At 71.4% G+C, this 41,530-nt stretch carries 33 protein-coding genes (1 of these 33 cut by a window edge); 18 read left to right on the forward strand and 15 right to left on the reverse strand.

What is annotated here, in order from left to right:
* Both ACFQGL_RS21030 and pglX read left to right on the forward strand, forming a co-directional pair.
* Positions 1–790: the end of a DUF262 domain-containing protein gene (locus tag ACFQGL_RS21030; RefSeq protein ID WP_377513900.1), read on the forward strand. Its footprint begins 908 nt before the window's first position; only the last 790 of its 1,698 coding nucleotides appear in the window; its start codon lies off the left edge, out of view; the stop codon is at positions 788–790.
* A gap of 34 nt (positions 791–824) precedes the next feature.
* Positions 825–4,322 carry a BREX-2 system adenine-specific DNA-methyltransferase PglX gene (pglX, locus tag ACFQGL_RS21035; RefSeq protein ID WP_377513901.1) on the forward strand — a complete coding sequence of 1,166 codons (3,498 nt, stop codon included), beginning with the start codon at positions 825–827 and terminating at the stop codon, positions 4,320–4,322.
* A gap of 264 nt (positions 4,323–4,586) precedes the next feature.
* On the opposite strand, the gene ACFQGL_RS21040 is transcribed toward pglX, so the two are convergent.
* The 6 genes from ACFQGL_RS21040 to ACFQGL_RS21065 all read right to left on the reverse strand — a co-directional run bounded on the left by ACFQGL_RS21040 (position 4,587) and on the right by ACFQGL_RS21065 (position 7,630).
* On the reverse strand, positions 4,587–4,994 hold the full coding sequence (locus ACFQGL_RS21040; RefSeq protein ID WP_377513943.1) for a hypothetical protein: 408 nt from the start codon (positions 4,992–4,994) through the stop codon (positions 4,587–4,589).
* Position 4,995: 1 nt separating this feature from the next.
* Positions 4,996–5,652: a hypothetical protein gene (locus ACFQGL_RS21045; protein WP_377513902.1), complete on the reverse strand. Its 657-nt coding sequence runs from the start codon at positions 5,650–5,652 to the stop codon at positions 4,996–4,998.
* On the reverse strand, positions 5,649–5,909 hold the full coding sequence (locus ACFQGL_RS21050) for a hypothetical protein (RefSeq protein WP_377513903.1): 261 nt from the start codon (positions 5,907–5,909) through the stop codon (positions 5,649–5,651). Before ACFQGL_RS21050 ends, ACFQGL_RS21045 begins: the two co-directional genes overlap by 4 nt.
* Positions 5,910–5,911: 2 nt before the next feature.
* Positions 5,912–6,175 (reverse strand): hypothetical protein, encoded by a 264-nt coding sequence (locus tag ACFQGL_RS21055; protein ID WP_377513904.1) that lies wholly within the window; start codon positions 6,173–6,175, stop codon positions 5,912–5,914.
* 397 nt (positions 6,176–6,572) lie between these two features.
* On the reverse strand, positions 6,573–6,797 hold the full coding sequence (locus tag ACFQGL_RS21060; RefSeq protein WP_377513905.1) for a DUF397 domain-containing protein: 225 nt from the start codon (positions 6,795–6,797) through the stop codon (positions 6,573–6,575).
* Entirely contained in the window at positions 6,794–7,630 is an 837-nt protein-coding gene (locus ACFQGL_RS21065; RefSeq protein ID WP_377513944.1) for a helix-turn-helix domain-containing protein, read from the reverse strand. Before ACFQGL_RS21065 ends, ACFQGL_RS21060 begins: the two co-directional genes overlap by 4 nt.
* Before the next feature lie 267 nt (positions 7,631–7,897).
* On the opposite strand from ACFQGL_RS21065, the gene ACFQGL_RS21070 reads away from it, so the two are divergent.
* The 6 genes from ACFQGL_RS21070 (at position 7,898) to ACFQGL_RS21095 (ending at position 20,325) form a co-directional block, all read left to right on the forward strand.
* Positions 7,898–8,155 carry a hypothetical protein gene (locus ACFQGL_RS21070; RefSeq protein ID WP_377513906.1) on the forward strand — a complete coding sequence of 86 codons (258 nt, stop codon included), beginning with the start codon at positions 7,898–7,900 and terminating at the stop codon, positions 8,153–8,155.
* A complete protein-coding gene (locus ACFQGL_RS21075) occupies positions 8,152–10,194 on the forward strand; it encodes a hypothetical protein (protein WP_377513907.1) in 2,043 nt (680 codons plus the stop codon). The genes ACFQGL_RS21070 and ACFQGL_RS21075 overlap by 4 nt, the downstream gene beginning before the upstream one ends.
* Before the next feature lie 104 nt (positions 10,195–10,298).
* Entirely contained in the window at positions 10,299–14,141 is a 3,843-nt protein-coding gene (locus ACFQGL_RS21080; RefSeq protein ID WP_377513908.1) for a phage resistance protein, read from the forward strand.
* Positions 14,142–14,214: 73 nt separating this feature from the next.
* Positions 14,215–16,923, forward strand: coding sequence for a BREX-2 system phosphatase PglZ (pglZ, locus tag ACFQGL_RS21085; protein ID WP_377513910.1), 2,709 nt, complete (start codon positions 14,215–14,217; stop codon positions 16,921–16,923).
* Positions 16,920–18,224, forward strand: a complete 1,305-nt coding sequence (gene brxD / locus ACFQGL_RS21090; RefSeq protein WP_377513911.1) for a BREX system ATP-binding protein BrxD — start codon at positions 16,920–16,922, stop codon at positions 18,222–18,224. Before pglZ ends, brxD begins: the two co-directional genes overlap by 4 nt.
* 88 nt (positions 18,225–18,312) lie before the next feature.
* Positions 18,313–20,325, forward strand: coding sequence for a DEAD/DEAH box helicase (locus ACFQGL_RS21095; RefSeq protein ID WP_377513912.1), 2,013 nt, complete (start codon positions 18,313–18,315; stop codon positions 20,323–20,325).
* A gap of 24 nt (positions 20,326–20,349) precedes the next feature.
* Here ACFQGL_RS21095 and ACFQGL_RS21100 read toward each other — a convergent pair whose 3' ends face one another.
* Positions 20,350–21,204, reverse strand: a complete 855-nt coding sequence (locus tag ACFQGL_RS21100) for an alpha/beta hydrolase (RefSeq protein WP_377513913.1) — start codon at positions 21,202–21,204, stop codon at positions 20,350–20,352.
* 84 nt (positions 21,205–21,288) lie between these two features.
* Positions 21,289–22,008 (reverse strand): TetR/AcrR family transcriptional regulator, encoded by a 720-nt coding sequence (locus ACFQGL_RS21105; protein WP_377513916.1) that lies wholly within the window; start codon positions 22,006–22,008, stop codon positions 21,289–21,291.
* A gap of 112 nt (positions 22,009–22,120) precedes the next feature.
* On the opposite strand from ACFQGL_RS21105, the gene ACFQGL_RS21110 reads away from it, so the two are divergent.
* The 5 genes from ACFQGL_RS21110 to ACFQGL_RS21130 all read left to right on the forward strand — a co-directional run bounded on the left by ACFQGL_RS21110 (position 22,121) and on the right by ACFQGL_RS21130 (position 27,224).
* A complete protein-coding gene (locus tag ACFQGL_RS21110; protein WP_377513917.1) occupies positions 22,121–23,596 on the forward strand; it encodes an MFS transporter in 1,476 nt (491 codons plus the stop codon).
* Positions 23,597–23,709: 113 nt separating this feature from the next.
* Positions 23,710–24,612: an ABC transporter ATP-binding protein gene (locus ACFQGL_RS21115; RefSeq protein WP_377513918.1), complete on the forward strand. Its 903-nt coding sequence runs from the start codon at positions 23,710–23,712 to the stop codon at positions 24,610–24,612.
* Position 24,613: 1 nt separating this feature from the next.
* Positions 24,614–25,429 (forward strand): ABC transporter permease, encoded by an 816-nt coding sequence (locus ACFQGL_RS21120; RefSeq protein WP_377513919.1) that lies wholly within the window; start codon positions 24,614–24,616, stop codon positions 25,427–25,429.
* Positions 25,430–25,455: 26 nt separating this feature from the next.
* Complete coding sequence (locus tag ACFQGL_RS21125; protein ID WP_377513920.1) at positions 25,456–26,586, forward strand: sensor histidine kinase; 1,131 nt, start codon at positions 25,456–25,458, stop codon at positions 26,584–26,586.
* Entirely contained in the window at positions 26,583–27,224 is a 642-nt protein-coding gene (locus ACFQGL_RS21130; protein WP_377513921.1) for a response regulator transcription factor, read from the forward strand. Before ACFQGL_RS21125 ends, ACFQGL_RS21130 begins: the two co-directional genes overlap by 4 nt.
* A 10-nt stretch (positions 27,225–27,234) precedes the next feature.
* Here ACFQGL_RS21130 and ACFQGL_RS21135 read toward each other — a convergent pair whose 3' ends face one another.
* Together ACFQGL_RS21135 and ACFQGL_RS21140 are read right to left on the reverse strand one after the other, a co-directional pair.
* The gene (locus ACFQGL_RS21135) at positions 27,235–28,146 is read right to left on the reverse strand and encodes a L,D-transpeptidase (RefSeq protein ID WP_377513922.1); all 912 of its coding nucleotides are present in this window, start codon (positions 28,144–28,146) and stop codon (positions 27,235–27,237) included.
* A 72-nt stretch (positions 28,147–28,218) separates the two neighbouring features.
* Positions 28,219–29,670 carry an alpha-amylase gene (locus ACFQGL_RS21140; protein WP_377513923.1) on the reverse strand — a complete coding sequence of 484 codons (1,452 nt, stop codon included), beginning with the start codon at positions 29,668–29,670 and terminating at the stop codon, positions 28,219–28,221.
* A gap of 274 nt (positions 29,671–29,944) precedes the next feature.
* Here ACFQGL_RS21140 and ACFQGL_RS21145 point away from each other — a divergent pair, with 274 nt between their 5' ends.
* From ACFQGL_RS21145 to ACFQGL_RS21160, 4 genes are all read left to right on the forward strand, one after another.
* The gene (locus tag ACFQGL_RS21145) at positions 29,945–31,585 is read left to right on the forward strand and encodes a hypothetical protein (protein WP_377513924.1); all 1,641 of its coding nucleotides are present in this window, start codon (positions 29,945–29,947) and stop codon (positions 31,583–31,585) included.
* A complete protein-coding gene (locus ACFQGL_RS21150) occupies positions 31,582–33,048 on the forward strand; it encodes an NADH-ubiquinone oxidoreductase-F iron-sulfur binding region domain-containing protein (protein ID WP_377513926.1) in 1,467 nt (488 codons plus the stop codon). Before ACFQGL_RS21145 ends, ACFQGL_RS21150 begins: the two co-directional genes overlap by 4 nt.
* A gap of 63 nt (positions 33,049–33,111) precedes the next feature.
* Positions 33,112–33,720 (forward strand): TlpA family protein disulfide reductase, encoded by a 609-nt coding sequence (locus tag ACFQGL_RS21155; RefSeq protein ID WP_377513927.1) that lies wholly within the window; start codon positions 33,112–33,114, stop codon positions 33,718–33,720.
* The gene (locus tag ACFQGL_RS21160) at positions 33,717–34,652 is read left to right on the forward strand and encodes a cytochrome c biogenesis CcdA family protein (protein ID WP_377513928.1); all 936 of its coding nucleotides are present in this window, start codon (positions 33,717–33,719) and stop codon (positions 34,650–34,652) included. The genes ACFQGL_RS21155 and ACFQGL_RS21160 overlap by 4 nt, the downstream gene beginning before the upstream one ends.
* Here the strand turns inward: ACFQGL_RS21160 and serS are convergent.
* The 5 genes from serS to ACFQGL_RS21185 form a co-directional block, all read right to left on the reverse strand.
* Complete coding sequence (serS, locus tag ACFQGL_RS21165; protein ID WP_377513929.1) at positions 34,649–35,935, reverse strand: serine--tRNA ligase; 1,287 nt, start codon at positions 35,933–35,935, stop codon at positions 34,649–34,651. The genes ACFQGL_RS21160 and serS overlap by 4 nt on opposite strands.
* A gap of 167 nt (positions 35,936–36,102) precedes the next feature.
* Entirely contained in the window at positions 36,103–37,236 is a 1,134-nt protein-coding gene (locus ACFQGL_RS21170) for a DNA polymerase III subunit beta family protein (RefSeq protein ID WP_377513930.1), read from the reverse strand.
* Between the two features lie 92 nt (positions 37,237–37,328).
* A complete protein-coding gene (locus tag ACFQGL_RS21175; RefSeq protein WP_377513931.1) occupies positions 37,329–38,504 on the reverse strand; it encodes a saccharopine dehydrogenase family protein in 1,176 nt (391 codons plus the stop codon).
* A gap of 48 nt (positions 38,505–38,552) precedes the next feature.
* Entirely contained in the window at positions 38,553–39,707 is a 1,155-nt protein-coding gene (locus ACFQGL_RS21180) for an alcohol dehydrogenase catalytic domain-containing protein (RefSeq protein ID WP_377513933.1), read from the reverse strand.
* On the reverse strand, positions 39,704–40,147 hold the full coding sequence (locus ACFQGL_RS21185; RefSeq protein WP_377513934.1) for an SRPBCC family protein: 444 nt from the start codon (positions 40,145–40,147) through the stop codon (positions 39,704–39,706). The genes ACFQGL_RS21180 and ACFQGL_RS21185 overlap by 4 nt, the downstream gene beginning before the upstream one ends.
* 129 nt (positions 40,148–40,276) lie before the next feature.
* Here ACFQGL_RS21185 and ACFQGL_RS21190 point away from each other — a divergent pair.
* Positions 40,277–41,530 (forward strand): winged helix-turn-helix domain-containing protein (locus ACFQGL_RS21190; RefSeq protein ID WP_377513935.1); only part of this gene is annotated, 1,254 nt, incomplete at its 3' end.

Here is a 41,530-nt window from a genome sequence, read left to right on the forward strand (position 1 = left end):
TGCCGTTCCCGCAGCGGAGCAGGCGGTGCACCGCACGGTCGAATTTCTAATTTCCGTTGGTCTCCCGTTGGCTCGGTTCCTACCGTACGCACACCAACTCGTGGTGCTGGCCAAGTTTTTTCATCACTGCCCGGAGCCGGACGATGATCAGTGGTTCGAGCTGCGGCGCTGGTTCTGGGGCACCTCCTGGGCTGGCTCCTTCGCGGGTGCCAACTCGACGGTTCTTCGTTCGGCTCTCGAGGAGATGCAACAGTTCGCCGCGCGGCGGGTCAGGCTGAGCCTCGACACCGGGGCTGTCCAGCCGATGCCCGACTCCTTCAACCTGAACAGTGCTCGCACTCTGGCCTTTGTCGCGTGGGAGACGACCGAGCTGCCCAAGCGCCTGAATGGGATCGGCCAGGAGTTCGACGTGGCCCGGTTACTCTCCTCAGGCGCGACCCAGGCGTACCGTTCAGTAGTCGCCGGGGATTCCCGGCCCGCCAACAAGCTGGTCTTTCCCACTGTCGCGGGACTCGGGTTAGAGAAGTCATTGACCGACCTGCCTGCCGAAGGCGGCGGGCTATTCGACCACGATCCCACGAGCCCGTATTCATCTGCTGGTGCCCGGCGGATCCTGGAGAGCCATGCCATTCCCTTGTCGGCATGGTTTCGGCTCAAGGAGGGTAACGGCACGCTCTTCGTTGCCGACCGTACGCGCGAACTGGAGGCCCGGCTGCGGGCTTTCGCCGAGGAGATCGGGCTCGGACTGGGTGATGATCTCGAAGGCGTGGCCGACGACGACTCGGAGTAGTGGCTGTGGGGGTGTCCGGCCTTAGAATCTGGCGGTGATCGAGCTGAAGGCGTTGCAAGCGCAGGTCAAGAGCCTGGTGGAGGATCTGCGCGGGCAGGTCGCGGAGGCGCCGGGCCTGCGGGCGGAACTGCGCCAGGAGTACGCGGCGGCGCAGGCCGCCCAGCGGGTCGGCGGCAGCTTCGAGACCTGGCTTGACGACGTGCTCGACCAGGCGGCGGTGGCCTGGGTGCTCGGCTGTGTGTTCGTCCGGTTCTGTGAGGACAACGGGCTGGTCGACAAGCTGTGGATCGGTGGTGCCGACCCAGCCGCGCCAGCCGAGCGGGGAGTGCAGCACCGGCAGGCGTACCTGATCGCCAACCCCCGGCACAACGACCGGCACTGGCTGTGGGAGGCGTTCGGCTACCTGGCCGAACTGAAGGCCACCGGCAAGATCTTCGACCGGCGGCACAACCCGCTGTGGCGGTTCCACATCTCCGGCCCGGCCGCCGAGGAGCTGAGCGACTTCTTCCGGCGCGGCGCTGGCGCCGTCTCGCTTCGTCGACCGGATCTGAACACCCGCTTCCTGGGCGACCTCTACCAGGACATGTCCGCGCACGCGAAGAAGACGTACGCGCTGTTGCAGACCCCGGAGTTCGTCGAAGAGTTCATTCTCGACCGCACCTTCGAGCCAGCGGTCAAGGAATTCGGCCTCGCCGCCACCAGCGTCATCGACCCGACCTGCGGCTCCGGCCACTTCCTGCTCGGCGCGTTCCACCGACTGGTGGGTAAGTGGCGGGAGCGGGAACCGGCCACCGACGTGAAGGTGCTCGCCGAACGGGCGCTTGGCCAGGTCACCGGCGTCGACATCAACGGCTTCGCGGTAGCCATCGCCCGCTTCCGACTGCTGATCGCCGCCATGAAGGTGTGCGGCCTGACCAAGCTGGAACGTACGCCCGCGTTTCCGGTCCGGGTGGCGACCGGCGACTCACTGCTGCCGTGGGGAGACTTCAGCTCCCGTGCGCAGGGTGACCTGCTCGCCGAGATCGAGGGCAAGGCCGTTTTCGCGTACGAGAGCGAAGACGCAGACCTCCTCAAGGACTACCTGCGGGAAAACCAGTACACGGTGGTGGTCGGCAACCCGCCGTACATCACCGTGGCTGACTCGGCCCGCAACCAACTCTATCGCAGCATCTATCCGACCGTCTGTCACCGGCAGTATGCGTTGACCGTGCCCTTTGCGAAGCGCTTTTTCGATTTGGCCAAGTGGTCTGACGAACACGGCGATGGCGCTGGGCATGTCGGTCAGATCACCGGCAACGCCTTCATGAAGCGCGAATTCGGCAAAAAGCTGATCGAGGGCTACTTCGCTCACGAGGTCGAACTCACAGAGGTTATCGATACATCCGGCGCCTACATCCCCGGCCATGGCACGCCCACAGTGATCCTTGTCGGCCGTGCGAACAAGCGCCGCCGTTCAGCCACGCTGCGTACTGCCCTCGGCGTTCGGGGTGAACCGTCGGCTCCAGAATATGCCGCCGATGGGCTGGTATGGCAGGCGGTCGTCAAGCAGATCGACAACGCCGGTTCTGAGTCTGATTGGATCAGCGTCCTAAACCTTTCCCGCAGTCAACTCGCAACCCATCCGTGGAGCCTGTCAGGAGGAGGTTCCGCTGACCTGCTGACTAGCCTGGCGAGAGACCAGGAATTTCGGCTAGGTGAAAGTATCGAAGTCGTCGGCCGGACGACGCACACCGGACTTGACGACGCCTACTATGCACGTAATGTGGCGCTCAGGACGAGAGGCCTGCTTGCTGCCGGGTTGCCAGTCGTCCCGGGGGAAGACGTTCGTGACTTCGCGCTCTCGGCGAAAACGTGGACGCTTTTTCCTTACGATCAGATGGGCCAGCCCCGCGAGTTGACGGAGGGTGAACAGCACTTTTACTGGCCGAACAGAACGGCACTGCGTCTTCGTGTGGACTTTGAGCAGACCCCTGAGCAGCGCGGACTTCGTTGGTTCGATCACAGCATGTTCTTTCCGAAACGGTATCGGGTGCCGCTATCGATTGCGTTTCCATTCGTGGCGACTCATAACCACTTTGTGTTGGATCGAGGCGGCAAGGTCTTCAACCGTACTGCTCCAGCGATCAAGTTGCCGGAGGGGGCGACGGAGGACGATCACCTGCGGCTGCTCGGGGTGCTGAACAGTTCTACCGCCTGCTTCTGGCTCAAGCAGGTGAGCCACAACAAGGGCAGCCAAGGCGTCAACGAGGGTTTCAAGAGTCAGGAATGGGAGCGGTTCTACGAGTTCACCGGCACCAAGCTGGAGGAGTTTCCGCTGCCGTTGGCGTACCCGTTGGGGCGGGCTCGGGAACTTGATGGGCTGGCGCAGCGGCTCGCTGGCTTGAGCCCGGCGGCGGTTGCCGCTTCGGGGGTGCCGACCCGGCAGCGGCTCGCGGAGGCTGAGGCGGAGTATCACTCGGTGCGGGCGCGGATGATCGCGTTGCAGGAGGAGTTGGACTGGGAGGTCTACCGGCTTTACGGGCTGATCGACGAGGACCTTACCTGCGCCGACCCGCCGGAGTTGGCGTTGGGGGAGCGGGCCTTCGAGATCGTGCTGCACACCAGCGGGGCGCAGACCGAGTGGTTCAACCGGCACGGGTCGAAGCCGATCGACCGGCCGCAGCCGCACTGGCCGGCGGAGTACCGGTCGCTAGTGGAGCGGCGGATCGCCACCATCGAAGCGAACCGGCACATTGGGTTGATCGAGCGGCCGGAGTGCAAGCGGCGCTGGTCCACCGATGGGTGGGAGAAGATGCAGTCGGCCGCGCTGCGGGACTGGCTGCTCGACCGGTTGGAGTCCGCGGAGCTGTGGGCCGGGCAGCCGAAGCCCCTGTCGGTGGCGCAGCTCGCCGATCGGGTCAGCGGTGATCAGGATTTCCGGGCGGTGCTGGATCTGTGGGTCGGGCACGACAGCTACGACGTGACTCGCACGCTGGGGCAGTTGCTCGCCGACGAGGACGTGCCGTACCTGCCGGCGCAGCGTTACAAGCCGGCCGGGCTGCGCAAGCGTGCGCAGTGGGAGCGGACCTGGGCGTTGCAGCGTCGGGAGGACGCGGGGGAGAAGGTCACCATCGAGGTGCCGCCAAAGTACACGTCGGCGGATTTCGTCCGGCCGTCGTACTGGAAGGCGCGCGGCAAGCTCGACGTGCCGAAGGAGCGGTTCATCTCGTACCCGCAGGCGGGGCGGGACAGCGACGGCAGCGAACTGCTCGGCTGGGCTGGTTGGGATCACCTGGCGCAGGCGCAGGCGCTCGCCACCGTTTACCTTGACCGAAAGACGCAGGAGGCGTGGCCGGCGCACCGGTTGCTGCCGCTGCTCGCCGGGCTGGTCGAGGTCGAGCTGTGGCTGCATCAATGGCACTCGGGTGAGCAGGCCGGCTACCCCGGGTCACCGGCCGAGTTCTTCACCGACTTCATCAACGCCGAGTTGGCCCAGCTCAGCTCCGACCGTTCCGCGTTGGCGCTGCTGCGCGGCGTGCCATCACTGTCCTGATTGTGAGCGTCTCATGCCCTACTGTCGCCAAACATGACCACGCTTCTGCTGTGCTCCTCGCCCTGCCTGCTGTTCTTGGTGCTTCTACTTGCCGTGAGCGGGGGCAGGGTCTGGGAGGACTTGAAGCTGAGGCACAGGCGCGCGCGGTTCATCGTGCGCGAGTTGGATAGGCGAGAGGATCAGTAGTAGGGGCGTTTGCCCACGGAGTTGCACTCCTCCGGGTCCGTGGGAGCGTACCTTCGCCGAATGCCTGGTCGCCGGGCATTAGATGCGGCTGGCCAGGTCCAATGCCTCGGTTAGGAGCGCATCAAGATCTTCGTCAGAGATCGCCCTGCCGCCGAGGGTGTGCAGGATGGTCAGGCCCTGGATGCGGCCCGCGACCTTGGGGTCGATGTCTGTGTCGATGCTCGGGTCGAGGGCCGCGTTGATCAACCTTTCGGCACTGGTTGCATCGGTCTCCGGGCCACCGGTCGTCGTGCTTCTCATCTGACTGACGAACCGGATCACCTCGTCCGGGCCCGCGCCGTTGGGGAATCGCCGGTCGACCGCGAGGTAGAAAACCGCGCCGAGCAGCGTGGGGAAACCTTCCCAGCCCTGGCTGTCGAGGCGAGCCTCGATGCGGTCGTTCTCGGCGTGGTCGCCGGTCACCATGGTGCGGATGTAAGCGACCATGTCAGGACTTATCGTCACGACGCTTCCCTTCACGATGTTTTTTGATCATGTTCCACAAGCCCTTAACGCCGACAACTATGGCCCCGGCTGCCATGATGACGGAGCTGACTGGGTGCTCCAACTGTGGTTGATTTGCCGGCGGGGCGGGCGGGGGAGCAGTGGTGGAGGTCGTACTGCCGCCGGGTCCGCCCTTGATCTCATGCATCAACTCACGAAACCCGGCCGTGGTGGCCTTCTCGGCGTCTTGGAGGTTGCCCTCCGTCTCGTCCGCCTTCTTCACGTGTCGCCGAAGGAAGGCTTCGGCCCGGCTGCCCCTGCCCTCTGACTCTGCGACCAGACGCTCACCCGTTGGCGATCCGCGGTCTCCGTCGGCGCGGGCGGGGACCGAGCCGGGGGCGATCACGTTGACGTAGTTGGCCAGGTGTTGTGCTGCTCTGCCGGTCAGGCGGCTGAGTCGGCCGGTCTTGTCGACGGCGGTGCCGCTCTGATTGACCGCCTGGCGTAGCTGCGGGTTGTCGCTACCGCCGCTGAGCTGGCGAAGTCGTCTCTGACCGTCGGCTACGTCTTGCTGGGCACGCCCGGCTCTGACGGCGAGGGCGTCCAACTGCTCGATGGCGGAGTTGAGTTGCGCCACGACCTGGGCGAGGAGTCCGCTCACCCGAGCGATTCCCGGAAGCTGCCTGCGTTGTCCTGGACGACGGTGATCGTTCGGAGGGTCAGTTCCACCTCTCGTTTAGCGGAGGTGAGGTCAGCGCGGGCCTTGATCGCCTCGGCGTGCCGGCTGTCGTGCAGGGTGGCGAGGGCGAGGCCGGTCACCTCGTCGAGTTTGGTGCCGATCTCTTTGATCGTGGCGACGGCCTGGTCGAGCGAGTAGTCGGCTTCGCGGAGGGCCGCTTTGATCTCGCCGATGCTCACGGTCAGCCCAGCACACTCATGTACTGCCGGGCTGCTTGGCCGCTGCCTTGCAGGATGGTGGCGGCTTCAACCAACCGCTGCTTACTTTGTTCAGCGCGCGCGATAGCTTCGGCGAGAGTCGGGTGGCCCGTGCCGGCAGCCACTGCGCGCAGCCGGATCAGCACCTGCTCGGTGCCCTCGATGGCAGCTCGGATCTGGTTGGCCGTCGTGTTGCTCTGGTCGGCTGCCTGGGCGAGCGCGGCTTTCACTTGCTCGATGCTGGACATGCCGTCCTCCCGGTCGACTGCGTGGGGGCGCGATCTGGGGCCGTACGTTCCGTGGAGGGACGAACACTAACCGACACCAGCGACACCCCGCAGCCCCGTCGATCCGCCCGTCGGCCGTTGCCGAGAGCGATCATGAGGTTGTGGTGCCTGGAAAGGGCATTGCGTGACCTTTTGTCACCTGCCACGATTCCATGATCCGCGAGGCGGGACCGTGGCGGGGCGCGCGAGGGCGCGCTGCGCGGCGTTGGGTAGCGGTGCCGACGAGCGGTATGACACACAGTCATAATTATGACTGTGTGTCATACCGCTCGTGATAGTTAGTTGCCGGGATGGATCCTGCTACCCCGGTGGGCGAACGAGTTCGAGCCGACGGGCGGTTTCCATTCGGGGCTTGGTGTCAGTTGGCGAACGTCTCCAGCTTGACGCTGGCCACGAAGGTCGACCAGGCGGCCGGGCCGAACGTCAGCACCGGGCCGGCCGGGTCCTTGCTGTCGCGCAGCCCGACGAGGCCGGACAAGTCGTCGGCGACCTCTACGCAGTCACCGGAGCCGTTGCTACGGGTGCTCTTCCGCCAGGTCACGCCGACCGCGACGATCTCTTCCACCGCGTGCCGTCCTCTCATCGCTCGTCGATCGCCCCCTGGATCAGGTCGCGCGACTTGCGAGCGCTGGCCGCCGTGGCGACCAGGTGTTCGAAGATTCGGCTGTATTCCCTGACCTGTTGGCCTTCGAGGTAGAGGCTACCGGCGCGAGTCTCGATGTAGACCACCCCGGGGTCGGCCGGCTCGGGAAACGCGAGCACGCTGAACGCGCTGCCCATCGAACCGTATTCGCCCGCGGCGAAGGTCAGGATCTGCACGGTGTTGCCGGGGCGCTCACCCGCCTCAATCAACCGTCGTAGCTGAGCCTTGAACGCCTCCGCCCCGCCGGTCGGCCGCCGCAGAGCCGCCTCGTCGAGCACCACCCAGAGCTTTGGCGGGTTGTCGCTCGCCTGACGGCGCAACCGCAGCTCAACTCGGCGGTCTACCTCGTCGGCGGGGGCGTCCGGGTGCTCGGCCCGGATCACGGCGCGAGCGTAATCAGCAGTCTGAAGTAGACCGGGGATCAGCTGTGGCTGGAAGGCACGAATCTCCGAAGCCTCGGCCTCCAAACCGACATAGACCTCGAACCAGTCCGGCAGCACGTCGTCGTACGCCTGCCACCAGCCACGCTTGCGGGCGTCCCGAGCCACCTGGGCGAGTGCGTCGACCTCCTCGCCCTCGACGCCGTACAGCTCCAGGAGGCCGCGCGCAACCGGCGGCAGCACGGAGACCTGGGCGTTCTCGATTCGGCTGAGAGCCGACTTCGAGATGCCGATCTCCTTCGCCGCTTGGTCGGCGGTCATCCCGGTCTGTTCACGAAGGCGGCGGAGGGCCGCAGCCAAGCGCCGTCGGCGGACGGTCGGGCTTCCAGTCATGCCGACCAGTGTGGACTGACTGGAAGCGACACGCAATGACCTGATCCCAAATCGGGAGTTGCGTAAAGGGATGAGTTCACTGCACGATGAGTGAGGGCCCGAGTCGGCTGTGTGATCGGTTCACCGGTGCGGGCCGATGCGGCTGCCCTGCGCGGCGCGTCGATGGGCTCACCCACTTCACAGGTCAATTTCGACGGTGAGAGGCAGGTCGGTCGTGCACGTCTTCATCTGCGGGCCAGTCAGAGAGAGCGACTGGAGTCAAGGCCGATGAGTGACCGCTGGGTCATCCACCTGCCGGTGGTCGCCGGGGATCTGCCGTCCGCCCAGCGGCTCGCCCGGGTGGTGGCGCACTGGGCGCACGTGCTGCCGCAGCTCGACCCCGAGGGCACCACTGTGTCGGCCGAGGACGACCAGAACGTACGCCACTGGGTCTTCTGTGACCGGCGGCTGCCCGAAGGTCGGCGCTGCCTGCTGCGGGCCGACCACGACGGTGCCTGTTCGCGACGGGTGGTGCGACGGCGATGAGCGGCGTACCCGTGATCACCTGCCCGGACTGCGCCGGGCTCGCCTTCGCGGTGCGGCAGTGCCAGTGCACCAGCGGCGGCAACCGGCTGATCGTCGACTGGGACGACCTGGCGGACGAGCCGTACTCCGACTGCCAGCTCTGCCAGGGCGACGGCAGCGTCGCGGTGCCCTGCCTGTCCTGCGCGCGACGCGGACGACGGCGGGCCGAACTGGTGCTGACCGTGGTCAACCTCGACACCGGGCTCGCCGCGTCCCGGCGGTTGCGGCCCGGTGGACTCCGGCCGGAGCCCGAGCGGGGCGGCGGGTGGTGGGTGCCGCTGGCCCCCATCGCGCGGGAGTTGGCCGACGCCGTCGGCGTCCAGGGTCTGCGCGACCACTGGCTGATCGACGGCGCCCTGCAGGACCCGGTGCTCTGGCTGCCCCGGAGGTGGCAGCCCGATCTGCCCGCCTCGCAGCGGTACGCCCTGGAGGCCGAGGTGTTGGCCGGGCAGGACCACAGCCCGTGGCAGGTCTACCTCGGCCGCTCCACCGCCAACCCGCCGCCCCCGGAGCCAGCGCGGCGCCTGGGCCAGCTCTGCGCGCTGGCCGACCTGCTCCACCTGGACCTGGTGGTGGAGGTCCGCCGGTACTACGGCGAGGCCTCCTGGGACGTCCGCTACGAGCTGCCCGGCGCGGCCGTGCCCGTCGAGGCCCGGACGAGAGGCGCGAACCTGCCTGCCGCCGTCGCCGTCACCACGGTCGCCGAGGCGATGTACCGGCTCGACGAACGGGGGCTCAGCGCGCCCGCGTACACCGTGCGGTTGGCCTCTGGTGCGCCGACCGGGCCGGTGGCGGTCGACCTTGACCAGGTCGAACGCCGGGTCTTCGCGGACCTGGCCAGCGGCGCGCCCGGCGCACAGGCGGTCTGGCGCGACAGCCGATGGTGGCACACCCGGCTGCGGGAGGGTGGCAGCAGCGAGGAGCTGCACGAGCGGAACACCGGCCAGGTCGTCCGGCGAGAGGTTACCGGGCTGCTGCGGGCCTGGGAGCCACCCGACCCGGCCTGGTGGGGCGAACCGGTCGACTGGTGGGAGTGCCCCGACTGTCGGCCGGACAGCCGGCTGCGCCGCTGCCTCTGCCTGCTCGGCTCCCCGACCGCCGACCCGGACTGCGCCCGCTGCGGCGGCGCCGGCATGGCCCCCTCGGCGCTGGCCTGCAACACCTGCCGGGACAGCCGGCGGATCTACTCCGCGCTGACCGTCACGGTCACCGACCTGTCCCGCGCCGTGCACGAGCTGTGGCGACCCGCCGCCGGCGAACCGGCGACCATGGTCGCCACCCAACCCGGCGGCAAGCCCGTCTACCAGCTCCGCCGCCACTATCGGGCCGCGCGCCTCGCGGCCACCTTCGGGGTACGCCCACAAGACCTCACCCCGGTCGACGACGTGGGCTGCCACGGCCTCGACCAGGACCTGCTCGACGGGATCGTCACCGTCGACGGGCCGGGGATGGACCCGGCCGGCTGCTATGTCTCCCGGGCCGCGCGGGGGTTACCGGGTGCTCGGCTGATCGTGCTGGCCCAGGTGCCCGAGGGGCCGCCGCTGGTCGACCTGATCCGGCTCGCACTCGGGCTCGACCTGGCCCTGGAGGTGATCGTCTGCGACTACCGCCGCAACGCCGCCGACCCGCTGCGCCTGCACGGAGACCGGTGGCGGGTGCGGGTCGTCCACCCCGACGCCCCCGTCGAACCGGATCCGGCGCTGCCACGATCGTTGGAGGCAGCGGTCGCCGACTGCCTCGAATACCTGGAGAACGCCCTGCTCGCCACCGTGCCCCGGGACCCGGACCAGCCGGTACCCGTGCCCGGGCTCGCCGTGCCGCCGGTCGTCGCCGACCCGACGGCGCTGCTCAGCCGGCTCGGTCACCACTACGCCGGCCAGTTCGTCACGGCCCGCTTCACCCGCGCCGGATGCCAACTCTGGCTGACCGAGCGGAACGCCATCCACCCGCTCGCCCGAGCTGCCACGATGGCTGACGCGGTCACCGCCCTGCGGCTGTGAAACGGGCGCCGCTCGGCGACTGGGACGAGCGCTGGTCACGCCTTAGGATCGTCGGGTTGCCGGTGACGCCGGCGTCACGGGGAGCGGCGGTGCGAGGAGCGGTGATGACCCTGTTACGGGACGTGATCGACATTCCGACCTCGGTCGGTGACGGCGACTTTGTCGTCCGTGCCGCCGAGGGCGCGGACCTGCGCCGATACGTCGTCACCGACCAACTTCGGGACAACTTCGCCGAGGCGCTACGCCGGATCGGCCACGCCGTCACCACCGGCCGCTCGCAGGCTATGTTCCTGCACGGCTCGTTCGGCTCCGGCAAGTCGCACTTCATGGCGGTGCTGCGGGAGATCCTCCAGCACAACCCGGCAGCGCGGGAGGTGCGCGGCCTGGCCGAGCCGGTCCTCGCCGCCGACTCCTGGTTGCGCGACCGGAAGCTGCTCACCCTCACCTTCCACATGCTCGACGCGCGCTCGGTCGAGCAGGCGATCCTCGAGGGCTACCTCAACCAGATCACCGCCCTGCACCCGGAAGCGCCGGTTCCCGCCGTACACCGGTCGGACGCGCTGCTCGACGACGCCGCGCGGCTGCGCGGGCGGATGGGTGACGAGGCGTTCTTCGCCGCGCTGCGCGACGGTGGCGGCACCCCCACGGCGGCCGGTGGTGGCCTCGCCGCGCATGTCGCGCGGGCCTCCGGCTGGACCCCGGACATGTACGCCGCAGCCGCTGCGGCGCCGCCCGGCACCGAGCAGCGGGACCGCCTGGTCAGCGCGCTGACCAGCACGTTCTTTACCGGTGCCGTCCGCAGCGGGGAATACCTCGACCTGGACACCGGCCTTGCGGTGATCACCCGGCATGCCAAGTCCCTCGGGTACGACGCGATGGTGCTCTTCCTCGACGAGCTGATCCTGTGGCTCTCCACGAAGATCAGCGACCACACGTTCGTCAACACCGAGGGCGCCAAGCTCAACAAGCTCGTCGAGTCCGCCGACGCCACCCGGCCGCTGCCGCTGATCTCTTTCGTCGCCCGGCAGCGCAACCTGGAGGACTTCCTCGGCCCGCAGGTCGGCGGCACCGAGCGGGAAGCCCTCGCGCACGTCATGCGCAGCGTCCAGGGCCGGTTCGGTGAGATCGCCCTCGCCGATACCAACCTGCCCGAGATCACCGAGAAGCGGCTGCTCAAGCCGATCGACGACGCGGCCCGTGCGGTGATCGACAACGCGTTCGCCGCGGTCAAGGGCAACCGGGAGGTATGGGACACGCTGCTGCTCGGCACCCAGTTCGGCGACGCCGGCATCGGCTCCGACGCCGCCGCCTTCCGCAAGCTCTACCCGTTCTCGCCGGCGCTGGTCGCCACCCTGGTGGCGCTCTCGCAGGCGTTGCAGCGTGAACGCACCGCGCTGAAGGTGATGACCGAGCTGCTCGTCGCACGCCGGGACAACCTCCAGGTCAACGACCTGATCGGGGTGTCGGCGCTCTTCGACCCCCTCGTCCTGCACGGCGAGCTGCCCGACCGGCCCAAGCTCAAACAGCTCTTCCAAGCTGCCCGGGTCGTCTACACGCAGAAGCTGCGGCCGATCCTGCTCAACCTCAACGGCATCGGCGAGGAGCAGGCCGCCACGCACCAGCAGTTCCAGCTCGACGACAAGCTGATCAAGACGGTGCTGCTCGGTGCGCTGGTGCCCGAGGTGCCGGCCCTGCACAGCCTCACCGCCGCCAAGCTGCACGCGCTCAACTTCGGCTCGATCACCTCCCCGATCCCCGGCTACGAGCGGCAGATCGTGCTCAACCGGCTCAACCGGGTCGCCGACAGCGCCGGTGAGCTGCACCTGACCAAGACCCCCGACCCGGTGGTCACCCTCAAGCTGCACACCGTCGACTACGACAAACTGCTCGAACTGGTTCCTGAGGACGAGGCCAACAACACCGGCGTCCGGCAGCAGCTCATCCGTGAGCTGGTCACCGCCGAGATGGGCATCGCCGGCAGCGAGGGCCAGCTCGGCGAACTGCTCTACTCCCGGGCCTGGCGTGGCCGGTCGCACACCATCCAGGTCAAGTTCGGCAACGTGCGCGACCCCGACACCATGCCGGTCTCCGCGCTGATCGCCACCGGAGAGGCATGGCGGGTCGTCATCGACTACCCGTTCGACCCGCAGGGCTTCGAACGTGCCGCAGACCGGGCCCGGATCGAGCGCCTGGAGCGGGGCTCCCGGACGGTCTTCTGGCTGCCCTTCTATCTGACCGACGACCTGCTGGGGAAGGTCGGCCAGCTCGCCAAGATTAACTATCTGCTCGGCAACGGCACCGGTGACCGCCTCAACTCGCTCGCCGCCGACTGGCCCCTCGCCGACCGGCAGCAGGGTCGCGTCTATCTCCAGCAGCGCCAGACCCAGCTGCGCGGCACGCTGATCAGTGCCCTCATGCAGGCGTACGGGTCGGCCACCTCCCGCGGCTCCGACGTGCAGGACGACGCCATCGGCGTGTTCCACACGCTCTCCGAAGGCCTGCACGTCGGCGACCCCCGGGGCGGCACCCTCACCGAGGCGTTCACCAACCTCACCGGCGAACTCCTGGCCTGGTCCTACCCCGGCCGGCCGGCCATGCCGGACGACGAGAAGCCCGTCACCCGCAGCGAGATGGCCAAAATCATCGAGTACGCCAGGCAGGCCGCCGCCGATCCAGCCCGGGGCGTCAGCGTGCCCAACCCGGCCGATCAGCGCATCCTCCGGCGCGTCTGCAACAACCTGCGCCTGGGCGAGCTGGTCGAGGGCCGGTACGTGCTGAACATGAGCACCTGCCGGTGGAGTCAGCACCTGCTCCAAGCTGCCGCCAACGAGGGCTACACCGATCACTTTCCCGTGCAACTGCTGCGCAGACTCATCGACGAGCCCGCCGCGTTCGGCTTCGATCGGGACTTGCAAAACCTGATCATTCTGGTCTTCGGGCTGGAGCAGCAACTCGCCTGGTACCAGCACAGCGGCAAGATTGACGTCTCCAACGTGGCCGCCGTGCGGGACAACGAGATGGAGCTGCGGCACCCGCCGATGCCCGACGAGCAGGCATGGAGCACCGCGGTGAGCCGGGGGGCCGCGCTCTTCGGCGGCGTGTTGCCCGCCTGGCGCACGCCCGCCAACCTCGGCGACCTCGCCGGCACACTGCGCCGAGCGGCGAGCGTACGGCAGAAGCCGGCCGGCGACCTCGCGCAGGCCCTGGAAGCCCACGCCGACGTGCTGGGGCTCGACAAGTCAGCTCGCACGGGCCGCCTCGCCACCGCCCGACGGGCGGCCCGGCTCGTCACCGACCTGGCGGTCGAGCGCGACGATGTCGTGCTGATCGAGACGCTGGCGCGGGCCGACCTCGGCGACGTCGACGACCAGGGCGTCGGCGAGGTGCTCGGCCAGGCGGGAGACATCACCAGAGCGCTGGCGCAGAGCCACCAGTGGCCCCTGCTCCGGGCGATCGGCGCCCGCGCCGCTCACGACGACCGGGCACGCGTGATCATCGAGCAACTGCAGGGCGTCGCCCGGCACGAACAGCACGGACAGGACCTGGTCGACGCCCTCCAGACGGCATCCGCGGCATCCGCGGCGCTCCTCGCCGCCGACCAGCCAAAACAGCCGATCCGGTCGACGAGTGGCACCGAAGCCACCGTGAACGGTGCCGGCACGACCCCAAGCGCCATCGATTCGGTGCCGGGTGTCATCCCGGTTGCGGGCATTTCGGTGCCGGCCCAGCAGCCTGGCCGATTCCCCGTTGCGGCGCTGCCCGGCGGTGGCAGCGTCGAGGTAGCGGGCACAGAGCCGACGTCGGTGCCGGGTGACGGCGAGTCGGTTGGCGTTACTGCTCGGCGGTACGAGGTCAGCGACGTGCCAACCTGGCAGAAGATCGCCGCCGAGATTGCGGCCGAAGTTGCCGCCGGACGGCGCGTCACGGTCAGCTGGGAGACGCGGTGACCGGTGCGGAAACACGCCCCGGGCGACTCACCGACACCCGTATCTCCGCCCCTTGTGGCGCGGGGACAGAGTCGTGAGCGCGCCGGTCACTGCGGCACAGCCGGACGCCGTCCGCCGCAAGATCGAAGCGTGGCTGGCCGAGAATGATCGGGCCGAGACCATCGCGCTGACCGCCCGTCCCGAGTGGTCGACCGAGCCGGTGCTCACGATCGGCGGCACCAGCGTCCGGGTGGTCCCATGCCCCACCCCGCTGGCCGCTCGCGCCGCCCTGCACGACCGGGCCGACGGCGAACGGCTGGTGCTGCTCACCGACCTGACGGACAGCGAACTGGGCGACGGGCTCCTCGCCCACCTCAGCAAGCAGACCGTACGCAAGATCGACCCGTGGGACCTGGTTCGGCAGATGTTCGGCGGGGTGAACGCCCTCGACCCCACCTTGGTCCGGGTCGGCCGGTGGGTCGCCAACGCGCTCACCGACCACGCCCCGGCGAACGGCTGGCCAACTCCGCCCGGCGCGATCCTCACCCGCGATTTCGCGCTGCGGAGCCTCACCTCGGAGCTGCTCGATCTGCCGTCCACGGAGCTCGACGACAGCGGGTTGGTGCAGTGGAGCACCGACGCCCGCCGGCAACTGCGCTTCACCACGCTGCCGGACGAAGTCGCCGACGGGATCACCACCTACCTGACGGGGACCGCGGGCCGTGCTGCCGTTCCAGTGATGGCCGCCGTCCGCGCTGGGCACGGGGTCGACATCATCGCGCTGGGGCTCCTGGCAGGGCTGCTCTGGCCCGCCCACAGCGAACGGGTTGGCGATGTGGAGGCCGCTGTCGGCCGTACCCGGCTGGAGCCCCGATTCGGTGGCCTTCGGCTCACGTCGCCGCAGGCCAAGGCGCTGCACCAGGCTGCCGAAGCGTGGGTCTACCGGACGGTCGACTCTGGGCTTACGGGCCGGGACGAGGCGAAGCGGATGCTACGCAGGGCGGAATCGATCGCCGCCGAAGTGGGCATCACCGCGCTGCTCGGGGCGTCGACCGTCCTGCCCAGCGGGTTCGTCCAGCGGCTGCGGGCCTTTGCCGACGCCGTACGGCTCGCCGTACCGGCCGGGACTTCGGCGCTGCCGGCGGCGGTTGCCCGCGCCCAGTCGGCACTGGCCACGGTCGAGGCGCACCGGGCGGCCGACCCGCGCCGGGTGGAGACCGCCCGGATGGCGGTACGCCTGCTGCGCTGGCTGCACACCACCGACGGCGCCGCACCGGCCACCCTGCTCGATGCGCTGCACCGGCAGGTCCGCCAGGACGGCTGGGTCGACCGGGCCCGGCTCGACGTCTTCGCCGGTGACCCCGACCAACAGGTCGCCGAGGCGTACCGCCTGCTGCACCGGGCTGTCGACGTGCGCCGATCCCGCCACGACCAGCAGTTCGCCACGCTGCTCGCCGCCGCCACCAGCGCTGAGACCGAGCCAGGGACGCTGCTGCGCGTCGAGGACGTGCTCGACCGCGTGGTGCAGCCGGTACTCAAAAATGGCCGCCGGGTGCTGCTGCTCGTCATGGACGGCATGGGTGCCGCCGCCGCCACCGAGCTGGCCGAGTCAGTCACCCGGACCGGCACCTGGGTCGAGCTCACCCTCGACGGTGGCCCCCGGACCGGGGTGCTGGCGGCTCTGCCGACCGTCACCGAGGCCAGTCGGTGCAGCCTGCTGAGCGGCCGGATCGCCACCGGCCGTCAACAGGCCGAGCGAAAGGCGTTCCGGGAGCGCTTCCCCACTGGCCGGCTGCTGCACAAGGCCGCACTGCGGGCCGGTGCCGGGGCGGCCCTGGACCCAGAGGTGCTCGCGGCCCTCGACGATCCGTCGATCCCCCTGGTCGCCGCCGTAGTCAACACGATCGACGACGCACTGGACCGCAGCGACCCGGGCACCACCGTCTGGGGCGAGGACACCATCACCGCCGTCGGCGACCTGCTGGCCTCCGCGGCCGACCGGGTGGTCATCCTCGTCTCCGACCACGGCCATGTCGTCGACCGTGGCCCCGAGTCGGTCACCCTGCCCAGTGGCAGCGGCGAGAACCGGTGGCGCCCGTCGACCGAGCCCGCCGGAGACGCGGAGGTGGCCGTCGCCGGCAGCCGGGTGGCGCTCGGGGGCGGCTCTGTTGTCCTGCCCTGGCGGGAAGACGTGCGGTACGGGCCGCGCAAGGCGGGCTATCACGGCGGTGCCTCGCCCGCCGAAGCTGTCATCCCGCTGCTCGTGCTAAGCGCCGGCGACGAACTCGCCGTACCCGGCTGGGCTGGTGCGCCGGTGGCAAGCCCGGACTGGTGGCGCGAACCGCTGCCGGAGACGCCACCACCCTCGGCCGACCCGGCGTCGGCAACCCGACGTCGCTCCCGCCGACCCGTGGAAGAACAGCCCGACGGTCTCTTCGACCTTGCGCCTGCAGATGTTGCGCAGGCTGCTGCCTCCCAGCCCGCGCCGATCGCACCGGACCTGGTGACGGCGCTGCTCGCCAGCGACCGCTACGCACAGCGGCGAGACCCCCGCCTGCCACTGGCCGACGAACGAGTTGGCGCACTGCTGAACACACTGATCGCCGGCGGTGACCGGGCAACCCTCGACACTCTCGCCGCCCGATCCGGCGTACCGGCCCACCGCATCAACGGGACTGTCACCGTGCTGCGCCGGCTTCTCCAGGTCGAGGGTTATCCCGTGATCACCGTCGACGCCGACGGCCGTACCGTCCACCTCAACCGCAAGCTGCTGATCGAGCAGTTCGAGCTGGAGCAACGGTGACGGTGGAGGTTTCCGCCCGTCGTCGCCGGGACATCATCGACGCGCTGCGCCGCGGCGTCGTCCCGAGCAACGGGCTCGACGCACTTGCCGTCGGGCTCGACCGGTTCGCCGCCGCCCTCGATGACGACCTCGACCGGGTCGCCGAAGGCGGCAGTGTCTTCAAGGCCGTCCGAGGCGAATACGGCGCCGGCAAGACCTTCTTCACCCGCTGGCTGGCCGAGCGGGCCAAGCGGCGAGGATTCGCCGCCGCCGAAGTGCAGATCTCCGAGCTGGAGACGCCACTGCACCGGATGGAGACCGTCTACCGACGTCTGGTCGAACACCTCAGCACGGAACAGTTCGCTCCGAGTGCGTTCCGGCCTGTCCTTGACGGCTGGATCTTCGCGCTGGAGGAGGACGTGCTCGCCGCGGGCAAGGTCGCCGAGGATGATGCGCCGGGGCTTGACCGGGCCGTCAGTGAATTACTGGAACGTCGACTCGGCGACATCTCACGGAGCACGCCGGGTTTCGCTGCGGCCCTGCGCGGCTACCGGGCTGCCGCCGCGAGCGGGGACTCTCGTACCGCCGACGGACTGGCCGCCTGGCTCGGGGGCCAGCCACACGTCGCGGCATCCGCCCGTCGGGTGGCCGGGGTGAAGGGCGACCTCGACCACTACGGCGCGTTGAGCTTCCTGCAAGGACTGCTCACCGTTCTGCGCGACAGCGGGCATCAAGGGCTGCTCCTGGTGCTCGACGAGGTCGAGACCCTGCAACGGGTGCGCTCCGACGCACGGGACAAGGCACTGAACGCTCTCCGGCAGCTCATCGATGAGGTACATGCCGACCGCTTCCCAGGCCTGCTGCTGGTCATCACCGGGACGCCGGCGTTCTTCGACGGTCCGCAGGGTGTTCAGCGCCTCGCGCCGCTCGCACAACGGCTCGCCACCGACCTCGGCCCCGACCCGCGCTGGGACAACCCCCGCGCCACCCAACTGCGGCTACCCGGGTTCACCGTCGATGCTCTGGTGGACCTCGGCACCAAGGTCCGAGACATTTACGCCAGCGCACAGGTCAGTGCGCGAGTCGACGACGAATACCTCGCCACCCTGGCTGGTGCCGTCACCGGAGCGCTGGGCGGTCATGTCGGGGTGGCACCCCGCGTGTATCTCAAGAAGCTCGTCGCGGACGTCTTCGATCGGGTGGACCAGTTCGCCGACTGGGAGCCGCGGCAGCACTACGCGCTGACCCTGCGGGCCGACGAGCTGACCGAGGTGGAACGCAACGCCGCAACCCGGGCCGACGACATCGAACTGACCATCTGACGTGTTGCCGGACCTCGACCCGGTGGTGGTGCACCATGTGGTCAACACCCTGGGCTGGCGCGATCTGCGTCCTTTGCAGCGTGCCGCGGTGGAACCGGTGCGAGACGGCCTGGACGCCCTCCTGCTCGCACCAACGGCCGGCGGCAAGACGGAGGCCGCGATGTTTCCGCTGCTCTCCCGGATGGCTGCACAGCAATGGGGCGGCACGTCGGTGCTCTACCTCGCCCCCCTCAAGGCGCTGCTCAACAACCTGGAACCTCGGCTTGAGCAGTACGCCAGTTGGCTCGGGCGGCGGGTGGCTCTCTGGCACGGGGACATCACTGCCTCGCGGCGTCGTAACGTGCTCTTCGAACGGCCCGACATCCTGCTGACCACACCTGAGTCACTGGAAGCCATGCTGGTCAGCGTCAACGTCGACCACCGACAGTTCTTCGCCGGCCTACAAGCTGTCGTTATCGACGAGGTGCATGCGTTCGCCGGAGACGATCGGGGCTGGCACCTGCTGGCCGTCCTGGAACGGCTGACCCGGGTGGCCGGGCGTCCACTGCAGCGGATCGGTCTCTCCGCCACCGTCGGCAACCCGGACCAATTACTCGCGTGGCTCCAAGGCTCCAGCGTGCAGAACCGCGCGGCCCGGGTGGTGGCACCCGACCTGGCCAAGCTCGCCGATGGCCCGCCCCCCGGTGAAGTCGAACTGGACTACGTGGGTTCCCTGGTGAATGCCGCAGCCGTGATCGCCGGCCTGCATCAGGGCGAGAAACGCTTGGTTTTCTGCGAGTCCCGGCAGACTGTGGAGGAGCTCGGACAGCTGCTGCGGGCACACGGGGTCACCACCTTCCTCTCACACGCGTCACTTTCCATGGACGAGCGGCGCCGGGCGGAGCAGGCGTTCACCGAGTCCAGGGACTGCGTCATCGTCTCCACCAGCACGCTCGAACTCGGTATCGACGTCGGCGATCTGGACCGCGTGATCCAGATCGATGCGCCAGCCACCGTGGCGTCCTTCCTGCAGCGGCTCGGCCGCACCGGGCGTCGCCCCGGGAGCAGCCGGAACTGCCTGTTCCTGACGCTCGGCGGCCAGCCGCTCGTGGAAGCTGCCGCGCTGCTTCTGCTCTGGTCACGTGGTTGGGTGGAGCCGGTCAACGCACCGCCGGAGCCCCGGCACATCGTGGCTCAGCAGATGCTCGCGCTCTGCCTGCAGGAGCATCGGATCGGCGACCAGGCCTGGACCGAGGCCTGGAACGGGCTGCGCCCCTTCGGGGGAAGCGCCCGACCCATCGTCCGACACCTCGTCGAGCACGGCTATCTGGAACAGGACGAGGGCATGCTCTTCATCGGTCCGGCTGCCGAGGAGCGGTTCGGCCGTCGCCATTTCATGGAGATGACGGCCGTCTTCACCGGGCCGCCGGAGTTCACCGTCCTCCTGGGCCGCACCGAACTGGGTCGGATCGACCCCAGCCTGCTCACCGAAGAGGTCCGGGGCGAGCGCCGGCTGCTGCTGGGTGGCCGGAGTTGGCGGGTCACCTACATCGACTGGCGTCGTCGGCGGTGTTTCGTCGAGCCCGCCGACGGCGGCGGACGCGCGCGGTGGCAGGGCGCCGGCTGGGCCTACCGCGGTTACCAGCTATCCCAGGCGGTGAGGGAGGTGCTGCTGGGCGTGGACCCGCCGGTCGCGTTGACCCGCCGTGCGCTGACCCGGCTCGGGCAGGAGCGTGAGGACAAGCTGCACCTCGTGCACCCCGGCGGCACGGTGATCGTCCGTGCGGACAACGGCGACCTTCGCTGGTGGACCTGGGCGGGTTTCCGAGCCAATGCGACGTTGACCGCGACCCTCGGCGAGGTCGTCGATCCGGTGGAACGTTTCGACGGCAACAGCATCCGGCTGCGGGAGAACGTCACACCCGGGAGCTGGAGGAGGCTCACCGCGGACGCCGCCAGCCGACTCTGCCTGCCAGAGATCAACGAGAAGGCTCTCGACGGTCTCAAGTTCGGCGCGGCCCTGCCGCAGAGACTGGCGGCGGCGACCCTCGCGGCACGCCTTGCCGACCTGGACGCGGCTGCCGCCGTGTTGGACGAGACTGTCCGGTTCGTCGTGATCTGATTGCGAACAGGACGCTCACCGGCTTCAGCGGCGGGGCGTCTCGCTGGCGATGGTCGCCTCCCGGGGCAGCGCCGCGGCGCGTAGCGCCCAGTCCAGCGCGTAGTCCGCGATCTTCTCCCAGCCGTCCTGCCCGGCCGTGAAGTGCGTACGCCCGGGGAACTCCTCGAACGCGGTGAGTGCCCGGGACTTCTGGTAGAGCCCGGCGTTGGAGCGGACCACCGACGCTGGCACCACGTGGTCGAGTTCGCCGGCCATCAGCAGCAACGGCGCGCGGTTGTCGCGCCCAAAGTCGATCTTGGCGGGTGAGCGGGGGTCGATGTTGGCGAACGCCCCTTCGAAGAGCACCCGTCCGGCGCCCGGGACGGCGTACCGCTGCCAGGCCCGGTCGGAGTCGGCGCGGGTCATGGTGTTGGCGAACGCGTAGTGGAACTCGTCCTGGGTGAACGGGACGGCCCGGTTCCGGTTGGCCGGATTGCGCAGGATGGAGAACCCGGAGCGCAGCGTGCTCAGCGGTACCTTGAGCACTCCCTTGGGCGCCGCCGCGTGCACACCCACGGCGGCCGCGCCGAGGCCCCGGTCGACCAGGAGCTGGGTGATCAGCCCGCCGAACGAGTGCCCCATGATGATCGGTGGGCGGGGCAGCGCCCGGATGATCCGGTCGTAGTGCGCGACGATCGTGGCGATGCTCTGCTCGGCGATCGGGCTGGGGTCGTCGCGTAGCTGTTCGACCGAGAGGTCCATCCCGGGCCAGGCGGGGGCGAGCACGTGCAGCCCGCGGGCGGTGAAGCGGTCGACCCACCCCTCCCAGCTGCGCGGAGTCATCCACAGCCCGTGGATCAGCACGACTGTGTCGACCTGGCCCTGCGGCATGGCACTCATGGCGTCCCCCCGGGTGTCGCGGCGTCCGGACCGCGCGGATACCCGCTTGGCGGGCCGGGAACCATGCGAGCCGCGACCGGTCCCTCAGCGTGGTCGGGCGTACGCGGCCACGCCCTGCACCAGCAGGTCCAGGCCGAACCCGAAGCGCTCATCGCCCCCGCCGGCCATCAGCTCGTCCAGATGGGCCTGGGTGTGTGGATAGCGCTTCGCGGGCAGGCTCAGGTAGTAGGTGCGTAGCTGCGCGAGCAGCCCATCCCAGTACGCCTGGATGCTCTGCCCGGACGCGCGCACCTTCTCGCCGAACAGCGCCCCCTCGTACGCGTCGCCGGCGATGTACAGGGACAGCCGGTCCAGGAACCAGGCGGCCTGCTGCGCCGGCACCCCGCCGGCGAGCAGGATCGCCAGCAGCCCTTCGGTGACCCGCAGCGCGTTCGGGCCGGTGGGGATGGTGGCCAGGGAGGCCAGCGCCAGGTTGGTGTGCCTGGCGTAGGCCCGGTACGACTGCCAGGCCACCTCCTTGACCTGCTCGGTCCACCGCTGCGGGTCCGGCGTCGGCACGGTGACGTCCGCGATGACCCGGTCGACCAGCAGTTCCAGCAGTTCGTCCTTGCCGGAGACGTGGGCGTAGAGCGAGGCCGGCCCGGTGCCCAACTCCTGGGCCACCCCGCGCATGCTCAGCCCGCCCAGTCCCTCCCGGCCGAGCACGGCCATCGCGGCGTCGACGACCGCCTGCTGGCTGAGCGCGCGGCGGGCCGGCCGGGTGCGGGCGGGTGTCCGCCAGGGCGGGTCGGGCAGGTCGGACACGGACCACCTCCGGAGATCGGGACCGGGCCATCGTACTTGTCGCGAACGGTGATCGCTGGTAGAACAGTGTTCGTCAACGAACACCGTTCGTCTTCCTGAAGGAGTTGTCCCGATGTCCCAGGTCGCCACGACGGGGGAGGCCGACACCACAGGGCCCGGCGTCCCCGGCAGCGAGCCAACGCCGTACCGCTGGCGCTGGCTCGCCCTCGCCGTCATCCTCAGCGCGGAGGTCATGGACCTGCTCGACGCGTTGGTCACCAACCTCGCCGGCCCGGCGATCCGAGCCGATCTGGGCGGCTCGACGAGCCTGATCCAGTGGCTCGGCGCCGGCTACGCCCTGGCCATGGCCATCGGCCTGGTCACCGGCGGACGGCTCGGTGACCTCTACGGTCGGCGCCGGATGTTCCTGGTCGGTGTGCTCGGCTTCACGGCCGCGTCGGCGCTCTGCGCGTTGGCCACCACCCCCGGCCTGCTGGTCGGCGCGCGGGTCGCGCAGGGCCTGTTCGGTGCGTTGCTGCTCCCGCAGGGCCTCGGCATCATCAAGGAGGTCTTCCCGCCCCGGGAACTGCCGGCGGCCTTCGGGGCGTTCGGGCCGGTCATGGGCATCTCCGCGGTTGGCGGCCCGATTCTCGCCGGCTGGCTGGTCCACGCCGACCTGTGGGGCACCGGCTGGCGGGCGATCTTCCTGATCAACGTGCCGCTCGGACTGCTCGCCGCGTTGGGCGCGCTGCGCTTCCTGCCCGAGTCCCGGGCGCGGCACGCCAGCCGGTTGGACCTGCCCGGTGTCGCACTGGTCGCGCTCGGAGCGGTGCTGCTGGTCTACCCGCTCGTGCAGGGGCGCGAGCAGGGCTGGCCGGCCTGGATGTTCGTGCTGCTGGTCGCCGCGTTCGGCGTCTTCGCCGTCTTCGGCCGCTACCAGGTGCGCCGGCAGCGAGCCGGACTGGACCCCCTCGTGGTGCCGGCGTTGTTCGCCCGGCGTGCGTTCACCGGCGGCATGGTCGCCGGGCTGGCGTTCTTCACCGCGCTGACCGGCTTCTCCCTGGTCTTCAGCCTCTACCTCCAGCTCGGCCTCGGCTACTCGCCGCTACGGACCGGGCTGGCCGGCGTACCGCAGGCGCTCGGCATGGTCGTCGCGTTCGTGCTCGCCGGTGCCGGCCTGGCCGCCCGTCTCGGCCGGCGACTCATCCACGTCGGCCTGGTGGTGGTGCTCGCCGGCGTCGGCGGGGTGCAGCTCACACTGCGGCTGGCCGACGCGGAGGTGACCGTCTGGCGGCTGGTGCCCGCGCTGCTCCTGGTCGGCTTCGGGATGGGGCTGGTGATGGCCCCGTTCTTCGACATCGTGCTCTCCGGCGTCGAGCCAGCCGAGACCGGATCCGCCTCCGGCACTCTCACCGCCGTGCAGCAGCTCGGTGGAGCCCTGGGCGTGGCCCTGCTCGGCACGGTCTTCTTCGCCCAACTGGAGGACCAGCCGGCCGGCACGGCGGTGCGGACCACCCTCTGGGCGGAGCTCGGCCTGCTCGTGCTCACCTTCGCCGCGGCGTTCCTGCTGCCTCGGCAGGCCCGCGAGGCGGAGCCGGGCCAGCACTGAGCGCTCTTCGGGGCCGCCGGGAGCACGCTCCCGGCGGCCCCTGACAAATGTCACGGCCGGAACGTGACGCCCGCTCCGGATACCGGACCCCGCGCCGCCGGAGCATGAGTGGCATGACCAGTACGCAGCATCCGGCCGTCGAGCTGAACGGCCTCACCAAGACCTTCGGCGCGGTCACCGCGGTCGACGGGCTGAGCCTGCGGGTGCAGCCCGGCGAGGTGGTGGCGTTCCTCGGCCCCAACGGCGCGGGCAAGACCACCACCATCGACATGCTGCTCGGGCTGGCCCGGCCGGACGCCGGGACGGTCCGCATCCTGGGCGGCACCCCGGACGAGGCGGTAGCGCGGGGCCGGGTCGCCGCCGTGCTCCAGACCGGCGGACTCCTCAAGGACCTCACCGTCGGCGAGACCGTCCGGATGACCGCCCACTTCTACCGGCACACCCGCCCGGCCGCCGAGGTTCTGGAGCGGGCGGGCATCGCCGACATCGCCGACCGGGTGGTCGGGCGCTGCTCCGGCGGTCAGCAGCAGCGACTGCGCTTCGCGCTGGCACTGCTGCCCGACCCGGACCTGATGGTGCTCGACGAGCCCACCACCGGCATGGACGTCGAGGGCCGGCGGGACTTCTGGCAGGCACTGCGCCGCGACGCGCGGGCCGGTCGGACGGTCATCTTCGCCACCCACTACCTGGACGAGGCGGACGCGTACGCCGACCGGATCGTGCTGGTCCGGCAGGGTCGCGTCGTCGCCGACGGCACCACCGCGGAGATCAAGAACCTGGCCGCCGGCCGTACCGTCCGCGCCACCCTGCCCGGCGCCGACCAGGCCGCACTCGCCGCACTGCCCGGTGTGGACGCCGTCGAGGTACGCGGCGACAGCGTGCTGGTGCGTACCGGCGACTCGGACGCGATCGCCCGACACCTGCTCACCCGGACCGAGGCCCGGGACGTGGAGATCACCTCCCGCAACCTCGAGGACGCCTTCCTCGCCCTCACCACCGAGCACACCGGAGCCTGAGATGACCACCCTGCCGGCCACCCCCGCCGCCACCCGTACCGACCGGCCCGAGCAACCCGACCGCCGGCTGCCCGCACTGGGCGGCTTCGCCCCGGGCGTGCTGGGCATCGAGCTGCGTCGGGTGCTGCGTAACCGACGCACCCTCGCCTTCACGCTGATCATGCCGGGCGTCTTCTTCCTCATCTTCGGTCTGCCGCAGGGCGGGCAGACGCTGGACAACGGCCGGCCGGTGACCGCGTACGTCATGATCAGCCTGGCGGTGTACGCGGCCATGGTGGCGACGACCAGCGCGGGCGGCGCGGTGGCCACCGAGCGGGCACTGGGCTGGAGTCGACAGTTGCGGCTCACCCCGTTGCGTCCGGCCGCGTACGTGGCCACCAAACTGATCACCGCGATGACCCTCGGTCTGCTCGCGGTCGTCGTCGAGTTCCTGGTGGGTGCCGCGGCCGGGGTCCGGATCCCGGCGTACGTCTGGCTGCTGTCCGGGCTCGCCGCCTGGATCGGCTCGCTGGTCTTCGCCGCGTTCGGCCTCTTCATCGGCTACCTGGTGCCGGCCGAGAACGTCATGCAGTTCATCGGCCCGCTGCTGGCCGTGCTGGCCATGTTCGGTGGGCTCTTCGTCCCGGTCGAGGTGCTGCCGGAGGTGCTCCAGCAGGCCGCCAAGTTCACCCCGGTGTACGGCATGGGTGAGCTGTCCCGCGCACCCCTGACCGGGGAGGGCGTGAGCGTGGCCGGGGTCGCCAACATGGTCTTCTGGGCGCTGGTCTTCGGCATCGGCGCGGCGCGGCTGTTCCGCCGGGACACCGCTCGGGTCTGACCACCCCGACCGCTAGCGTGAACCCGATGGATTCGCTGACGGGTCAGCCCCGACCGGTGAGCCGCCGCTGGCGGCTCACCGGCTGGCTGCTGGCCGCGGTGTGGCTGTTCTTCCTCAACGTGCCGTTCTCCACCGCGCTGCAACAGCCGCAGTCGTGGCGGCGGATCGTCGGCGTGGTCACCCTGGTCGCCTTCGGCCTCGGCTACGTGCTGCTGTTCCAGTGGGCCCGTAACCTGCGCCAGCATCTCCTGCCGATCCCGGTGCACCGGGCCCGGCTCGCGCTGCTCCTGCTGCTCGGGCTGGGCCTGGCCAGCATCCCGGGCACCGCCGGGGACTGGACCGCCACGCTGGTCTTCGTGGCCGCGTCCGCGGTGTTCCTGCTGCCGGCGGTGCAGGCGCTGGTCATCGTGGCGCTCTGCGCGCTGACCCCACTGGTGGCGGCCTGGCTGGTGCCGGCCTGGACGGGGGAGAGCACGGTCACCTTCGCCGTGCTGCTCGCCTCGTTCGCCATGTTCGGGGTGTCCCGGCTGGCGCAGCGCAACAGTGAACTCCAGGCCGCCCAGCAGGAGATCGGCCGGCTGGCGGTCGCCGAGGAACGGGCCCGCGCCGCCCGCGACCTGCACGACATTCTCGGGCACTCGCTGACCGTGGTGGCGATCAAGGCCGAGTTGGCGGGCCGGCTGATCGAGGTGGACCGGGACCGGGCCGCCGTCGAGATCGCCGAGGTGGAGGCGCTGGCCCGGGCGGCGCTCGCCGACGTACGCGAGACCGTCGGGGCGTACCGCGAAGTGACACTCGTCGGGGAGTTGGCCGGCGCCCGTTCGGCGCTGGTCGCGGCGGGCATCGCGGCGGAGTTGCCGGCCGAGGTGCCGACGCTGCCGCAGGAGTGGGACCAGTTGTTCGGTTGGGCGGTACGAGAGGGAGTGACCAACGTGGTCCGGCACAGCGGGGCGCGGTGCTGCACGATCCGGGTGCACCAGGATCTGGTCGAGGTGAGCGACGACGGTCGAGGTCCGTCCGCTCCCGACCCGAGCGGGCACGGCCTGGTCGGCCTGCGCGAACGGGCGCTGCGGCTGGACGCCACGGTGACCGTGGGCCGTGGCCCGGACGGCAGCGGCTTTCTGCTGCGGGTGCACGCCCCGGGGGAGGCCCGGTGAACGCCCAGCCCACGCCCGGTGGGCCGATCCGGCTGCTCCTCGCCGACGACCAGGCGCTGGTCCGGGGCGCGTTGGCCGCGCTGCTCTCGTTGGAGGAGGACCTGACCGTGGTGGCCGAGGTCGGCCGGGGCGACGAGGTGGTGCCGGAGGCCCGCCGGACCACGCCCGACGTGGCCCTGCTGGACGTGGAGATGCCCGGCCTGGACGGGATCGCCGCCGCCGCCGCGTTGCGGGCCGCGCTGCCGACCTGCCGGGTGCTGGTGGTGACCACCTTCGGGCGGCCCGGCTACCTGCGGCGGGCCATGGAGGCCGGCGCGAACGGTTTCGTGGTCAAGGACACCCCGGCCCGGCAGCTCGCCGACGCGGTCCGCCGGGTGCACGCCGGCCTGCGGGTCGTGGATCCCACGCTGGCCGCGGAGACCCTCGCCACCGGAGCGAGTCCGCTGACCGAGCGGGAGACCGAGGTGCTGCGGGCGGCCCGGGGTGGCGGCGCGGTCGCGGACCTGGCTCGGGCGCTGCACCTGTCCGAGGGGACGGTACGCAACCACCTCTCGGCGGTGATCGGCAAGACCGGTGCCCGCAACCGGGCCGAGGCGGTGCGGATCGCCGAGCAGAACGGCTGGCTGCTCGGCGAGTGAGCGGCACCGCTCAGGCGGTCGACGGCGGGGTGGCCAGCCGATCGACCACCACCACGCTGCTGCCCGGGCGTACCTCGGCCAGCAGTTCCCGTTGGCCGCTGCGGGTCAGCCGGATGCAGCCGTTGGTGGTGTTCTCGCCCAGGTCGTCGTCGTTGTACCAGGTGTGCACACCGATGTGCGCGCCGCGCAGCCCGGCGGGCACCGCCTCCGGGTCGTCGGGCACCGAGCCGAGGGCGTAGATGTCCACCCCGCCGTAGACCTCCTCCGGTGGCGGGGTGCGGCCCAGGACGAAGGTCCGGCCCAGCGGGGTGTCCTGCCCCGGCTCGCCGAGGCTGACCTCCCAGGAGCGCATCGCCTTGCCGGCCCGGTACCAGGTGAGCCGGTGCACCTTGCGCTCCACCACGATCTGGTCGCGTAGGGCCACGGTGTCGAAACCGCCGGGCGGCAGCCAGGCGAGCTGCCGGTTGGCCGAGGGCAGCAGGACGGCCGTCCAGCCGACCCGCCGCTCGGCGATCGGCGTGGTCAGCTCGACACCGTTGATCGTGGGATCGAGGTAGGCAAGCGGACGCCCACCGGGCGCGTCGTACGCGGCGATCCGCTGGGTCGGGTGCACGGCCTCGGTCAGTGGTGTGGTGTCCATGGTGGCCGGATCGGCGGGGAACCCCCTGGGGGCGGGGTCGTAGTCGACGACCGGCAGCCCGGCCGGGGCGGGCGCGGCCGGCGGGACCGACTCGTCCGGGTCCTGGACGATGCCGCCCGGCGTCGGGTCGGGCACCGCCGCGCCGAGCCGGCCGGCGGGCGTCGAGGGTGCGGTGAGGGCCTTGCCGACCAGCAGTGCGGTGATCAGCAGCGCGACCACGGTGACGGTGGCGACCAGCCAACCAACCCGCCGACGGTACGGAGACATTCGGGCAATCGGCACCAAATCACTCTACGGTGCGGGACGGATCGGGGCCCCCGGTTCGGTGATAACCGGCCCGGGGACCCCGCAGATTCAGACCCGCGCGCCGATGTGGACGGCCACCGCGTCGTGGGCCGGTACGTTGGCGGCGAACCAGCCGTTCGCGTCCACCGTGATCACGGGGCCGCTGCACGTGCCGCCGGCGTACGTGCCGTGGATGACGTCGCAGTACCGGCCGGCGGGCAGCCCGGTGTAGTAGGAGCGACCGTTCACCGCGGAGTCCTCGTCGTTGACCGTGACGAAGCCCTTGCCGCTGCGGCTGAACGCGATGTGGTTGTTGCCGTTGTCGTACCAGTTGGCCACGCCGGCACCCTCGGTGGCGTTGCGGAAGCCCACCATGTTGGCGATGACCGGCCAGCGGTGTTCACACTCCCAGCCGGAGTAACAGGTGGTGTTCAGGGTCTTGTTCGCGCCGTCCGACGGCGGGCCGGCGTCCCGGTTGCTGAAGGTGTAGCTGGACATCACGGTCGGCGAGCCGTACGGCCAGGCCAGCATGAAGGCGTTCGCCAGGGCGTAGATCCCACGGTCCTTGTAGGTGAGCACCCCGCCGGAGTCGCGCTGGGTGTCGTGGTTGTCCACGAACACCGAGGCCGGCCCGGTGGGCAGGTGGCCCCAGCCCTCCCCGAAGTTGCGCAGGTAGGCCAGCCGCTCGGAGCGGAAGACCCGGGCCAGGTCCTTGCCGTAGCGGAACTCGTGCACGTCACCGATGCCGGTGTACTCGGTCGGCTGGACCGGCTCACCGGCGCCGTAGATGACCTCCTGCACGATGTACGCCGAGCGCGAGAGCTTGCCCTTGATCGCGGCGATGTCGGCGGCCGGCATGTGCTTGCTGGCGTCCATCCGGAAGCCGTCCACGCCGAGGGAGAGCAGGTCGTTGAGGTACGAGGCGATCTTCGTACGGACGTAGTCGGACTCGGTCTTCAGATCCGAGAGGTTGACCAGTTCACAGTTCTGCACCTCGTACCGGTCGTTGTAGTTGACGATGTCGTCGCCGCCGTTGCGCCCACAGTGGTGGAAGTCCTGGGTCTGGTAGATGCCCGGGTAGTCGTAGTGCGAGAAGGCCGATCCGGCCCAGCCGGTGCCCCCCGCGTCCTGCCCGGACATGTGGTTGATCACCGCGTCGACGATCACCTTCACCCCGGCCGCGTGGCAGGTGTTGACCATCGACTGGAACTGGGCCCGGGTGCCCTTGCGGGACTCGATCCGGTAGCTGACCGGCTGGTACGCCAGCCACCACTGGTTGCCCCGCACGTGCTCCTGCGGAGGCGAGACCTGGACGTAGCCGTAACCCTTGGGGCCCAGCGTGCTCTGGCACTCGCTGGCCACCGAGGGCCAGTTCCACTCGAAGAGCTGGGCGATGACCTTCTTGCCTCCGGACGGGGCGGCGGCGGCCGGGGGAGCCGCCACGGTGGTCGGGACGAGCAGGCTGGCGACCAGGCCGAGGGTGAGGGCGAGGATCGCCGAGTCGCGTCGACGTCGGTGCATCGGGACTCCTGACGGGGGTGGGGACGGGGCGGTGCGGCGGCGGAGTTGGCCCGGCTGCCGGAATCTTGCAAGCAAGGCTGAAATTTTCCGAAAGATTACAAGCGTGTTGCAGGGACTGTCAATGCATGGACATGCGCCGCTGCGTTCTCCGGCTGGTGCGCCCGCTACACGCGTTGCGGCGGGGGTCGGTTCGATCCGGCCCCGAAGTTTTTTGGCGCTGGATGATCCGAGCGCTCCGCCGGTCCGTACTGACTGGCGGAGCAGAGGTCGGCCGGTGGTGCGCCGCCGCGAGACGATCGAGGAGCAGATGGCCCGGGCAAAGCAGAACCAGAAGGCCGCCACCGTCCGGACCGGTGAGAGCAGTCGGGGGGTACGCACCCCGTCGCGGTCCGCGACCGCTCTGCTGATCGCGTCGGCGCTCGCCGCGCTCTGGGCGGCGATCATGCTGACCGGCGCGGGCCAGACGGCGTACGCGTACGGCTTCTTCTTCACCGAGTTCTTCGCCGGGGTGATCGCCCTGGTGGCGCTGAGCCTCACCGTGATGCTCGGCCTGCTCGCCACGGACCGGCTGGTGCTGCGCATCTCGCACCGGGTGCTGTTGCAGTCGGCGCACCGGGCCACCGGCGTGCTGGGCGTTGCCGGGCTGGTCTTCCACGTGCTCACCAAGATTGCCACCGGTCGGGCCGCGCCGACCGACGCGCTGGTGCCGTTCGTCGGTGGCGGCGGACTCTACGTCGGGCTCGGCACGGTGGCCGCCCTGCTCATGGTCAGCGTGATCTGGACCGGCATCATCCGGGCCCGCTTCGCCGGCGTCGGTCCGAAGTGGCTGTGGCGCACGCTGCACTCCACGGCGTACCTGGCCTGGCCGTTCTCCCTGCTGCACGGACTGAACGCGGGCCGGGCCGCCAAGTCCTGGGTGGTGTTCAGCTACCTCGCCTGCGTCCTGCTGGTCGTGCTGGCACTGTTGGTCCGGCTCTCGGTCACCATCGGCCGGCGCAGCCGCGAGCAGCAACAGGCCGCGGTGCGGAACAAGGCGATGGCCAGCCGAGCCGGCGAGGAGAGCCGCGGCCGGTCGCTGCTGGGCCGTCGCCGCGACACCGCCGAGGACAAGCGTCCCGCCTGGGCGGACGCGACCACCGCCTCGTGGACCGCTCCCACTGGCGCCCAGCGGCGCGACCCGGACCGGTTCACCGTCCCGGTGGTGCCCGAGCCGGGCTCGCTCACCGAGCCGGTCCGGCCCAGTCGCCGACGGCGGGACGAGGAGCCGGCGGCCCGGCGGGACACCACCCGTACGGCGCGCGGCCGGCGCGACGAGGACGAGACGACGACCCGTCGTTCGACCCGTCGGAGCGCCCAGGAGCCGGCCGCCCGCCGGCGCGACGAGGAGGAGTTGGAGCCGGTGAGCCGGCGGCGTGGGGAGCGCACCCGGGACCGGGACGAGACGGCCCCGACCGGACGGCGTCGCGTCGAGGAACCGGTCGAGCGGTCCTCCCGCCGGTCCCGCAGCGAGGACACCGGCAGCCGACACTCGGCGCCTCCGCAGAGCTCGATCGACGAGCCGGAGGAGCCGTGGGACAGCCCGCGCCGCTGGGAGTCCAGCGAACCGATCTCGGCCGGACCGGTCTCCGCCGAGCCGATCTCCGCGGGCCCGATCTCCTCGGCGCCGCGCAGCGGAAGCGGCCGGCACAGCGTCGAGGACGACCTGCCGGAGGAGCCGGACTACTGGCGCCCGCCGACCCGGTACGTGCCGGACGAGGTGGCGCCGCCCGTCGACGACACTCCCACCCTGGTCGACCTGGCGTCCCGGCGGGCCCGGCGAGCCGCCGGCGAGGGCCGGTCCGCCAAGCGCCGCAAGGCCAGCGCGGACGCGGTGGACGGGGCGTACTGGGCCGGTCTGCGGGGTGAGGCGAAGTGATCCGGACGACCGTGCCTCCGGTCGCCTGCGTGGGCGAGCCCCGGCTGACCGCCGGGTTCGCCGAGTTCGGCCGGCTGGACCTCGCCGCGCACGACGAGGTGCACGGGCCGCTCGGGCCGATGGAACCGGCCCAGCTCCTGCGGCTCGCCGAGGGCATGCAGCTCAAGGGCAAGGGCGGGGCCGGTTTCCCGTTCGCCCGCAAGCTGCGCGCGGTGCTGGAGTCCTGCGAGCGTCAGGACCTCGCCGCGGTGGTGGTGGTCAACGCCACCGAGGGGGAGCCGGCCAGTTGGAAGGACAAGGTGCTGCTGACCCGCGCCCCGCACCTGATCCTCGACGGGGCGGCGCTGGCCGCGTACGCGCTGGACGCCGAGGAGATCGTGATCGGCGTAGCCGACGACGGGGTGGGCCGGGACTCGCTGATGGAGGCGCTGGCCGAGCGGCGGATGCCGGTGCCGGCGACCATCGTCACCGTGCCGCACCGGTTCATCTCCGGCGAGGGCGGTGCGCTGGTCAACGGGATCAACGGGTTGCCGCACATCCCGCCCGGCACCAAGAAGCGCTCCAGCGACTCGGGCGTCGGCGGCCTGCCCACCCTGCTGTCCAACGCCGAGACGTACGCCCAACTCGCCGTCGCCGCCCGGCTCGGCCCGTACGAGTACGCGGCGCTCGGCACCGACGACGAGCCGGGCACCGTCCTGCTCACCGTGACCGGCGCGGCGGCCCGACCCGCCGTCGTGGAGTGCGCCGCCGGCACCCCGCTGCGCGAGATCCTCGACCTCTGCGAGGTCCCGGACTCCCCGGGCATCCTGATGGGCGGCTACCACGGCAAATGGATCACTCCGGAGGCGGCGGACCGGGCCGAGGTCTCCCGCAAGGGCCTGGCCGCGGTCGGCGGCACCCTCGGCGCGGGCATCATCGTCCCGCTCGGCCTCGACACCTGCCCGCTCGGCGAGGCCGCCCAGGTGGTGCGCTACCTGGCCGGTGAGTCCGCCGGCCAGTGCGGACCGTGCAAGATGGGCCTACCGGACCTGGCCCGCGCGGTGGACCTGGCGGTCGCCGGCAGCCAACCGGCGGACGTGGTGCGGGCCGCCGCGGGTGAGGTGAAGGGCCGGGGCGCGTGCAGCCATCCCGACGGCACCGCCCGGTTCGCGCTCTCCGCGATCGAGGTCTTCGCCGACGACCTGCGGATGCACAGCACCGGCGACGGCTGCGGCCGGCGGGTCAAGGGCGTGATGGGGCTGCCGGGCGCACCCGACGCCAACCCGCAGAAGCTCACCCTGGACTGGTCCCGCTGCGATGGGCACGGGCTCTGCGCGCACGTGGTGCCGGACTTCATCCGGCTCGACGGCAACGGATATCCGGCCTTCCCGCCCACTCCGGTGCCGACCTGGCTGCGGGAGGGCGCGATGAAGGCGGTCAAGGTCTGCCCGGAGCTCGCCCTGCGGCTCGCCAAGGCCGAATAAGCAAGGGCACCTTCTTACCGCCTGGTGTATAGGAAGGGGCCCTTCCTAACGAAGGAGACGCGGATGCGCAGCTGGAACGCACGGAGGCGACCAACCCGGGCCGTCACCGCCGCCGCGCTGGTCGCCGCGCTGTTTGGCGCGGCCGCCTGCACCGGTACGGCCACCCCGCCGCCGGCGGGCGCCGGCACCCCGCCAGTCGCCACCACCGGGACGGCCGCCCCGGCCACCTCGCCGGCAGGTTCGCCGACCACCGCCCCGGCCTCGGTTCCGGACACTCTGCGCTTCGGCGGCACCACCCTGACCGGCAGCGCCTTCGACGCCGCGCAGCTCGCGGGCCGGCCGGTGGTGCTCTGGTTCTGGGCGCCGTGGTGCGCCACCTGCGCCAGTCAGGCCTGGACGGTCGCCGAGATCGCACCCCGCTACCGCGACACCGTGCCGATCGTCGGCGTGGCCGGGCTCGGCGAGCAGCGGGCCATGAAGGACTTCGTCACCGAGTTCGACCTCGGCGACATGCCGCAGATCGACGACCGTGCCGGGGCGCTCTGGCGGCGCTTCAAGGTGACCGAGCAGAGCACCCTGGTGATCATCGACCGGAACGGCAAGGTCGTCCACCAGGGCTTCCTCGACGGCGAGGCGCTCAGCGCCCGGGTCACCGCGCTGGCCGGGGCGTGACCGCCACACTGCTGCTCGCGCTGACCGCCGGCATGCTCGGCGCGGTCAACCCGTGCGGCTTCGCGTTGCTGCCCGCGTACCTCTCGTTGTTGGTCGCCGGTGCCACCGACGCCCGCGGTGCGGTCGGCCGCGCGCTCACCGCGGCGGCCGGGCTGACCCTGGGGTACGTGCTGGTCTTCGGCGCCTTCGGCCTGGCGCTCGCGCCGCTGGCCGGCTGGCTGCGCCCCCGGCTGCCGTGGCTGACCGTGGCGCTCGGGCTGCTGCTGGTCGTGGCCGGCTGCTGGCTGCTCGCCGGCCGGCGGCTGCCCGCCCCGGGCTGGTCCGCCCGGGCACCCCGACTGACCAGGTCCTGGCCGTCGATGGCGCTGTTCGGCGCGGCGTACGCGCTGGCCTCGCTGGGCTGCGCCATCGCGCCGTTCCTGGCCATCGTGGTGACCAGCCTCCAGGCCGGCTCGACCGGCCGAGGGCTGGCACTGTTCGGCGCGTACGCCCTCGGGATGGGGCTGGTGGTCACGGTCGCCGCGCTCGGGGTGGCGCTGCTGCGCGACGGGCTGGTGGCCCGACTGCGCGGCGCCGGCGCGCTGGTGCCCCGGCTCAGCGGCCTGGTGCTGCTGGTCGCCGGCGGTTACGTCGCCTGGTACGGCTGGTACGAGCTACGCCTGGCCGCCGGCCAACGGGACGCCCTGCACGATCCGGTGGTGCGCGCCGCGTCCCAGATCCAGCACGGCCTGGCCGAAGCCCTCGACACGGTCGGACCGGCCGTCGTGTTCGCCGCGGCCGTCGTGCTCGCCGTGCTGGGAGTAAGGAAGGGCACCTTGTTAACGCCTGCGGTAGAGGAAGGGACCCTTCCTAACATCGAACGCGCGGCGACACCCGCAGACGCGGCGGCGGGGGCCGGGGCGACCCCGACCCCCGCCGAACGGAACGGTTAGCGCAGCGGGGTGAGGCGGTCGGTGCCCATCCGGTCCTGGAGGACCTCGGGGATCAGCACCGAGCCGTCGGCCTGCTGGAACTGCTCGATGATGGCCGGGAACAGCCGGCTGGTGGCCAGCGCCGAGCCGTTCAGGGTGTGCACGAACCGGGTCTGCTTGCTGCCCGGCTCGCGGTAGCGGATGGCCGCCCGGCGGGCCTGGTAGTCGCCGGCCCAGGAGACCGACGACACCTCCTTGTACTTGCCGGTGCTCGGCATCCACACCTCGATGTCGAGGGTCTTCTTCATCGACGCGCTGGCGTCACCGGCCGAGAGCAGGGTGCGCTGGTAGTGCAGGCCCAGCGCCTCAACCAGGCTCTCCGCGTGGGCGAGCATCTGCTCCAGGGCCGCGTCGGCCTGCTCCGGCAGGGTGAACTGGAAGATCTCCACCTTGTTGAACTGGTGCCCACGCACCGTGCCGCGCTCGTCCGAGTGCGAACCGGCCGACTCCCGCCGGTAGCACGGCGTGTACGCGAACGCCTTCAGCGGCAGCTTCGCCGTCTCCAGGATCTCGTCCTGGTACGCGCCGAGGATCGCCGTCTCCGAGGTGGGCAGCAGGAACTGCCCGCGCGGCGCCGACTCCTTGTCGAGGTGGTAGACGTCGTCGTAGAACTTCGGGAACTGCCCGGCGGCGAAGCCGGCCGAGTCCAGCAGCAGGTGCGGCGGCAGCAGGAACTCGTACCCCGCCTTGATGTGCTGGTCCACGAAGAAGTTGAGCAGTGCCCACTCCAGCCGGGCGCCGACGCCCGTGTAGATCCAGAAGCCGGAGCCGCCGAGCTTGACGCCGCGCTCGTAGTCGACCAGGCCCAGCGCGCGGGACAGCTCGACGTGGTCCCGGACCTTCTCGATGGCCGGGGGCTCGCCGAAGGTCTTGACGACCCGGTTGGCCTCCTTGCCGCCGGGCAGCACGTCGTCACTGGGCAGGTTCGGCAGCTCGCTCATCGCGTCGCGCAGCCGAGCCTGCACCTCGTCCGACTGGGACTCCAGGTCGGCGAGCTGCTTACGCTCGGCCTCCGGCGCGGAGACCTGCGGCTCGGTGCCGGCGCGCTTCGCCTCCGCGTACGCCCGGGCCTCCGCCTTGCGGCGCTGCCGCTCCGCGTCGATCTCCGTGATCAGGGCGCGCCGCTCCTGGTCGAGCCGCTGAATCTCGTCCAGGGCCCGATCGACCTCGGCGGGATCCAGACGCTTCGCCAGCGCGGTCGCCACCGCCTCGCGATCCTTCCGGATCAACTCCATGTCGAGCATGCTGCTCCGTACGCCTCCGTCCGGGGTCAGATAGACCCACAGATGCTACCGTCGCGCCGTCGTCGGCCCGGGCACCGCCCCTTGCCAGCGCCGTCGCCGGCCCGGGCACCGCCCCTTGCCAGCGCCGTCGTCGGCCCGGGCACCGCCCCTTGCCAGCCCAGCAAAGGTCAGAGCCGGATCGGCATCAGCACGGAGAAGGTCTCGGCGTCGTCCGGACGGCGTACGGCCAGCGGGGCGATCGGGCCGTCCAACTCCAGCACCAGCTGTGGCCCGCCGGCCGCGTCCAACGCGTCCAGCAGGTACTCGCGGTTGACCCCGACCCGCAGCCCGCCACCCGGGTCGGGCTGCACCGCCAGATCGGGCTGTTCCCCCAGGTCGGTGGCGGGTAGGTCGGTCGCGGGGAGCAGGCGCAGGTCGCCCCGGTCGTCGAGGCCGAGCACGGTGACCGCCAACGGCCTTCCGCCGTACTCGCGTGGCACCGTGGGAGCCGCCGGGTCGGTCAGCGCCGCCCGCAGCGCCGCCACGTCCACCGGGATCCGCAACGCGGCCGGCCGCTCGCCGACGGCGTCGCGTAGCAACCGGCGGTAGTCCGGGAAGTCGTACGGCAGGGCGGTGCCGGTCAGCGTCCGGTCGGCCAGGGCGACCCGCAGGTCCGTGCCGGACACGGTCAGCAGGACCGGCCCGGCGTCGGAGGTGTCGAGCAGCGCGCGGAGCCGGTCGACCAGGTCCACTCCGACGAACACCCGCACCGGTGGGCCGTCGACGCTCGCCGCGGCCCTGGCCAGTGCCAGGCGGTGCCGGTCGGTGGCGACCAGGCGGACGCCGTCCGCCTCGACGTCGAGCAGCACGCCGGAGAGCATCGGCAGCTCCGGATCGGCGCCGACGGCGAAGCGCACCGCGTCGACGGCGGCGGCCAGCTCGGCGGGGGAGAGCAGCAGCGTGGTGCTCGTCGGCGGGGCCGGGTCGACCAGTGCCCGGAGCCGGGTGACCTCGCGGTGGGCGTCGGCGAACCCGTCGGCCAGGCGGCGCAGGTGCGTGTCGAGCAGCCCGTGCACCGTGGCTGGCTCGGCGCGTACCGCCGCCGCGATCTCCGGCACCGGCATACCGATCCGACGCAGCCCGGCCACCAGCCGGGCCGGGGCGATCTGCTCGTCGGCGTACCAGCGGTAGCCGGTCACCGGGTCGACGAGGGCCGGCTCCAGCACGCCCGCCGAGTCGTAGAAGCGCAGCGCGCTGACGGTCAGGCCGCTGGCCCGGGCAAGCTCGCCGATGCTGTGCAGGTCGCTCTCCACGCTGGGCATCCTGCCCCCTCGACCTGGTAGAGGGTCAAGCCGCCGTCGGAAGTTAGGAGGGGACCCTTGCTATGCATGAGGCGTTAACAAGGTGCCCTTCCTTACACCTCCAGCACCCGGAAGGTGATTCCGGCCCGGGTGAGCCGGTCGAGCAGCGCGTCACCCATCGCCGCCACCGGGGTGAGCTGGCCGGCGGCCGGCGGCAGGTCGTCCAACGCCAGGCAGAGGGCCGACTCGGCCAGCATCTTCGCCGTCTCGTCGTACCCCGGGTCGCCGCCGGCCACCTCGGTCACCACCCGCTGGCCGCCGCCGGTGCCCACGAACCGCACCCGGAACCAGGACGCCGCCCGCTGCTGCGAAGTGGGTCCCTGCCCGGAGGCGAGCCGGCCGAGCAGCCAGCGCCGGGTCGGCGGCACCTTCACCAGCCCGACCACCGCGCCCAGCCCAACTGCACTGACCAACACGGTGGTCAGCCGCTTCACCGCCGCGAAGTGCCGGTAGCGGAAGTCCGGGCCGTACTCCGGGCGGGCCGCGGCCGACCGACGGACGACCTGCGGGTCGATGGTCGGCAGCGGCACGGTCCAGATGCCCAGCTCCGCCGAGCGGGCCAGCTTGCCGGGCATCGCCCGGACCCGTCGGTCGGTGGGGCGCGGCTCGACGGCCCGACGCTCCCGGGCGGCCCGGCTGGCCTGCCCGCTGCGGGCGAACGCGGTGAGCGCGGAGTGGTAGGTGCCGGCGGAGAACCGACCACCGGCGCGTACGTAGCCGTCCACGGTGATCGGAACGTCGGCGGGCAGTTGCTTGACGGTGAACCAGACGCCCAGGTCGTGTGGGATCGAGTCGAACCCGCACGCGTGCACCAGCCGGGCACCGGTGCGGGTCGCCTCGGCCTGGTGGCGGACGTACGTCAGGTCGATGAACTCCGACTCGCCGGTGATGTCCAGGTAGTCGGTGCCGGCCCGGGCGCAGGCGGCGACCAGCGGCTCCCCGTGCTGGATGTACGGGCCGACGGTGCTGGCCACCACCCGGGCGCTCTCGGCCACCCCGCGCAGCGAGTCGGCGTCGGTCACGTCGGCGGTGAGCAGCGGCAGCTCGGCGAGGGTCGGGTCGATCGCGGCGAGCCGGGCCCGTACGGCCGCGAGGCGGTCCGGGTTGCGCCCGGCCAGCGCCCAGCGCAGCCCGGGTGGCGCGTGCCGGGCCAGGTATTCAGCGGTCAGCCCGCCGGTGAACCCGGTGGCTCCGAACAACACGACGTCGTACGTCCGATCCCCAGCCATGCCGAGAGTCTGCCATCCACCGTCGGCGATGGTCGATCGAGCGTGGCGTCACGGCGTGAAGACGGCCCGGACGCAGCCGTCGGCCCGGTCCCGGAACAGCGCGTACCCCTGCGGGCCGTGCTCCAGCGGCAGGCGGTGGGTGGCCAGGTGCTCGGTGCGTAGCTCGTCGCGGGCCATCCGGTCCAGCAGCATGGGTACCTCCCGCAGGTCCGGCCGGCGTGCCCCGCGCAGGGTGAGCCGCTTGTCGGTCACCGTACCCAGCGGAAACGCGTCGACGAACCCGTCGGCTCCGCCGAGCACCACCACCACGCCGTCCTTGCGGCAGGTATGCACCGCCTCGCGCAGCGCGTCCGGGCGGTCGGCCGACCGGACGCCGAACCGATCGGCCACCGATCGCGGGGACGGCGGCGTGTCGACGGCCACCACGCACACGTCCGGTCCGCGTCCGCCACTGCGTTCCCGCAGCTCGGTCGGGATGTCGCTGCGGCGGTAGTCCAGCGGCTCCGCGTCGGCGTGCCGCTCGGCCATCCGCAACCGCTCCTCGTGCCGGTCCACGATGATGACCTGGGCGGCGCCCCGCAGCGTCGCGGCCCGTGCGGTCAGCTGACCCACCGCGCCGGCGCCCCAGATCGCCACCACGTCGCCGGGTCGCACCGCGCCCAGCTCGGCCGCCAGCCATCCGGCCGGGGCGGCGTCCGCGGCGAACAGCGCCCGATCGTCGCCCACCTCGTCCGGCACCCGGAACGCGCCGATGTCCGCGTACGGCACCCGCACGTACTCGGCGTGACCACCGGCGAAGCCACCCGCCGCCCGAGGACGGCCGAAGCAGCCGGCGTCCGAGCGTCGTCCCCGACCCGGCTCGGCGCTCGCCGGGTCGGTGCTGCCGTTGTCGCAGCAGGACTGTCGGCCCTGGCGGCAGTACCAGCAGCCGCCGCAGGCGACGCTCGCGGCGACCACCACCCGGTCGCCGACGCGGTGCCGACGAACCGCCGGGCCGAGTTCGACCACCTCACCGAGGAACTCGGTCCCGAGCACGTCATCGGTGGTGAGCAGGGGGTCCCGGCCGGCCAGCAGCGGCAGGTCCGCGCCGCAGGTGGCACTGCGCCGGACCCGGAGGATCACGTCCCGCTCGTTGCGCAGCTCCGGGTCGGGCACCTGGCGTACCGCCAGCTCGTCGTCGGCCACCCAGCACAGCGCCCTCACCCGAGCGCCTCGGGGCGGTCCAGCGCGGAGCGGTCCGCGCGTAGCACCTCGCCGGCCTCGACGTGCTGCTTGACGTGCCGCAGCGCGCGGCGGACCAGCAGCGTGGGGTCGTCGCCGACCAGGTGTGCGGCCAGTCCGGTGGGTGGGGTGCCACCGGCCAGCGGTCGGGCGGCCAACTCGGTTCCCCGGTCGCCCGGCGCCGGCCGTACCCGTACCTCGACCGCGCCGTCCAGGCGGCGCAGCGGCTCGGGCCACCGTCCGTCGGGCAGCACCTGCTCGGGCGGCCGGTCCACGGTCACCAGCTCCCACCGGGCCTGCGCGTGGGCGGCACCGTCCGCGCCGGTCCGACCGCGCCACCACTGGGGTACGCGCAGCAGCCGCGCGGCCCCGCTCAGCGTCGCGCCGCCGAGGGCGGATCCCACCCGCGCCAGCCGTCCCATCGGCCCCACCCGTCCTCCCGGTCCACGTCCCTCGATCGTCGGGCGGGGCCGGGTGAAGCGGGCTCGCCCGGAAGGGGTGAACCCGCCCGCGTCGGGTAACCGCTCGCCGACCGGGGGTGGAACGCGTCGATGGGGGGCCGGGTGCCGCAACAGCAGGACCACGTGCGCGTCACAACGGCAGCGGAACGCCCTGCGGACCCGCCGCTGCTGGCGTCCCGGCTGTCGCCGGCCGCGCCGCGCGAACCGGTGGTGGCCCGGCCTCGGCTGCTGCGCCGGCTCGACCAGGGCAGTGCGGGGCCGGTCACCCTGGTCGCCGGGCCCGCCGGCTGGGGCAAGACCACCCTGCTCGCCTCCTGGGTACGGCTGATCGTCGCTCCGCCCGAGGCCGGACCGGTTCCGGCCGCGCCCGAGGTCGGTGAGGGGCTGGCCACGCTGGACGTCGGTCCGGGCGGGGCTCTGCCCGGGGCCGGGCTGCGGCCGGCGTGGGTGTCGGTGGAGGCCGGCGACGACGGCGACCGGCTCTGGACATACCTGGCGGCGGCGCTGCGCGCGGCGACCGGACCGGCGGACGACCAGCCGTCCGGGCCAATGCCCGCCGGGCCGCCGCGCCCCGACCAACTCGAGGTGCTGGCCGCCGCGCTCGCCGCCGCGGACCGGCCGGTGCTGCTGGTCCTGGACGACCTGCACCGGATCACCGATCCGGCGGCGCTCACCGGGCTGGAGTTCCTGCTCCGGCACTCCGAGCAGCGGCTGCACCTGGTGATCGGGGCCCGGGCCGGGCTGCCGCTGGCCCTGCACCGGCTCCGGCTCGCCGGTGAGCTGACCGAGATCGGCCCCGACGAGCTGGCCTTCACCGACGACGAGGTGGCCGATCTGCTCACCGCGCTCGGCGTACCAATGCCCGCCGCCGCGCTGCGGCGGCTGCGTGAGCGCACCGGTGGTTGGCCGGCGGCGCTGCGGATCGCCGCGCTGGCGCTGCGCGGGCAGCCCGACCCGGCGCGCTGGGTGGAGCAGTTCGGTGGCGACCAGCCGGACATCGCCGGTTACCTGCACGAGGAGGTGCTCGCCGCGATCGACCCGGCCGACCGGGACCTGCTGCTGCGCAGCGCACTCGCCGGGACGGTCTGCGCCGACCTGGCCGAGGCGTTGACCGGCCGCGCCGACGCCGGGCGTACGTTGGCCGACCTGGCGGGCATCGGCGGTCTGCTGCACCGCCAGGACAGCCGCCCACCCTGGTACCGGATTCACCCGCTGCTGGACGACCTGCTCCGCGTCGAGCTGTCCCGGCTCCCCGCCGACGAGCTGCGTGAGCTGCACGTACGGGCGGCCGACTGGTACGCCGCCGACGGCCGCCCGGCCGACGGGCTGCCCCCCCCCCCCGCC

The organism is Micromonospora vulcania (assembly GCF_042658605.1).
GTDB classification, from domain to species: domain Bacteria; phylum Actinomycetota; class Actinomycetes; order Mycobacteriales; family Micromonosporaceae; genus Micromonospora; species Micromonospora vulcania.

Coding starts and splice junctions, on each gene's coding strand:
- ACFQGL_RS21040 (WP_377513943.1), bottom strand. CDS start 4,994: ATGGTCGCTTACATCCGCACCATGGTGACCGGCGACCACGCCGAGAAC.
- ACFQGL_RS21055 (WP_377513904.1), bottom strand. CDS start 6,175: ATGTCCAGCATCGAGCAAGTGAAAGCCGCGCTCGCCCAGGCAGCCGAC.
- ACFQGL_RS21060 (WP_377513905.1), bottom strand. CDS start 6,797: ATGAGAGGACGGCACGCGGTGGAAGAGATCGTCGCGGTCGGCGTGACC.
- ACFQGL_RS21065 (WP_377513944.1), bottom strand. CDS start 7,630: ATGACTGGAAGCCCGACCGTCCGCCGACGGCGCTTGGCTGCGGCCCTC.
- ACFQGL_RS21070 (WP_377513906.1), top strand. CDS start 7,898: ATGAGTGACCGCTGGGTCATCCACCTGCCGGTGGTCGCCGGGGATCTG.
- ACFQGL_RS21075 (WP_377513907.1), top strand. CDS start 8,152: ATGAGCGGCGTACCCGTGATCACCTGCCCGGACTGCGCCGGGCTCGCC.
- ACFQGL_RS21080 (WP_377513908.1), top strand. CDS start 10,299: ATGACCCTGTTACGGGACGTGATCGACATTCCGACCTCGGTCGGTGAC.
- ACFQGL_RS21100 (WP_377513913.1), bottom strand. CDS start 21,204: ATGAGTGCCATGCCGCAGGGCCAGGTCGACACAGTCGTGCTGATCCAC.
- ACFQGL_RS21110 (WP_377513917.1), top strand. CDS start 22,121: ATGTCCCAGGTCGCCACGACGGGGGAGGCCGACACCACAGGGCCCGGC.
- ACFQGL_RS21115 (WP_377513918.1), top strand. CDS start 23,710: ATGACCAGTACGCAGCATCCGGCCGTCGAGCTGAACGGCCTCACCAAG.
- ACFQGL_RS21120 (WP_377513919.1), top strand. CDS start 24,614: ATGACCACCCTGCCGGCCACCCCCGCCGCCACCCGTACCGACCGGCCC.
- ACFQGL_RS21125 (WP_377513920.1), top strand. CDS start 25,456: ATGGATTCGCTGACGGGTCAGCCCCGACCGGTGAGCCGCCGCTGGCGG.
- ACFQGL_RS21140 (WP_377513923.1), bottom strand. CDS start 29,670: ATGCACCGACGTCGACGCGACTCGGCGATCCTCGCCCTCACCCTCGGC.
- ACFQGL_RS21155 (WP_377513927.1), top strand. CDS start 33,112: ATGCGCAGCTGGAACGCACGGAGGCGACCAACCCGGGCCGTCACCGCC.
- serS (WP_377513929.1), bottom strand. CDS start 35,935: ATGCTCGACATGGAGTTGATCCGGAAGGATCGCGAGGCGGTGGCGACC.
- ACFQGL_RS21170 (WP_377513930.1), bottom strand. CDS start 37,236: ATGCCCAGCGTGGAGAGCGACCTGCACAGCATCGGCGAGCTTGCCCGG.
- ACFQGL_RS21175 (WP_377513931.1), bottom strand. CDS start 38,504: ATGGCTGGGGATCGGACGTACGACGTCGTGTTGTTCGGAGCCACCGGG.
- ACFQGL_RS21185 (WP_377513934.1), bottom strand. CDS start 40,147: ATGGGACGGCTGGCGCGGGTGGGATCCGCCCTCGGCGGCGCGACGCTG.